We start from the raw sequence: 53,091 nt of genomic DNA on the forward strand, positions 1-53,091 counted from the left end.
CCTTCCAGAGGTTTCGGTGTTCGACGGCGAAGCTCAAGTAACCCTGCGCCAGGTTGCGCAGCCGGTCGGTCGGCGGCCGGTCCTTGGTTTTATCAAGGGTCAGCCTGGCCTCCAACGCCTTCAGCGTCGCCGAGTTGACATGGATGACGAGCTCGGCGAGGTCGGAAAAGACCGTGTAGAGGCCGCCGAGCGCGCAGCCGGCATCCTGGGTGATGTCGCGGGCTCTGAGATTTGCCAGCCCGTCCCTGGCGATCCGCTCGCGCGCCGCCTCGATCAGCCGGGCCTTCAGGTCTTCGCGTTTTTCTTCTCGTCTGCCGGCCATTAACCATTCCACTTCGATTTTTGAACGTCGTTCAAAATTTATCTTGAACGACGTTCATGATTCTGGCATAACACCTCTCGTGAACAACGTTCATAAACCGGAGGAAGGAAATGTTCAAACTGATTTCCATTTTGCTGCGGGGCAGGGCGCATGATGCCGAGCAGGCCTTTGCCGATCATCACGCCGTGCCGCTGCTTTCCCAGCAGATCCGCGATGCCGCCCAGTCGATCCAGTCGGCTCGCCGCAGTGTGGCCGTCGCCATCGCCCAGAACGAGCAGGAGAAGGTTCAGCATGGGGCGATCGTTGCCCGCATCGCCGATCTCGAGACCCGCGCCTCCGCCGCCTTGGCGAAGGGCAATGAGGGCCTGGCCCGCGAGGCGGCCGAGGCGATCGCCTATCTCGAAGCCGAGCGCGATGCATCCGAGAAGGCGCAGAGCCAGTTCACCAGCGCCATCGACAAGCTGAAGGGCATCGTGCGGGCTTCCGAGGCAAGGCTGCAGGAGCTGCAGCGCGGCGAGCGGCTGGCGCGTGCCACGCAGGAGGCGCAGAAGCTCGATGTCGCAGTCGCCGGCCCAGGCCTGGCGACGCTCGACGATGCCGAGGAGACGCTGGCCCGCCTTCGCCTGCGCCAGAGCCAGAATGAGCTGACGGCCGCAGCCCTGAAGGACATGGAAGGCGCTATCCGCCCGGCCGGCATCATCGAAAAGCTTGCTAATGCCGGCTTCGGCGCGCCGCTGCGCACCTCCGCCGATGATGTGCTGGCGCGGCTGAAGAGCCGCATCACGCCTGCCGCTTAAGATTGCATCCACCCAACCATTCATCCATCGAACATCAAGGACCACTGACATGAACGACAGTTTCCAGAAACATTCCGCAAGCTGGGTCAGCTTCTCCTACATCTCCTTCGGCTCGGCCGCCTTCATGCTGGCGCTCGGCCTCTACATGATGCCGCTCGATCTCTGGGGCAAAGGCTATCTCGCCATGGGCATTCTGATGCTGGTGCAGACCACGGTGAATATCACCAAGACGCTGCGCGACAATGCCGAATCCGAGAAGCTGATCCGCAAGGTCGAGGATGCCCGCACCGAGAAACTCCTGGTCAAGTTCAATCGTAACGATGAAGATTGATCTTGGTTAACCACAGCGCAGAGTTGTTACCGCATTCAACTTTTGCGTAACAACTCTGTGGCCTTCTCTGCCAGTCGAAAGAGGGACCCGCCGTGCAACACAATCTGATGACCTCCAGGAAATTCGCGCCGCTGTTCTGGACCCAGTTCCTGACGGCCTTCAACGACAATTTCCTCAAGAACACCCTGGTGTTCCTCATTCTCTTCAAGATGTCGGCCAGTGAAGGTGCGGCCTTGGTGACGCTCGCCGGCGTCATCCTCATCGTGCCCTTCCTGCTGCTCTCCGCACTTGGCGGCGAACTCGCCGACAAGCATGACAAGGCAAAGATCGCCGAACTGTTGAAACGCTGCGAGATCGCGGTCGCCGCTCTTGCGGTGGTCGGTCTGGCGTTTTCTTCCATCTTCGTGCTGATGGCGGCGCTGTTCGGCTTCGGCATCGTCTCGGCCCTGTTCGGGCCGATCAAATACGGCATCCTGCCCGATCATCTCGAGCGCCGCGACCTGCCGAAGGCCAATGCCTGGATCGAGGGCGGCACCTTCATTGCCATCCTCGGCGGCACGATCATCGCCGCACTCGCCTTTTCCAGCGGCGATAATGTGCTGCTCTTCGGCACGATGATGATGGGGCTTTCGCTGCTCTGCTGGCTGGCGAGCCGGATGATCCCGCCCACCGGCTCCAAGGCGCCGGATCTTCAGATCGACCGCAATGTCATCCGCTCCAGCTACACCCTGGTCATGGAAATCCGCCAAGACAAGCGCCTGTGGCGTTCGGCGCTGATGAACTGCTGGTTCTGGCTGGTCGGCGCCTTCGTTCTCTCCATCCTGCCGACCATGGTGACCGAACTGCTCGGCGGCTCCGAGATCGTCGTGCCGGCCTATCTCACCGTCTTTGCCATCGCCGTCGCCGTCGGTTCGGCGATTGCCGCCTGGATGTCGTCGGGCCGCATCGTGCTGCTGCCGGCCCCTGTCGGCACGGCGCTGCTTGGCCTCTTCAGCCTCGATCTCGCCTGGAACCTCTGGGGCCTGGCTTCGGTGAGCCATGCAACGACGATCGCCACCTTCTTTGCCGGTGAGAATACCATCCGCGTCGCCATCGATCTCGCCGGCATGGCGATAGCAGGCGCCTTCATCGCCGTGCCGACCTTCGCCGCCCTGCAGACCTGGGCGCATGAGGACCGCCGCGCCCGCGTCATCGGCGCCGCCAATGTGCTGTCTGCGCTGTTCATCACCGTCGGTCTCGGCCTCGTTGCCGCCGTCCAGGCGATGGGCGCCTCTATCCCGCAGATCCTGATCGGCCTCGGTATCATCAATTTCGCCGTCGCCTGGCTGATGCTGAAGACGCTGCCGACCAATCCCTTCCGCGATTTCATCTCGATCCTGTTCCGCGCCTTCATGCGCCTCGAGGTCGAGGGTCTGGAGAATATCAAGAAGGCCGGCCGCGCGCCGATCATTGCGCTGAACCATGTCAGCCTGCTCGATGGCGCCCTGGCGCTTGCCATCACCGAGGAGGAGCCGACCTTTGCCGTCGATTACAAGATCGCCCAGGCCTGGTGGGTGCGTCCCTTCCTGAAGATGTGCAAATTCCTGCCGCTCGACCCGACAAAGCCGATGGCGACGCGCTCGCTGATCAAGGTGGTGCAGGATGGCAACCCGATCGGCATCTTCCCCGAGGGCCGGCTGACGGTGACCGGTACGCTGATGAAGGTCTATGACGGTGCCGCCATGGTTGCCGACAAGACCGGCTCGATGGTCGTGCCGGTGAAGATCGACGGGCTGGAGAAGAGCTATCTCTCCTATCTCGACAACGGCAAGATCCGCCGCCGGCTGTTCCCCAAGGTCAAGGTCACCATTCTCGATCCGGTGAAGCTCGAAGTGCCCTCAGAGCTGAAAGGCCGCAAGCGCCGCACGGCGGCAGGGGCAGCCCTCTACCAGGTGATGTCGAACCTGCTGTTCCAGACCGCCGATACCTCGTCGACCGTGCTCGACCGCGTCATTCAGGCCGGCCATGAATTCGGCATGAAGAAACTTGCCGTCGAAGATCCGGTCACCGGAAGGCTGACCTATGGCAAGCTGCTCACCGGGGCTGCCGTGCTCGGCGCAAAATTCCGCGCCATGTTCCCGGAGAACAACCTCGGCGTCATGCTGCCGAATGCCAATGGCGCAGCCGCCACCCTTTTGGGCGTGATGACGGCAGGCAAGGTGCCGGCCATGCTGAACTTCACGGCGGGTGCCGCCAATATCCTCTCTGCCTGCAAGGCGGCTGAGGTCAAGCATGTGCTGACCTCGCGCGCCTTCGTCACCCAGGCGAAGCTCGGCCCCGTGATCGCCGAGATGGAAAAGCAGGTGAAGATCGTCTGGCTCGATGATCTCCGGGCCGAAATCTCACTCAAGGACAAGATTTTCGGGTTTCTCAGGAAGGCTCGGCCGCTGGTCAAACGCCGGCCGGATGATCCGGCGGTCATCCTCTTCACCTCGGGCTCCGAGGGCACGCCGAAGGGCGTGGTGCTGACCCACCGCAATATCCTGTCGAACGCCGCCCAGGCGGCTGCCCGCATCGATTTCCACAGCGGCGACAAGGTGTTCAACATCTTACCCGTTTTCCATTCCTTCGGGCTGACGGCCGGCACGGTGCTGCCGCTGATTTCGGGCGTGCCTGTTTATTTCTATCCCTCGCCGCTGCATTACCGCATCGTGCCGGAGCTGATCTATGCCTCCAACGCCACGATCATCTTCGGCACCGATACCTTCCTCAACGGCTATTCGAGGACGGCGCATCCTTACGACTTCCGCTCGATCCGCTATATCTTCTCCGGCGCCGAACCGGTGAAGGCCGCAACCCGCCAGACCTATATGGAAAAGTTCGGCCTGCGCATCCTCGAAGGTTACGGCGTCACCGAGACCGCGCCTGTCATTTCGATCAACACGCCGATGTACAACAAGTCGGGCACGGTCGGCAAAATCCTGCCGGGCATGGAATGGAAGCTCGAACCGGTGCCGGGCATCGATGAGGGCGGAAGGCTGCATGTGCGCGGCGCTAATGTCATGGCCGGCTATCTCCGCGCCGAAAAGCCCGGCGTGCTCGAGCCGCTTGTCGACGGCTGGCACGACACCGGCGACATCGTCACCATCGACGAGGATGGTTTCGTCAAGATCCGCGGCCGCGCCAAACGCTTCGCCAAGATCGGCGGCGAAATGATCTCGCTCGCCGCCGTCGAGACGCTCGCCGCCGAACTCTGGCCGGGCGCTCTGTCGGTCGTCTCCTCGCTGCCTGACGCCAAGAAGGGCGAGCGCCTGGTGCTCCTGACCGACGCCCCCACCGCCACCCGCGCCGAATTCCTCGCCTTCGCCAAATCCAGGGGCGCCATGGACATGATGGTGCCGGCCGAGGTCAATATCGGCAAGGTGCCGGTGCTCGGCTCCGGCAAGGTGGATTTCGTCGCGGCGCGCAAGCTGGCGGAAAGTGCGGCGCTGGCGGGGGAGGCGGCGTAGAGCGTGGCTTGGCAGGCGTCAGGCGCAAACCGGAGAATTGTTGCAGGCGCGTTGCAAGACCCCTCCCCAACCCCTCCCCACAAGGGGGAGGGGCTTAACATGCGGCTCTCGTCGTGCGCCCTATTGAACGTCGACTGTGCGGCTGGTCTATTTGTTTGTGAGGCGGGTGCCACAGCTTAGCCCCTCCCCCTTGTGGGGAGGGGTTGGGGAGGGGTCTTGAGACGGGCGCCGGTGATAGTTCCAAGAGGAAGTCGACATGGCCGAAATCGATGTCTTCGACGGGCACAACGACGCGGAGATCGGCCGTGCTCAGCGGCTCGATACACGCACTGCGCCGGCAGCTCGGAGACTGCGCTGGACGGCGGCGACCTGGCTGGATGCGATATCCACCGAGACCTCGATCTCGCCTTCGAGCGGCGCATCGCGACGGGCGCCATCGTCATGAGAGGCATCCCCACCCGATGGCGCCGAACCCGCACTGTTGCGGTCGCTTGCCGACTGGATAAAGATGTCGGGCCTCGAAACCCGATGCTGCTGAACCAGATGTTCGACCGCGAGATCAGCGGCTTCGCGTGTTTCGAATGTGGCTCGAATGGTGGTCGTGCTGTCGTCCGCCATTGATTGCCTCCTGAATTTGATGTCCACTGGATGAGAACGCCTTGGGCGGCTGGTAGTTCGACGGCAGGTCCAGGCCCCATTGGAATCGTTGATATCGCATTCCAAGCCTGCTATGTTCTGTTTTTGTTTCGGCGCGCAATTTCAGAGGCCGATCCCATCGCGATCGCTGAAACCGCCATGAACGAGACAAGCTCACCCCCCGTCCGGAAAATCGTCCATGTCGACATGGATGCCTTTTATGCGTCGGTAGAGCAGCGCGATAATGCGGACTTGCGCGGCAAACCGATTGCCGTCGGCGGGTCGGCCGCCCGGGGTGTGGTCGCGGCGGCGAGCTATGAGGCCCGTAAATTCGGTATTCACTCGGCAATGCCGTCTGTGACCGCCAAGCGCAAATGTCCTGACCTGATCTTCGTGCCGCCGCGCTTTGCCGTCTACAAGGCGGTGTCGCAGCAGATCCGTGAGATCTTTGCCGAATACACGCCGCTGATCGAGCCGCTGTCGCTCGACGAGGCCTATCTCGATGTGACGCAAAATCTGAAAGGCATGACGGTCGCCACCGAGGTCGCGCTGGAGATCCGCGCCAAGATCAAGCAAGTCACCGGCCTTAACGCGTCGGCCGGGATTTCCTACAACAAGTTCCTTGCCAAGATGGCGAGCGACCTCAACAAGCCGAACGGCCAGGCTGTCATCACGCCGAAGAACGGGCCGGCCTTCGTCGAGCAGCTTCCCGTCCGGAAATTCCATGGCGTCGGACCGGCGACCACCGAGAAGATGCATCAACTCGGGATCGAAACGGGCGCCGATCTCAAGGAGAAGACGCTCGAGTTCCTCGTCGAGCATTTCGGCAAGTCGGGGCCCTATTTTTACGGCATCGCCCGCGGCATCGACGAGCGGCAGGTCAAGCCCGACCGGGTGCGCAAATCCGTCGGCGCCGAAGATACCTTCTCACAGGACCTCCACGCCTTCGAGCCTGCTCGCGAAGGGCTCCAGCCGCTGATCGAAAAGGTGTGGGCTTACTGCGAGGCCAACGGGATCGCCGCCAAGACGGTGACGCTCAAGGTGAAATATGCCGACTTCAGCCAGATCACGCGCAGCAAGACGCTTCCGGCACCCCTGCCGGCAATCGCCGACCTCGAGGATCTGGTCAACCTGCTGCTCGCACCGATCTTTCCGCCGCGAAAGGGCATAAGGCTGCTCGGCGTCACCCTCTCCTCGCTGGAAGAACGAGTACCGGCCGCGGCGCCGCAGCTGCGGCTGGCTTTTTAGAGCGCCGGCATCGGCTGCCACAGGCGACGACCGTCCGTCGCCGCATTGGTTTTCATCCACCCATCCGCGATTTCGAGCTGGGCCGGAACCTCGTCAGATCTCCGAAGTTTGCGGGACGAGGAGAATTCCACATGCATCTGATACAGTTGTTTATTCCGGCAGCGCCGCACGCGGCGATCGACATCGAAGACATTATCGCGATGATTCAGCGCGAGATGACCGAGCGCCATGGCGGGGCGACTTCATACCTCAATTCCCCGGCAAAGGGGTTTTGGTCGACTGGCGAGGGCACTGAAGAAGATACGGTCATCGTCATCGAAGTGATGGTGAACAGTCTCGATCGGGCCTGGTGGCGCCAATACCGGCGCAAACTCGAACAGCTGCTCGGGCAGGAAGAATTGCTTGTGCGGGCACTTCCAGTCGAAACGCTCTGATCGTCTGGAAGCCTCCATGGACACGCAGTTCCGCAATCTCGAAATCTATCGCAGACGCGGCGAGTTCGCGGGCTGGCCGGCAAATTATGGTCTCTGGTCGTGGGGTGACGAAATGCTCGTCGTCTTCGCGCGCGGCAAACTCGGAGCGAAGGGGGAGTTGCACGAATTGGACCGTGGCTACCCCTTCGTACCCTGGCAGGCACGCAGCCTGGACGGCGGACTGACCTGGATGGACGAGCCGTTCTGCGGCCGCGTGCCGGGCGGACTCTCGCTTTCGGCCGACGAGCATTTGAACGCCGACCTCAAGGTCCGTCCCCGTCTGTCGGTCCGTGAAGACCTCTGCTCGATTGACGATCCCATAGACTTTCTGGACGCCGAGACGATCGTCATGTGCGCCAGAACCGATGTGCAGGGCGATGCTGTCAGCTGGTTCTATGTCAGCCGGGATCGGTGCCTGACATGGCAGGGTCCGTTTCGTTTCGCCGGTCTGCATCTTCCGCTCTCGGCGCGCACCGATATCGTGCCTCTCGGCAGGAACGATGCGCTCTTCATGCTCAGCACTTCCAAAGAGGACGGTGCGGAAGGAAGAGTGTTCTGCGCGCGCACCGTGGATGGCGGGCGCAGCTTCGTCCTGCAAGGCTTTGTCGGTCCGGAACCCGAGGGCTATTCGATCATGCCGGCATCGACGGCACTTTCCGGTGGCGCCATCCTGACGCTGACGCGCTGCATAGGCCGAGGCTTTGGCAAGGGTTGGATAGAGGCCTTCACCTCCCATGACCAAGGGAGGACCTGGACGCCGGAAGGCTGCATCGTCGACGACACGGGCCGCAATGGCAACCCGCCGGCGCTGGCGCGGATCGAAGGCATGCTTCTCGTCGTCTACGGCCACCGTGATCCGCCATTCGGTATCAGGATGCGCATGAGTTTCGATGACGGCCGGACATGGGGCGCCGAGAAGATCATCCGCAGCGACGGCGGCACCGCTGATCTCGGCTATCCCAGACTCGTAAAACGCAGCGATGGATCCCTGCTCGCCGTCTATTACTTCAACGATGGCGACCGGGCGGAGCGTTACATAGCGGCGTCGATTGTCACGCCTGCCAAAGATCAGGAACGCGAAGGAGCCTGGGACGGTGCTGCTTCGCGCAGTCGCAGTTCTGAGCCATAGCGAAGGCGAACCTCCCACAGCGCGTCCGGGAACAAAGCGGGCCATCCATGGTTCGGGGCTGCGGCAATTTGCCGGCACGAATTGGGAGGTTCGAAATGCAGAACGATATCACAGATCCGGCGGGGCGGAGCACGTCCGCGCAGACCCCGTCCTCATCCCCAGGTTCCGGCTCCTCGCCGGGAACGCGCACATCCTTTTCCGATCTGGAAGCGAAGGTGAGCGAGGATGTTTCCGCCGTCAAGGAAACGATCAGGGAAGGCGCCGACACCGCAGTCGAGAAAGCCAAGGAAGTCATGTCCGAACGCACCAGCTTCGCCGCTCGCCAGGTCGGTGGCGTTGCAATGGCGCTCGAGAAGGCCGGCGCCGAAATGGAAAGCTCCGGTCAGGCAGAAGTAGGACGATACGCCAGGCAAATCGGGCGGAGCGTGCAGACTGTTGCTCGGCGGATGGAAGGCAAGGACATCGGCGAAATCGCCACCATGACCGAGGATTTCGGGCGCAAACAACCGCTCGCCTTTCTCGGCATCGCCGCACTCGCAGGCCTGGCCGCAAGCCGCTTCCTGACAGCGTCGGCGAAAAGGCGAACAACTGCCGCGTCGCGCGGAGCATCAACCGATCGCTCCGGCCCAGCAACGACTGGAGGCGAGTACAATGGCTAAATCTTCAGAGAACACACCCCTCTCCGAACTCGTCAGTGGCCTCGTTGGTGATGTCACGGGCCTGCTCCGCAAGGAAATCGATCTTGCCAAGACGGAGGCTTCGGAAAAACTTTCGCAGGCGCTGAGTGGCGTAGAGATTCTCCTCTTCGGTCTGGTCCTGGCAATCGGGGCGGTCGGCGTCCTGCTGAGCGCCCTTGTCGGCGGTCTCGCGGCCTTCCTCGTGACACAGGGATTTACCGAAACCACTGCCACTGCGCTCGCCTCGCTGATAGTCGGCATCATCATTGCCGGCATCGCGTGGGCAATGGTCTCCCGGGGCCTCGCCGCGCTTCGCGGTAACAACCTGACACTGGATCGAACTGCGACCTCGCTTCGCCGCGACGTTGATGTTGTGAAGGACAAAATCTGATGGAAAACGCAATCGAGAAAACATCGGCCGAGCTTCAGCGGGAGATCGACCAGGACCGCCGCCGCATCGGAGACCGGATTGACGCTATCCAGGAACGGATGTCGCCAGGCCAGCTGGTCGATGAGGTGATTGCCTACGCCAAGGGAAGCGGCGGCGGAGAATATGTCAGCAATCTTGGCCACGCCCTCAAGGCGAACCCTCTGCCGGTCGCGCTGATGGGCGTGAGCCTGGCCTGGCTCATGGCAAAAGGCAGCCCGTCATCAGGCGACACGGCGACCTGGAGGGAGGATCCTGAATACCCGCTTTATCCGGCGACTGGCCAAGTCCGCAGGATTGGTCCGCCGGCCATGGAAAACGGAGCGCGTTACAGCCATTTTGCCGACGAATCCGGCAGAAGGTTGAAAGCCTTGACCGACGAAACAGGGGGGCGTGCCGGCCATTTTATGGACGAGGCAGGCAAGACCTATCGCGGCTTCGCCGATGCTAGCGGAAAACAGATCAGTCAGATCACCGACGAGACCGGTGCAATGCTCGACGCGGCAACCGGCTGGGCGGCGGAGAAATGGGAGCAGGCGAAAAACGCAGCGAGCGACCTCACCGCCCGTGCGTCCGGCGCGGCAAGCTCGCTTTCGAGCCGATCCTCTTCGGCGGCGACCAGTCTTCAGGAGCAAACGAGCAAGCTCAACGAGGCGATCCTCATCCATTTCCGCGACCAGCCGCTGGTTGGCGGAGCTCTGGCTTTCGCGGTCGGAGCGGCGATCGGCGCGGCGCTGCCGCACACCGACACCGAGGATGAATGGATCGGGGAAGCCGCAGATAGCGCGAAAGACACCCTCAGCGATCAGGCGCAGGACGTCGTCGCGCAGGGTAAAGAGGTAGCGTCGGAGGTCTATCAAAAGGCCGTGGATGCTGCGTCCGATGCGCATGATGCCGTCAAGGAGCGCGTGGTGGATGAAGCCGAAACTTTCATAAACCGCAAGGACAGCTTAGGCGGAACCGATCGAAGGATCTAAAGCGGTCGGTTCCAGGCGCAATAAGATGCGCCTGGCCGTGACCAGCCAAAACAAAAACAGGCGGCACCGGGGCCGCCTGTTCTTCATTACGGACAAGCCGTCCGTTACTTCTGTTCGGGCGCCAGGAACTCTGCGCAATAGGACGGGCCGTTGACGCCGGGGATGTCGGCGACGGTGCGGATGTCGCGGATCGTGTAATCGGAGTTGGTGGTGATTTCGGCCTGGCAGCGCAGATAGGCGGTGCGGGCCGACGCGATCTGCTTGCCGCGCTTGCCGTCGGCGCCTTCGGCATATTTCGCCGGAATGCGCACGGTCTTGTAGCCGCCGCGCCAGGTATAGATGGTGGTCGAGCCTTGCTCGCTGTCGCTGATCGGCGGCCCGTAGGCGGCAAAGAAGACGCCGGCCGATTTGCCCACCCAGCGGGCCTCGATCGGATTGCCGGCGGAAGGTATGGTGGTGCATCCGGCAAGCGCAATGGCAAGCCCGGCCGCGGTCATGATGCGGAAATTCATCGTGTCGTCCCTGATCTCTAGCGCATGGCTGGCAAGCCGCCCTCGTGAGCGGTTTCGCCTGTCCTGTCGTGCCCTTTAGCGCGGAACCCGGCAAAAGAAAATTGCTCCTGAGAGACTTCCGTTCGATTTGCGAGAGGTGTGGCTTTTTGCTGCAGCCGCTCATCTGTAAACCCGTCACAACCCCGTCAAAATTTCCGCCGGCTTTTTGGAATTTGGTGCTTGTGCAACCAGATAGGCTGTTCTATAGAAGCGCCGCTGGTCACGGAGTGTAGCGCAGTCTGGTAGCGCACCACGTTCGGGACGTGGGGGTCGAGTGTTCGAATCACTCCACTCCGACCAGCTAGAACCCTTGCACCATAAGGGTTTTCACTCCCGAGCCGACTTCCCCGCGAAAGCTATTTTCATATCAACGGACCGATTGCGGACCGTTTGAAGCAGCGGACCGATTAAAAAAGCGTTCGCTGCCTGCTGTTGGAAGTCCGGACTCGCATGCGCATACCCGTGACCGATTCCGCATTTGCTTCCGCGGAACTCCATTCGAAAAAAAGCCCCGCCTCTCGGCGGGGCCAGTCTATGGATCGCACAGGAGGAACGCCCGTGCTTTCCTGCCGATATAACAAAAAGCGGACCGGCTAGGTTCCGTCATTCCACGCCGACGATCAAAGAGGAGCCCCGCCGAAACGCAGCAATTGGAAAGGACGGATCGCACAGAAGAAGCTTGGGAAGCGGACGGCCCAGTATGGGGCCACCTCGCAAGGTTTTCTCTAAGACGCTAAGCTGTTATTGTACGAAACCGAACAAAAGCTACAACTCCACGTCACAATTTGTATTAGGCAGTCGGCCGCTCAGCGATCACTTGCTAACCCCAAGCATTATGTCTCCTATGCGTTGGGCGGCCACCTGCATGCTTCCCGGGACTGCCCTTCTACCGCTGGTAATACCAAAAGGACGCCCTGATCGTCCTTTGAGCAATGTGGCAACAGCGCATCGTCACGACTAAGCTGTACGAGTTCGCGTTTTGGAGCAGCGGCATGGAGCTGGTCGAGTACTGCCTGCACAAGCTTGGAGACTTTTTTTACAACACTTACTATTTGAATGGTCGGGCAATGGCGCTCAGTTTCGCCATTTCCATTGGCCTGGTTCTGACGGTTTTCGCGGTGGAACTCACCTATGTGGGGTTCGGCAATTCCGGGTTCCGTCGGGTTTTCTTCGAACGCAGCAAATCCACAATCACCGACATCGTCTATTTCGTCCTTCAGGCGACGGGTATGATTACGCTATTCGCGGCGCTCGCATCATTTGGTCTGTCCTATGCCATCACCAAAGCTGCTCAGAATGCCCCCCACCTGGACCTTGCCGGGAGGCTGCCAGGCTGGGCACATGTTCTCTTGTTCCTAGTGCTGTCAGACTTCTTGAGCTACTGGCAGCATCGGTTGATGCACCGGCTGCCCGTACTATGGCGGCTGCACGAATTTCACCACGCAGCCGAAGAGTTCAACGCGCTGACTTCGTCGCGGGAGCATCCGCTGGAGAAGGCGATAAATATGGCCATCATGGTCGTTCCGGCGCTGCTTGTCGGCCTGCCAACGGCCGAATTCGCCGTCGTGACCATCACCTTTGGCGCTATTGGTCTGGTCAAGCACAGTGCCATTCCCTGGCATGGCTGGTTTGGCAAATACGTGATCCAGTCACCACGCGACCACTTCATCCATCACTCCCGAGTGCGGGAACATCATGACAAGAATTTCGCCAATTATTTCCCGATCTGGGATCATTTGTTCGGCACCTATTACGAAGGCGATGCACACGGTGCAAAGCTCGGTCTGGACCGCGACTACTTCAACCAAACCGATCCGTTCCGCGAAACCATCGCCGCAGAAATCCGTTTCTTCCAGCGCGCGGGGCAAGCTGCCAAGGCCACGTGCGGCATAAGCCCCATAAGCGGAAAACCTGCCTCGCCCCAGGGGCTGTCGGGCCCGGAAGAGCGCCGGTAGCGCAAAGCTCGCATCGCTCTGTTGTGATAAGCGGCTCCATGTGGCGCAGAACGTGCTTGTGAGATCATCGCCAAACCCTGCCGCGTCCCTGATCGTCCTCGCGCGTTTGCCGCTATGGATCAAAAAGAAGCCCCGCCGAAACGGGGCAATTTGGGAACGGACGGATCGCACAGGAAGGAAGGGTTGACGTACAGCCCCGTCACAAGAGGGGCACCTGTGCGATCCTTGTGATCTAACCCATAGATAGTCGGAAAAGTTCCTGTGCGGTTCCGCACCCAGCGCCCCGTGCCTGAAGGATTGATATCGGCACCTTGTTTCATCCGAATAAGAGCACATCTCGATGGAGTAAGCGTCGTCAGGAAAACAAATGGCTTACGAGCCTGATATGGCCATCGTCTTCGATAGCGCGACAAAGGCGGTGATCGTCAGTTTCCGCGGAGTCACGGTCTATCTGCCAGGTCCCTATGCTGACCGAAAGGCGGCCGTCCTGACCGCCGAAGCGCATTGCCGCCGGCTTGGCTGGCGAGATTGATTGCGATTTATGTCAACGATCCACAAAAGGCAGATATTAATATTAGGAATCGCTCGTCCTTTCGCAATGAGCGCGCATGCCGAGGCAAAATGTGCTAAGGTCTTTGCCAGGTATCGAAAGATCGCTACCGATTTCTCGTCGCTGGTTGTCAACAATTTCAGCGGCTTATGTGCGGTTTTGTCATAAACGCACAGTTCCTTGGGACCTATGGTCAAACCAACGGCCGTCCCGTAGTTTTTCACCAACTCACAGGCGTTTGGTTTTGACATCCAAGCTCCCATGCGGAGCCGCTATGACTCACATTGACCAATCGACTGTCGAAAACACCCTGCTGAAAATGTTGAGCGCGGACCGCTTCGCACGCCTCTCGGAAGGGATGGAGCGCGTCGACCTGCCATTACGGCACGTTCTTGTCGGTAGCGACGTGCCGACCACGCATGTCTGCTTCTTGGAAAGAGGTCTGGCATCCATGGTTGTCAGCAGCATAGACGAAGAAGTGGTGGAAATAGGCCATATCGGGCGCGAAGGCGCATCCGGCATGCACGTCGTTCTGGCGGTAGAGACCACCCCCACGCGCACCTTCATGCAAGTCGCAGGGTCGGGAATTATGGTGCCGATGGAGGCGTTTCAGCGCGCGCTCGCCGATGATCCCGAGATGAAGGATTTCTTCCTTCGCTATGTTCACACAACCGTGCTGCAGCTCGCCCATTCGGCGCTCGCGAATGCGCGCTACAATATGCATGAGCGGTTGGCGCGGTGGATCCTGATGTGCCACGACCGCCTTGAAGGCAACAACCTGGCCATTACCCATGAATTTCTGGCATTGATGCTCGGCGTCCGCCGTTCGGGCGTTACCAATGAACTACACGTCCTTGAGGGCGTCCACGCCATCCGATCGACCCGCGGAAACGTGCGAATAATGGACAGGGAAAAACTGATCGAAATTGCCGGTGGCTGCTATGGAGTGCCGGAGCGCGAATACGAAAAGCTGCTGGGTCCGCTCCGCGCCAGATAGATCAGTCCACTCGCTTGACCGCTTCCGAAAAGGGCGACACGAGCAGGATATCGCCTGTTTCGTTTCTGATCTCGACGCTTCTTGACGCAATGTCATATCCGAGAAGCACGGCACTGCTCATCAATGCGCGAGCATCACGCACCGCTTCCATGCGAGCGGCATCCAGATCAGGAAGCTCGGTTCCTTCCCAATCTTCGAGCGATCCGGCTTCCGACAGGATATTGAAGTAGAAGCGTGGCATTCGAAATCCTTCAAAGCCCGGCAGGATAAGTCACTTATTTTGCCGTTCCGCAGCGTTCAGATCAACAGCATTGGGCATGCTTTCGTCATCGGTGCCGATGTCCTTACGGGAACTGTGCGCAACCGCACTGATAGTTGGCGGCGAGGAACCAATGGATTAAGTTTTTAACGCGAGCTTCAACTCAAGACTAATCTGGAGCGGCGACGCGTCGGAGGATGATATGATCGATTTCAATCTCTCGCTCCAGACGAAGGACGTGAACCTGCTGACGGAGGCTGTGCGGACCTGGTACCAGCATAATCACGTCACACCGACGGAAGGAGCAACGCAATTACTCTGTAGCGCGGCTGTCGATCTTTTTAGCCAGGGGCACAGGACGCCGGAGGAACTGGCTACGCTGCTGATCGCCAGGTTTGACAGCCCTCATTCGCTGAAGATCAACGCGACGACGTCCGCTGCTCATCACTAGCGATATCGGTCCCATCCCTTGGCATGACCGTAGGCGCTCCTATCGGATTTTGGAGGCATCGAAATGCTTCAGTCCCTCATTACATTGTCCGATCAAGACATCGAAGTCGTCATCACTGCGGTTCGGCAGTGGTGTACAAGGAACCACTGTGAGATCGATAGCAACGAAGGCCGCCGCGCGCTGACCCTTGCCATCGATCTCGTTCAGAACTCCGCCCGGGACAGACTCCTCCAGAACTTGACGGAGCGCCTTGGCCCCCGGTCGGGTCAGATGGACGCGGAGACCTCCGGCCTAGCTAACCTGTAATGAGTGCCTCCATCCAGATGAATATCGGAGCGGGACATCATTGAGCCAATGTGTTGCAATCGTCGCGCGGCCGGCGAAGCATCCTGCTCGCGAGATATCTGCGATTCGCTCGGCGGCGTCTTGGCAGCGCCGGTAACGATCATTCCGACCGGAACGCGGCGGGAAGATCAACAGCGACATCAAGCGGCTGGAAATGCCGCAAGTTTTCCGTAATGACAGTGAGGTCATAGGCGCGTGCGGTCGCCGCGATGATGAGATCGCCAAGCCCGGGATGACGGCCCTGGCTTTCGGCTTCATCTTCCAGGGCGCCGACGATGCGCGCGACAACGGTATCCATCGGCAATATCCGATCGCCGAAACTGTCGGTGATGACGTGCAGCCATGCCGAAAGGCGCTTTGCCCTCTCGATCCCGCCGCGACGGTGAAGGCTCCGCATTCCCTTCTCGATCTCCGCGACCGACAAAGCCGACAGAAACAGGCTGTCGGCTTCGCCATGCTCATAAAACCATGCTCGCATTGGATCGGACGGCGGCACCTTGCCCGGTGCGAGCTTCGAGATGATATTCGTGTCGAGAAGATAGGCGGTCACAGATCGATATCGCGCATTTTTGAGGGGTTCCGCTCCAGCTCGACCCCACCGGGAAACGTCAACAGGAAATCCCCGAAATTCGGCCGTGGCTTCTTCAAAGCCCTTTTCGCGGCCTCGGCCGCTTCGACGGACACAAGCACGGCAGCGGGCTTTCCGTGCCGGGTGATCGTCACGAATTCCCCGTTTGCCGCTTCATCCACCAGACCGGCGAAACCGGCCTTTGCCTCTGCGACGCTGATTGTCGACATTGTGGCCTCACGTCTTAAATGACCATATATGGTCAAAATAGACAGTGACGCTGACGGAATCAAGAGGGGGAATTTTTCAAGGGAATTCTCATCGAGACAATTTTCTAGACTATTTCGGTTCCGAAGGTTGCTCTTGCTGTTCCTTGTCTCGCAACGAGGCCACCCGGTACATGGCAAGTGCAGCAGATATCGTGAGTGCTAGAGAGTAAACGAGTAGTAGATGACCAATAAATGATCCCGAGGCCATCGCGATGAAGAAATATCGGTAAGCGCCAGGGAACCACGATTGATCCAGAGAATAGAAAAGGTCAACGGCCCAAGAACCTTGATAAAGGAAGCTCCACAGAAGGGCGATGATCTGGACAAAAATGAAATGAAAAAAAGTAGCATTCATCATTGAGAGATAGGAGGCTTTTGGTCCGTTCCCTACTGTCGCCAATGCTACGCGCAGCTTCTCACTTAACAGACTCAACAGGACCGAATAAGTGCCGAGGCTGAAGCCCAGCATGTTGGGGAGGATCGATTGAGCCTGCGCTACCCACTGAGCTTTTTGCCAATTTTCATAGGAAAGTAGCGTAATAGCTAGAGAAAGCCCAAATATCGGGGAAGTTATCACGGACGTGACGCCACCATAGGCCACATAGTAGCCCTTCAGAGCCTTCCCAAAGGCAACGTATTGCGTCCATATTTTCAATTGCCATCACCGCTAATAACATGCTGGAAAGCGGACCATTCACCTGTAATGTCCGGATCGTAACTATCCTGAAGAACCTTCGGGTGATCTTCAGATGATCGCCGCACTTTTCCGGTCTCATCGCGCCCGCTTACGTCTACGCGACCGTTAGACATCCCGGCTTTCGACACCTTTTCGATATCGTCATCAATCACGATGGATTTGCCGGTCTCAGCCACATAACGGAATTCAAGGCGTTTCGTATTCGTGGCAACCATATGATTCTGGACTTTCTCTTCAAAATCGTCCGGCCAAACATCCATATTGGGCGGCATCAAGGTAATTTTGATTTCGTCGATCCGCTCTAAATTGAAAATCTCTCTAAGCGCTTCCTGGCTTTGCTCAACCGTGACAGACACGGTGCCGTATTTTTCGGTTATCTTATCTTCCGCCATACTGGCGTTCACAAACGCTTCTGCTTGCTTAGCGCTTATCCATCTCCCTTCATAATAATTTTGGAGGTAAAGCCGATGTCCTCGTAGAAAGAAAAAGTATTGTTTGCGGTTAGGATGTATGTGCGGCGGTATCTTAATTTCCGCAACGTCATCCTCTGAAGCGTCAGAAAGATTAATCTCATTAAACCAAGTGCCATCCATCTCAACTTGAAGGAACGTGGTTAGCACTCCGGCGACTGTCCCTTTCTCCTCATCGATTTCCCTCAAGCTTGAAATCAAACCGTACCGATCACCCGAGAGTTTCTGCGGTCGCTTTAACCTGAAAATATCGCGTATCAATTCGAGGTATATCCCCTCCGGATGCGGATGAACCCGGATGTTTATTACGAGAGAAGACATTTTAATTTTTCGTGCCATTGCAAAATCCGTAGCCCCGACAAAAATCTCAGAATATTATTCATCGAATATATCTGTGATTGCAGTCAATTCAGGCTTTCTCGTCGTGCACAGGCATCTATCCTTTTCCACCATTTTTCTTTGGATGGGCGTTCGGCACTTTTGATTTCTGCGAATACGTCAACGACGAGCGTACCGGCAATTTTCTATTCTCTGATCAACAATAACACGCACGCTAGCCTCCTCAACCGGAACGAGTCCCGAAGTGATTCGTTGAGTCGCGTGTCCAGCGTGAGGGGGCTGCATCATGAGCAGGCGACGAAGCTTCAAACCGGTGAAGATCACCATCAATGGCAAGGTGAGGACGGTCTATAATGTCGTCCAGGCCGGCAACACTTTGCTGAATGATTGGCCCGAGCAGACGCCGGCGGCCAAGGTGGCCGAGCGGCTTGTGCTTGATGTGTTCAACGATGCCGCCGAGCCGGAGCAGGTGCGGCGGGCATTCATTACCGCGGCGAAGGCGAGCGACATCAAGTTCAGTTCCTGATCCGTGGCATCTGGCAAGGCCCTGGCTCACTTCCATGACACATGCTCCTGGTTTCGCAGATCCCAGGTTTTGAACTGCGTCTCCATCCAGGCGGCCGAGACGATGGCCGCGAGGAAGCCGAAGGTGAGGCAGGCGATGGCCTGGACCCGCCACGAGACGAAGGTGACCGGCGCCGGGGTGGTAGGCTTTTCAGCGCATTCGCCGGGCGGGCAGGCGCAGCCGGAAAAGGCCTTGATCAGGCAATCGCTCATGCTGCACCGCCTTTCACCGTGTCGATGGCGGCGAGGATCTTCCGGTGAAGCGGGCAGCCATGATCTTTGCTGCCATCGAAGAAACGTTCAGCCTCGACCAGCGCCTTCAGGAGATCGGGTGCCCCGGCGGTGACGCGGGCCTTGGCGCGGGTCTTTTTGCTTGATCCGGCCAGTGGGGTGGCAGGAAGGGAAGAGCTCTCGGTTGAACCAGCTGTAAGGTTGGCGGCAGGCATCTCCGTTCCCCTCAGGCGTAGAATTGATCGTTGTTGGCGATGCCCATGATCTCGCGGGCATAGCGGTAATGCTCCTCGACGGAGGCTGCCGCCCCGCGCAGCCAGGATGGGCCGCGGATTAAATGTTCGGGACGGCGGAGGAACGCAAAGCCGAGCGCGCCCATGCGCTGGGCCTCGATCGCCATATAGGCGCGGCAGTCGCCGATCGTCTGCGCGCCATTCCAGCGGGAATCCCGCCTGCTTTCCTCGGTCTCGATCCTGCGAATGTGCTGCATCGCCCTGTCCTCTCGCCCGTTTGATCGGCTTGAGAGGAAAGGTATATATAATACCCTATCACGTCAATGATGAGAGGTATAAAAAATACCTCAGTGATTGACGAGGTACGAATCGTAGGTTTATGTCTGGGGCCAGTGATTGGGCGACCGGGTGCAACTCCCGAGCTGACGAAGCCCAGCGGCGCGGGAAGCGAAAGTCCTTAAGTGCGCTGTCAGAAAATCAGGACGAGGGCGAAGCGAATGGCCCCTCTGGCACGTGTCCCATCCCGGCTCCGGCCTTCAGGACTCGGCCAATGCTCTCCCGGCTTCATGGGCTTTGCTCATGGGGTAGGGGGAAGCTTTGGCCGGAACCCTCCCTCACCAGCCTTCAGGAACCTTCTCTCCTAAGCTGAAGAGAGAGGATAGAGAACTAAGTTGGAGTATGAAGCTACGAGAAAAAAGAGGCGGTCGCACAAAATCGAAATCCCCGACGAGGTGATCGAGGCGGGTCTGGATGCCATCCGGCAAGATTCAGAGCGAAATCCTAGAGACCATAGATCTCCCGCCCGGCGCTGAACGCCAGGAGAAACACCGCGAAAGTCACGATATAGAACCAGATTCTGCCTGCGCGCGATGTCGATCTTTTACCCTTTGTAAGGCGTTTGAATCATTGAGATATTCTTTAACGGATGACCTGACGTCGCGACGTTATTGGCAATCGCTTGCCCTCAGATCGAAACTCGACTGCCCATCCTTGAAGGCGTAGTTGTAGACGGCGAGTTCGGCCTCGCCCGATTCAAGCTTCGGCTTCCAGAAAGAGCATACGGACGGGGCAATGCCTGATTTCATAACGGCCCCATCCGTTAAAGGGAGGGAATCGCTCAGACGGTAAAAATATCGGACCGTCTTCCCCTCGACAGAGATGCGCTCAAGAGTGGTAATGGCGTCTATCTTCTGCGGCAGGTTAGCGTTCGCCTCGTCATTCTGAATTCTGGGAATGACGATCAGTTGGTGACTTGGCTTGAACTGGCAAGAAACAGAACAACAATGATCGTTCTCGCGTTCGGAAATCGCTTGGCCGCCAGATGGCCGACAGCCGCGCCGATCGCCCCGAATATCCCCCCAACCAGGCCGTAAACAACCGGCGCCGGCCATGTTCCCATAAAAGCAAGCATTTCCCCTCCAATGTTATCTTCTGCTGATCTGCCCGGCAGGTTGGTGATGTGCTCGCACGGGTGCCGGTAGTACACCCAAAAACAGTGAGATCATCGAGCGCGCCCGGCATGGAACCTCACATCTCGATGATCGACCGGCGGACGCGGCCGACGATGGTGACGGCGCCCTGGAATTCCGGTGGCGGCACGTCTTCGTAGGAAGCCGGCTGGAAGGGCGGGTCGTCGTTCGGGCGATAGCGCTTGTAGGTTGCGGCCCCCGTCTCGTCGGCGACGACATAAAGCGCGTTCGGCGCCAGGCGCTTGTCGCGCAGATTGACGAAAATGATCGAGCCCGGCGGCGAGATCTTGTTCATCGAATTGCCCTCGACCTCGAGCGCGATCCATTCGCCATCGGGCAGATCGAGGGCGGCGACCGTCGGGAATTCCGAAAAATCGGTGATCGGCGCCTGCTCGCTCAGCTGGCCGGCGCTGACCCAGGAGATTTTCGGGACATCGGCGACGGAGGCGGGCAGCTCATCCGGATCGAGCGCGTTGCCGGCGCCGAACTGCAGCCAGTTGAGATTGACCTTGAAAGCGCGGGCATATTTCTTCGCATCGGCAATGCCGAAGCCGTTGCGGCCGGATTCATGCGCCTTGTAGACATTGGCATTCCAGCCGAACCGATCGACGATCGCCTTCGGCCCGGCAAAGCCGGCATTCTTCCTGGCCATGACCAGCCGCTTTGCGCGTTCTTCGCGCTCAAATTGTTCCTGATCTTTCAACATGATATAAAAAATACCCCAAATTAAGGTACATGTCATGCCCTAATGTGCTTGACATCTAAGGTATTAATTGTACCCTAATCGCCATGACAAACACCGACATCATCAGCGACCACATAGCTTTTCTGGCTTTACCGGCCTGCGCGCCGCGTCCCGCGGCTGGGGAGACGGCGCCATGAGGTTCACCATTTCCTCGGAAGAGCGGCTCGCCATGGACGTCATCGCAACCGGCGTCGTCATTCACCGGCCGCACGGTCCAAGAGGAGGGCGCATGTCGGTGATCCCCGTTCGCAACGAGGACATCCCCTTCCTCGCCAAGGCCCTGCAGCAGGTGCTGAACGCCAACCGGGAGGTGGAGTCGATATGACCATCACCCTGACCGCGGCGCAGATCCAGCCACCGAACGGCCGCTACACCGGCTGCCCGATCTGCGCAAAGGCGCTGTCGATCGCCGAGGTGATCGAGCGCCACTGCGAGAATTGCGATCGGCCGACGCGGCCGGAAGAGATGCGGGAAACGATGATCCCGCCCGGCGCGCTGCCGATCCCCAACCCCGATAGCCCAGCCCCTCCCTGAGGCTATCGGCCGCTGGCGTCGTTGCCCTCCCTCGGCGACGCCAGCATCCTCGGGCGCGACGATGTCGTGTCCGACCCAGGCGGCGGCCTGGCAGACGACCGGAGCCTTTGCTCGCGCAAGAGCCGGCTCCGGTCGTCATCGATGAATTTGAATCAAGCACGGGACGAGCCACCCGCTCCGGCGGGAACGGCGGACCGCGTTCGAAATCGGAAAGAAGGATCAAGCGATGAGCATCCAGGCCGAGGCCGCGCCAGCGCAGCAGAGCACACACATGAACGCGCTCGAACTCTTCCGCACCGGCCGGGACTACATCGAAATATCAGCCATCCTCGGCACGTCGGTGCCCTCGGTGGAAAGCGAGATCCACCGGCTACGAAACGCGGAAAAGGGCGACACCGCCCAGCAGGACCATGCCGGCGAAATCCGTCACTTTGCCCGCCGCCCCGCGAGCCCCGGCGCCCCGGTCAATATTGCCCGGCGGGCGACGGAGGCTGCGGCTTTGAGGCCAACCATTCATGGGGTCGGGACTGGATCGAGCGGGAAAGGCACATCGCATGGCTAAGGACACGGTGAGTGAGGAGATCATGGAGATCCTCCGCCCGGTGCTGGGGGAGGAATTGGCGGCAGCGATCGTCGAGCATCGCAAGCGCACGCTGAAGAAGCCGCTGACGGCTTATGCCGCGCGGATGCAGGCGAGGGAATATCTCATGACCGGGGATCCGGTCGGCGCCGCCGAGATGCAGATCTTCCGCGGCTGGCAGGCGATCAAATGCGACTGGTACCTCAAGGAGAAGGCGAGGGAGGCCGGGTCGATCAACAGCAGCACGAGAAGGACAGCAGTGGATGCCGCACGAGATTTCCCCCCTGGTGAAGATCATTTCGGGGATGCTTTCTGGCTTCCCGGCATCCGCAGGCACTGATCCCGACATGCAGATCCGCGCCTATCTCGTCGCCGTCGAGGGCCTTCCGGCAGAGGCGGTCTGGCGGGCCGCCAAACGCTTCATCTCCGGCCAGGTGAGGGATCATAACCGCGCCTTTGCCCCGAGCAGTGCCAGCTTTGCCGAAGAGTGCCGCCAGCAGCAGGCGGCGATCGAGGCCGAACGCCGGCCGCGGCTGGAAGCCGTGCCCGAGGTGCCGCGGCCGAAAGTGCCGGCCTACAAGATGCAACTGCTGCGCGATGCAGCCAATGGCAGCCGCAGCGCCAAGCGGGAGCTCGCCCGAATGTTTCCCGACAACCCGATCATCGCCCGCGCCGCGCGCGATGCACAGGAGGCAGCCAAGTGACCATCACCTTTTGGACGGAAGACAAGATCGTCAAGGCGGAAAAGCTCTGGAAGGAAGGGCTGTCGGCGAGAGAAATCGCCACCCTGTTCGGCTCGAAGAAGAACACCGTCATCAACATGGCGCACCGCAACCGCGACAGGTTCCCCTCCAGGCAGGACACCTGGCATCCGCATCCGAAGGCAGGCCCGCCCGTCCAGCCGATCCGCCACCCCGACCGCGTGACACGGGTGACCCTGTCGGGCGCGCATGTGACGATGCCGCGCGTGCCCAGCATCGACGGGCCCGCTGAGCCATGAGCGCCGTCACCCCACGCGAAACCGAAGTGATCCGCTGGATGGCGGCGGGCAAGACGGCCGCCGAGATCGGCACCATTCTCGGCATCTCGCCGATCACCGTGAACACGCACATCGCCAACGCCAAGATGAAGCTCGGCGTCTTCAAGGAAACGGCGCTGGTCGCCGCGGCACTCAGAAACGGCATCATTCGATAGAAGGACCATCAGCATGGGCGGCAAAGCCACCAAGGTGAAGACAGGACGGGCAAACAAGGGCGCCGGCCGGCCGCGCAAGGAAAATGTCGAGCGTTTTCCCTGCGGCAAGATCAAGCCCTTCGAAACCGAAAAGGACAATATCAGCGTCGCGATATCAGCCCGCCGGCGCATCCACGGCTTCGGCCGGACGGTTGATGACGAGACGGTCAGGAGCCCCTTTGCCGGCTACACCCTCGGCCGCATGTTCCTCGACGGCCTGGTCACCGCCGAACAGCGCCAGGCCGGCGACGACTATGCCGAGACGATCGCCCGCTACCACAAGACCACAGGCATCCCGGCCCCGAGCCCCAGAGCGCAATCGCTGTTCTCCGTCAAAGGCCATGAGGGCGAGCCGACCGAAACCTTCGCCGACCGCGCCCGCAAAGCCAGCAACCGCATGATGGCGCTGCAGGGCATCCTGCTGCGCTGCCCCGACGGGCCGCAGGTGCGCAGCATGGTCTATAACGTCACGGTGATGGACTACGACCACCTGCGCCAGATGCCGCCGCAGCAGTTGCTGTGGCTGCGGCGGGGGTTGACGGCGTTGCGAGGGGCGAGGGGTGGGTGATGCGGTGAATGGTGTGAATGCCTACTCACCGCTCGCTGGTTCCGCTGATCCAGATAGTCGGCGCGGAAGGGATACTGTAGCGCTTCGCATAATACGGAGTCCGCCGAGAGCGTCCCGGCGGACAGGCACCACTATAGACGGCTACACCGTCGAGCAGACGCAAGAGCTGTCAGCGGTCTTAACCGCAGCAGCGCCAGTAGCCGCAGACGTATTCCGTATGTCCGAAGCGGACACGGGTATACGGCCCGACCCAATGGCAAGCACGTGAAGACATCGGTTTTTAAACCTGTGTTCAAGGCGTGCCGGTTGCGCTCTCCGACGAATAACGATATATGCGTAATGCATATTCATATAGCGAAATTGTCTTCGCTCTCGGTTTGGCACTCACGAGCACCGAGAGTCGCTGGCAATACCCGAGGCCCAGTGTTTGCACCACTGGGCCTTTTCCTTTGCCAGGAAACACATAAATCATATACACTGGGGCCAATCACTGTGCAACACGGATTCGTTTTCGCAGGGGAAAACAGTGTTCATGTTATGTTCTCATGTATCCCTTGAATGGGTATTTAAGGTGGCGAGCTAATGGCAATGGACGATGCAATTCGTAAAGCGCTGAAAAAAAAGAGGGAATTAGAAATTGAGCTTGAAAGATTGAACGAGTTTATCCGTTTCTATGAGGAGTTAACCGGAACAAAAGTAGTTCAAGATGAGATGGTGTCACCGGGCGAAGTTTTGGAGGAGACGCCCTCTCGACCTAAAATTCGAGTGCGTTTTCCCCGAGGGCCAGCGACGCCGAAGAGAATCGCTCAGGTTGCGGCGGAGGTGATTCGCGAATTGGGTACGCCAATCCGACGTGGAAGATTGGTCAAACTCATCGAGGAAAAAGGACTTATAATAAACAGCGAGGACAAAGCCCGCTATTTGGGTACCATCCTCTGGCGTCATAAGGATCAATTCACGAATATCGAAGGCCGAGGTTATTGGCTGGATGAATTGGGTGACCCGCCGGATGATGACTGACCGGCACTGCTATCTCGGACCAATTTCCAGTCGCATCAACAGCTCATCATAATATTTGTCGCCGACCTTCAACGCATCGATCTCGACAGCCCACGCCTCGAAGCCCATCGATTTATAGAGCCGGATAACCGTCTGGTTGGAGGAACGATGCAACGGTGAAGGGAATGGAGCGTCGAGCCGATGTCATCGATGATCGCAGCAGGTAATAGGCGCGAAAGCCCGGACTCCCGCGCTATCCGGTTCAAGCCGAGGGCTGCCCCTCACCCTAACCCTCTCCCCGTAAACGGGGCGAGGGGACGTGCCATGCATAGGCCGGGTGGGGAACGGAGAGGTCGCGGCATGTCCCTTCGCCCCGCAAGCGGGGAGAAGGTGGCGGCAGCCGGATGAGGGGCAGGCGGGGAACTCTGGGCAGGGTTGTCGCATGACATGAAGCCCTTGCTCGTGTCCAAAACGCCGCGAAACGTCTGCAACCGAGTAGAGCCAACGGCACTTAGTCCAAACATTTTACCAGGACAGCGTGGGCTTGACCCGAGGATCCACGCCTGCCTCGATCAGCCACGGCCATGGATCCCAGGCTCAAGGCCTGGGATGACGGAGGTTGGGGCGTGTGTTTTCGCCAGACTCCCAGCGGATCGATCCGAAACCCGCCGTGGAGCAATAGCGGACTCTGGCCGACGTCTGATGAACCCTTTTCGTTGCCGCTCCATCGGAGTATTTTGCTCCCAAACTGTCTCAACTTGGCGCTGGAGAGTGCAGTGTTTGTGGACGGCAGTCGCAGGTTTCTGCTCTTTTTGGCCGTCGCAGCGTGTCAGCTGACAGTCGCGCCACAATTGGGTGCGGCAGACGACACCGTTACCATCGACAGCGGCATGCTGAAAGGTGAGAGATCCGGCACGGTCGTCAGCTTCAAAGGCATACCCTATGCGGCACCGCCGGTGGGTGATCTCAGATGGGGCAATCCGAGACCAATGGAGACATGGAGCGGTATCAAGGATGCCCGCAATTTCGGTCCGTCCTGCATGCAGACCGATGACCTGCCGAAGTCAGAAGATTGTTTGACCCTCAATGTCTGGACACCCGCCAAGCGTTCCCGGACCCCGCTGCCGGTGATGGTTTGGATTTATGGCGGCGCTCTTGCCGAGGGAAACACCCTTCAATATCCAGGCGACCAGCTGGCCGCCCGGAGAGTTGTGTTCGTCAGCATGAACTACCGTGTAGGCCGATTGGGGTACTTTGCCCATCCGGCGCTCATGAAGGAATCCCCTGACGAGCCCGTTGGCAATTATGGTTACATGGACCAGCTTGCAGCCCTGAAATGGGTCCAGAAAAATATCGAAGCCTTCGGCGGCGATCCGAAGAAAGTGACCATATTCGGAGAGTCGGCCGGTGGCGGCTCGGTGATGGCGCACATGATATCGCCATTGTCACGGGGGCTTTTCCGCGGCGCCATTCTACAGTCGCCTGGCCTGCCTACCGCGCGTGCTGAGAGCACGCCTTTATCACCTTTGAAAGAGGCGGAGAAAACCGCGTTGGACTATGCGGCTTCTCTGGGTATCAATGGAAGCGATGCCGACGCTCTCACCGCCCTTCGGGCGCTGCCTGCCGAAAAGCTGACCGAAGGTGCATCGGCACACGACGTGCTGGAGGGAATGTCGACCGACAAGCCCGTCATCGGCGTCTCAGGCCCGATCATTGACGGACGGTTTTTGCTCGAAACGCCTGAAGCGGCCTTTGCGGCCGGCCGCCAGGCGCCGGTTCCCGTCATCGTCGGGGCAAATAATCGAGATCTCGGTCTCGGTGAGGCCGCGACGAAAGACGATCTCTTCGCGCTGTTCGGGAAGCATGCAGCCGAAGCCCGCACCCTCTACGATCCGACCGGCCAACAGACGCTCGATGAGCTGAAGCAGCAGGTTCTGGCCGACAAAACGCTTGTCGAACCGTCGCGCCACCTCGCTGACGAGATGATCCGCGCTGGTCAGCCGACGTGGTGGTATCGTTTCTCCTATGTCGCCGAGGCCCTCCGTACCGATCCGGCATGGAAAGGCACTCTGCACGGCTTCGAAATTCCGTTTACGCTCAACATTCCGGACGCACTGGTGAAAGACAAGGTTACGCCTGCCGACTGGGCCATGGCCACATTGGCGAGTGCCTACTGGGTCCAATTTGCAACGAGCGGTGATCCCAATGGCGGCTCACGGCCAAAATGGCCCCACCACGACCCCTTCGTCCACAGGGTCATCGACTTCACCAATCACGGCGTGACGTTCGGAGCAGATCCGCTGAAGCCAAGGCTCGACCTCTGGCAAAGGTATTGGGAGGAAAAGAGGTGACGGGTCGGTGCCGCCCGAATTCTGGGCACCGTTGTCGCGCCATTCAGTGGGGTAGCGAAGCCGTCTGGAAGGCTTCACGAGTCTGAGAATTTCACCAGGACACCGCGCTGGCGAAAGTAGGCCTGCATTCGCTTCCTGCCGGAACGGTTATTCTGCACGAGCCTGGCCGGGTCGAATACGGCCTCTTTTAAACCCGCCCGCGTCAACGCTGCCTTCAGGGCCGCGATATGCACGTCGATGTCGGCATTGTCCGCCTGGAGCGACTCATAAATGCGGTTTGTTGCATCTGCTACGGTCGGTTCGCTCACGATTACACTCCTGTTGTCGTTTGGCTGGCCTGACCGTATTGGGGTGAAACTTGTTCACGTCAATGGGTGACAATGGATTGGAACATTTCGTCCACTTTCGAAGATGAACCACTCAACGGCGGGAACAGCTCCGCCACCGTCCCGTGCTCCGGCCCCCGGGTAAGAAGGCGAGGTGTCCTCACCAGCGAGCTGGCCCGGACCCGCCTGCTACGCAGACTGAGAATACCCTGGCGCTGTGGCGCTTCATTCAAGGGCGGTGATGGCTGGATGGGTTTGCCGATCGTAAAGCGCCAACTCCTCGGCGGTTGGCGGCTCGAACAGCTTTGACCACCTAAGCAGGTCCGCCCGCGAGATGTCGAACGTGCCGGCAGGAAGCGCGGCGTTTCGCCGGGAGACCCGGTCCCAAAGCGCATCAAAGGGAACGTCGAGGAAGCAGAGGACGACGCGGGCACCGGCTGCGCGCGCTTCCTCGCGGCAGGTGTCGCGTTCTGCCCGTGACCACACACCCCAATCCACGACAACGTTACACTGAAGCCTGATGGCACGCAGAGCGATCTGCCATTGCAGGCCCTCGACTCTGCCTTGGCAGGGACCAGTTTCGGCTTCCGGCGTAGAGATGCCGGGGTAAAGCCTGTGCATCCAGTCGTCGCCGGTCAGACGGAGGGCAGATGTTTCATGTTCGATGATCTTGGCGAGCGACGTCTTCCCCGAACCGGGAAGACCGCAAGTGAGGTAGAGCGTGGGCATTGGAAAATCTCTGATTTGGATTGGCAAGTGGAAGCCGCCCCGCGGTGTCGTGCAGGAGTGCGCTTCGCTCAAGGCCGCAAGGCGCGGTCAATCAGAGGTGTGTTGCCATGGTCTGTCTTGTAGGACCGCTCTGCTCGGGGGTCAAGACGGAGCGCATGGGTGAGCGCACCGGTGAGGTCGTCCAACCCACTGGCTGCTTTGTGGTGCCTCCGACAATAAGCTGACTGTCAGCATCCCACCCGCAGGCGGCGCCTCCGATGCCTCGCAAATCAAAATCCGTAAGGAGGGGCAAAGAAGCAGTTCGCTTGGTCTTCGGTTGGGTGCAAGCAAATGTGAAAATGACTGTCTCCGGACGGAATGGTGGCACCATACGGAATTCGGAAGAAGTGTTGCTTTGTGACGAGGTGATGGTCGCCCGGATTGAGCAGCACTCTGAAACCGTCAGGACCGGTGCTCACGCTGGTACTCGGAATTTCGTGGCAATCGCCTCGTTCTTTGTCTCCTCGGCAGCATGCGGGTGGATAGATCCATCCCGACTCGGTGTCGTGGGCGGTAGCGCCATTCCAGTAAGACAGCGTCGATAGTATAGCTGAGAAATACAAAGCGCGATTCATCTTTAGTGTTCCGGGGGCGGCAGGTCGCAAATCTGCCGGCAATTGTGAGCGAGGTCCTGCCGCATGTAACGAACGGACTCCGATCAAATGACGATATTTCCCCGATCGGCATCGTTGGCCGAGCATGTTTCGAATTAGAAAAGCATTTGCTGATATGGTCGCCTGCGAATTCCTCGACGCCGACCATGGCAGGAGATGCGTCATGGACGTTTCATGACGCAGATGTTGTTCGCATCGCGGCTCGACTGGTCTATCCGCCCAACGGATATGATCTGGGGACCGGCGGCTTGTGACAGCGCCGCATCTGACGCGCGGTTTGGTCGCCGCTGGCCGGCCTCATTCGGGAAGCCCTGCCGTTCGCAAGGCCGCTGCCAGCGCGTCCATCAAGTACGGCTGAAACAGGTTCGTTCGCACGTAGCCGCCGACCGAGAAATTCGGCGCCACCTCCATCAGTCGTCGTGCCGCAGAGTGCGCGGCTTCGACATTGCCAAGGCCGACGTGGCTGGCCGCCAGATAGGCGTACGGGATGCTGAAGCCGGGATTTGCCCGGACCGCCAGAGCGGAGTATCTGGCTGCGTCGGCGAAGGCGCCGGCAAAGAGGTGGGTCAGGGCGAGTGCGCAGTAGGGATGGTAGCTCAGCGGATCGTCGAGCGGGCTCAGCCGCAGCGCCTTGTGCGCATGTTCCACCGCCCGCTGGTGTCGCTCGCTGTGGGCACTGACCAAAGCGCTGAAGCCAAAGGCCAGGGCCGAATTGTTGTTCAATGCGAGAGCCCGGTCGAGCACCTCGACGGCGGCGTCGTAGTCCCGGGTGAGGTTGGCGCGGACGAACGCGCCGATGCTCATCGCCTGCGGGTCGTCGCTGTTGATGCCTAACGCAATGTCGGCGTGGCTGAGTGCGGTCGCCTTGTCTGCGGGATCCAACCCGTTGCGCAGGTAGCGCTGCTCGTAACACCATGCGGCATAGCCATGCGCAGCGACATAGTCGGGCTGAAGCTCGATCGAGCGCGCCAGCAATTGCAGGGCCTTGTCCGTCTCGACGGGCGTGTTCGCGTGGGCGTGTGGCAGCGCCCGAAGGTAGAGATCGTAGGCGTCCAGACTTTCGGGCCGCTTGCGGTGCGCACGCTCGATCTCCGCACGGCGGACACTCGGTTCGATCGAGCCCACGATCTGCTCAGTCAACTGATCCTGGAGATTGAACACGTCCGTTGCCGCGCCCTCGAACCTGTCGGCCCAGACATTAGTGGCCGATGCGCCGTCGACAAGCTGGGCATTGATCCTCAGCCTCCCTCCGGACTGCCGCAAGCTGCCCTGCAGCAGGTAGCGAACGTGTAGTTCGGCGGCAATTGTGCGCAGATCGGCTTTCTCGCCCCTGAAGCCGAAGGAGGAATTGCGTGCGATGACGAACAGACCCGGGATCTTCGAGAGGTTGGTGATGATGTCCTCGACCAGGCCATCGGCGAAGTAGTCATTGGGCTCGTCGCGCATGGTGGCGAACGGCAGCACGGCGATCGAAGGGCCGCCGAGCGCACTCTCGTCGGCACGCTCCAGCGACAGGCGGTAGCCCCGCCGCGAGACGGTGGCCAAGACCGCATACCGCTCGTCGCCGAGCGCTCGCCGGATCTCGTGGATGCATTGAACGAGACTGTCGTCGGTAACGGCGGCGCCTCCCCAGACGGCTTCAAGCAGCTCGGCCTTGCTGACCAGCCTGTTCGCGTTCTGGACGAGGTGGCGAAGGACCGCAAAGGCCTGCGGCCTGAGGGCGATTGCATCGCCGTTCTCAAGACGGAGCGTCTCGTCTTCCAGGTCGACGACAACCTTGTCGTTGAGGATAAAGGTGGCAGTTGCTGGCGAACGGACCATGACGATCCTCACGTGTGACGGATCCCGTCGCCTAGCATACACCAGGTCTTCGCCGACGGCTCTTCATCCTTTCAGGGGTCCGGCCGGCGCAATTTCGGCAAACGACCGGAACTCGCTCGTTACTCGGACGCGGCGTGGTGTGTGGTCGCAATGAAGCACGACCGCGCAGGAGGCGAAAAACGATGTCTACCCGTCGTCATGCTTTCACCACTGAAAAGAACAGGAATCGCGGCTTGGTCGTCAGGCTCTGATAGGCCTGCGGAAAAAGCGTCCGGGCGCGAGGATCGGGCTGGGGCTCGCTGACGATGTCGATCTGAAATCCGGCCGATTTCAGCGCGTCGAACATGGCATGCAGCGGCCGGTGCCAGAAGCGCATGGCGATATCCTTGCCGCCGCACTGCCAGGTCTCATCGAAGCTGTAGGTCTCGAAATAATCGTCGCGGCCGGTCGAGGCGTGATCCATGAAGGGATGGTGGGTGGAAAAGACCAGGCGTCCGCCTTCGGGCAGCAGCCGGTTGAATTCCGAAAGGGGCCTCGACCAGTCGGGCAGATAATGCATGACGAGCGAGGCAAGGATCAGATCGAAAGCTTTGTCCGCAAAGGGCAATGCTTCGTTGAGATCCGCCGTTAGCAGGCGCGCGCGCCCTTCCAGGCGACGATGCGCGATTTCAAGCATGCCGGCACTGGCGTCGATCCCGGTCACAACAGCCCCGCGCTCGAGCAGCGCTGCCGCATGCGCCCCGCCTCCGCATCCCGCATCGAGCACGGAAAGCCCCGCGACATCGCCAACCAGGGCAAGAATGGCCGGCCGCTCGTAATAGGCATTCCAGGCATTGACCTCGTTATCGGCGTCATAAGCCACCGCGAACGCATCATAATCATTCTCGGCCAAGATTTTCCCATTCCGAAGACTGTTCGAGGATGTGTGTCGGCTTCTGATGCGACCGACTGTGCCTACCTCTGATCAATTTTCAACCGCATTAACAGCTCAACATGGTAAGCGTCGCCGACCTTCAACGCATCGACCTCGATGATCGCCGCAAGCAATAGCGGCGAAAGCCCGAACTCCCGCGCTATACGGTTCACGGCGAGGACTGCCCCTCACCCTAACCTTGCCGGGGTCGAGCCACTCGTCTCGACCCGTCCTGCGGACCCCCGTAAAGACGGGAGAGGGGACGTGCCACGCAAGAGCGAGGTGGGAACGGAGACGTTGCGGAATGTGCCTTCGCCCCGCCTGCGGGGAGAAGGTGGCGGCAGCCGGTTGAGGGGCAGGTGGCGATCTCTGAACGGGGGCACTGAAAAGGTTGCTCAAGCCAAGGCCCCCTCCAGCGCGGCACGCAGTGGTCGCTGTCGTCATCGAAGGCGCGGGATTGTCGTTTCGATCGCGGGAAGGGAGGCGTCCACTGCATGCCGCACGACGCTGGTAGCGCGAAATTGTTACGCGCACTTTGCCGGGAACATACCAATCCGTAAGATTGCCGCGCTGGCCGTTCGACCGCTGCACTTTACCAAAATGTATAGTTCGGGCGAGGTCCCCGTGAGGTTTGGAGCGCAGGCTTGGCGCCATCATTGCCAAGTCGAAGGTCAGCTCTTTCATGAACATGCGCGCCGCACCTGCCGCCCTTATGCCGGCCCTTCATCCGGTCAGCCTGCGGGTGAACACCTACCTGATCAATCTCGACCGTGCGCCATTGCGCAGGTTTCGAATGGAGCGCCTGCTGGCAAGCTTCGGCCTTGCCTTCGAGCGGGTGGCGGCGGTCGATGGGGCGGGGCTGAGCCTGCCGCATCCGGGCTTTGACGAAGCTGCCTATCTCAGCCGCCACGGCCGGCGGCCGAACCCTTTCGAGATCGGCTGTTATCTAAGCCACGTCGAATGCGCCAAGCGGTTCCTCGCCAGCCATGCCGAGTTCGCGCTCATTCTGGAAGACGATCTCGATTTCGATGACGATCTGGCCGAGCTGCTCGATGCCGCCCTCGATCACGGTGCGCGCTGGGACATCCTGCGCCTGTCGACCGTCAATTCCGGGCGAAAGCACAAGGTGGAGCCGCTGACCACATCGCGCTCGCTCGCCATCGCGCTGACCCGCGAGAAGGGGTCCGGCGCCTATCTGATCAATCGCAAGGCGGCGGGCTGGATTGCCGGCGTGCTTGTCCCCATGCGCCTGCCTTATGATCTCGCCTTCGATCTGGAGTTCGATGATGGGCTGAGCGCCTGCTTCGTCGATCCGCTGCCGGTCAGCCAAAGGGTCGATCCCTGCTCGCAGATTCAGGCAGCGCTTTCGACCTACCGGCTGGGCCGCCGCCGGCCGTGGAGCGTGCTGCCATATCGCACTGCCGCCGAGCTGCGCCGCTTTGCCGCCCGCTTCAGCCGGCTCGCGGCATGGCGGATGGGAGGTTGGGACCAACTGCCGAAGTGAGAGGGAAGGCGATCGAAACGATGAGGCCGGGATGATTGTCGGCCATGGTGATCTCAGCCGAATGCAGGTCGGCGATCGCCTTGACGAGGCTGAGCCCGAGGCCGCTTCCGGGCGTCGCGCGGCTCTTGTCGAGCCGGTAGAGACGCCGGAAGACCTTGTCCCTTTCATCGGCGGGAATGCCGGGGCCGCTATCGGCGACCGCAATGATGGCGCGGCCGCCCTGGCAGCGCAGCGAAATGGTGATGCCGGTTCCGGCCGGGCAGTGGTTGATCGCGTTTTCCACCAGGTTGGCGATCATCTGCGTCAGCAGATCACGGTCGCCCCGGATGAGCGCGGGACAGCGCTCCGCGATATCAAGCGCCATCAGCGCGTCTTCGGCGACATCGCCATAGACCTCGGAAATCACCGCAAGCACGGCGTCGATATCGATGGCCTGAAAACGCTCCTTGCGCGCGCCGGCCTCGATCTGGGAAATGCGCAGCAGCGCCTCGAACGTGGCGTTGATCCGGTCGCTCTCGTGTCTTGCTTCGTCAAGCAGCGCCGAAACATCCGCCTGCTGGTCGTTTCCGGCTACCGCTGCATCCAGCGTCAGGCGCAGCCTGTTCAGAGGCGTCTTCAGATCGTGGGCGATATCGGCGCTCACCTGCCGCATGCTCTCGACCAATCTCTGCAGCCGCTCCAGCGCCGCGTTGATCTGGATCGCCACCGTATCGAGATCGTCGCCGTTGCCGGTGATGGCAATGCGGGCGTCGAGCGCGCCGTGGGAGACGTCGTTCATGGTGAGGGCGACCCTGTCCAGCCGCGCCTGGGCGCGAACGGCGAGAAAGACGCCGCCGCCGATCGCGGTCGCGACGACGATCGCGGCGGCCCATTCGAAGCTGACCAGCACGATCCGCAGCATCTCGTCGACATCGTTGAAGTTTTCCGCCACCACCAGGCTGTAGGGACCGATGGTCGAGACCTGCATCCGGTAGCGTTCATGCCCCTTCAGCCCGACATCCCTGGAGGTGACGGTATAGATGCCGTTCGGGATGCGGGGTGCGGCGAAATTGCCGGCGAGTTTGCGCCCGCCTGCATCCGTCAGCGAATAGAGCCCATCGGAGGTCGACTGGAAGCTCGCATAATTGTTCAGTGTGTTGATCAGATCCTCGGTGTCACCGGGATTGTAGGTCGAGACGATGAGCGAATTCATCTCGTGGAGCGACTGTTCGAGATCACGCTCAAGGCCGAGGCGCAGCATGTGGTAAATGATCGCGCCGCTTAGGATGAAGGCGACGACGAAGAGCACGCCGAAAGTCACGGCAAGCCGGAAAGGCGTGCTCCTGCGCAGGCTGGAGCATGATGCCGAAAAATGTGCGCGGTTTTCGGACGACATCATGCTCTTACTCTTAAATTGCGAACAGGATTTGAGATTTTCCTGTTCTAGCGAGGCGCATGCAGGCTGTATCCGGTGTTGCGGACCGTATGCAGAAGCTGGACCTGGAACGGCTTGTCGACCTTGGCTCTCAGCCGGCTGATATGGGTCTCGACGACGCTGGTCTTCGGATCGAAGTGGAAATCCCAGACCCGCTCCAGCAGCATCGTCTTGGTGATGACCCGGCCTTCGCCGCGCATCAGCACCTCGAGCAGGGTGAATTCGCGCGGCTGCAGCTCGATCACCTGGCCGGCGCGGCGGGCCTCCCGCCGGATCAGATCGAGCTCGAGATCGGCAACCTTCAGCACCGTCCGCTGCTCCTGCACCGGCGGGCGCCGGCCAAGCGCATTGACGCGGGCCATGAGTTCGGAAAAGGCAAAGGGCTTGACGAGATAGTCGTCGCCGCCAGCCTCCAGCCCCTCGACCCGATCGTCGACGCCGCCGATCGAGGTCAGGAACAGCGCCGATGTGCCGATCTTGGCAGCCCGAAGTGAACGTACGATCGCCAGGCCATCGAGACCCGGCAGCATGCGATCGACGACGATGACGTCATAGGCCTCGCGCTGCGCCTGAAACAGCCCATCGCGGCCATCTCCGACCACGTCGCAGACATGCCCGGCCTCGGAAAAGCCCTTGGCAATATAATCGGACGTCTTGGTATCGTCCTCGATAAGCAGGATTCGCATCAGCCCGATCATTCCCGCCATGCCTGGGGCGAGATCTAGCCGAGAGGAAGGCTTGGCGACAACTTACGGATTGGTAAGGTGACGGGTGGGGAGCGGCAATCTGGCTTTCCAAACCATCTACGCCCGATCGATTCGAAGAAGCTATTCACCGGGCAGTCCGTCACCCGCTCCGGATGATCACGCACGAGGACATGCATCCTGGCGTCAAGCCATCCCGGCGATGATTTCAGCCAATCCGCGATCTTGAAGAGCAGAATTCCGTTGCCTAAATCAGCGGCACTCACGCCATGGAAGGAGGTAAACGATGGCACTCGATACTTTTGAACACCCGATTTACGCGCAACGGAAGTACTTCGTGCAGGAGATCACCGGGCTTGACGATGTCTTTGATTTTCTCGACGAATGGCCACAGGAGAAACGCGATGTCACCTATGAGGTGATGTTGGACGCCTGCCGGAAAGCAGCCAATCGGCAACTACCCGCGTCGGTCGTCGCAGCGAATTTCAGTCGCTTTCTCAAAAAGCATGGCAAGCTCGCCGACATAGAAGACGTGCCCCTGCACCTGCGGCGGGTCAGCGATCGAAATGTCTCAGGTATCTAGTACCGAAGGTGATCGCCGCAGCCGGAACCAAAACACGCTCGCTGAGTTCGGCAAAGTTCAATCTTGATTGGACGAGGAAGTCTTACTGGAAAGGAGCACGCAGGAAACAGCAGCCGTTGCAAAAGCTAGGATTCAACTGCCGCATGCCTTGAAGTATGCGGCTCCGATTTTTGCGGTCGACTCTCTGCTCACCTGAGGAGATTTTGCCGATGAAGATCGCTCAGATTGCCCCGCTTGCAGAAAGTGTTCCGCCGAAATTATACGGGGGAACCGAGCGGATTGTTTCGTACCTTACCGAAGAACTGGTGGCCCAAGGCCACGATGTGACGCTGTTTGCCAGCGGCGATTCCGTTACAGATGCCCGCCTCGTGCCGTGCTCGAACACTGCCCTGAGACTAAATCCCGCCATCAAGGACCACCTGCCGCATCAGATCCTGATGCTTGAGGAAATCCGCAGGCGCGCGCACGAATTCGATGTCCTGCATTTCCACGTCGATCTGCTGCATTTCCCGCTGACCCGATATTTTGCCGACCGCACCGTCACGACGCTGCATGGGCGGCTGGACCTGCCTGATCTCTGGCCTTTCTACAAGGCGTTTCCAGATATTCCCCTGGTGTCGATCTCCAATGACCAGCGCCACCCGATGCCGCCCGTCAACTGGTTGGGGACAGTCTATCACGGCCTTCCCGCTAGCCTTCTACCTTTCACGGAAAAGCCGGCGGGCGGTTACCTCGCGTTCCTCGGACGGATCGCTCCGGAGAAGCGGCCTGACCGGGCGATTGAAATCGCGGCCAAGGTCGGCATGCCGCTGAGGATCGCAGCCAAGATCGACAATGTCGACAAACATTATTGGGAAACGGTAATTCGGCCGATGGTGATGAGCCATCCGAATGTTGAGTACATCGGCGAGATCAACGATCGCCAGAAGGCGGGCTTCCTGGGCAATGCCGGCGCGTTGCTTTTCCCGATCGACTGGCCTGAGCCCTTCGGGCTTGTGATGATCGAGGCGATGGCCTGCGGCACACCGGTTCTTGCCTTCCGCAGCGGCTCGGTCCCGGAGGTGATCGACGACGGCATCTCGGGAATTTTGGTCGATACCGTTGCCGAAGCTGTCGAGAACATCGAATGGGCACTGCAGCTTGATCGGCGCAAGGTGCGGGCGAACTTCGAGAGACGCTTTACTGCGGGACGCATGGCAAGAGACTATCTTGCGGTCTACGGCCAGCTGCATGGATTGCGCGCAAAAGCCCCGCAGCGCCGGCGCGCGAACCGCCCGATATCCATTGACCAGGTTGTGGCGTAAAAATACGGAGGCGACATGTGACGACATCTGCAGGCGGCAACTCAAATCCCGCAGCAACGAAGCAAGTGACGCCGATTGCGCAATTCTTCATTCCCGCTGCCGCGTCGCTGCAGGAGCGGCAATCACGTACATTAAAGCACGGCGATACATTCGCGGTCTTCGATCACAATGGCGATGCTCTTTCCGGACCAGGAAGTCCCGACGGGCTTTTTCACCGCGACACGCGATATCTTTCGCATCTCTACCTGACGCTCGAGGATCGGCGTCCGATGCTCCTGTCGTCGACAATGCGCGACGACAACGCCACGCTCACCTGCGATCTGACGAACCCGGACTTCCTTGGCAAAGATGGAAAGCTGCGCCTCGAGCATGATCTCATCCATATTCGACGGACACGCTTTCTATGGGCGGGGCGTTGTTATGAGCGCCTGGCAGTGAAGAACTATGACGACAGCGATCATCACCTGCGGATGAAGCTCCAATTCTTTACGGACTTTGCTGACCTCTTCGAAGTGCGAGGCACCGTGCGGGCAAAACGAGGCCGTAGCCTGCCGGCCGTCATCGAAGATGGAAGCGTCCTTCTTTCCTATATCGGCCTCGATGAAAAAACACGGACAACCCGGGTCTCGTTCGATCCGGCTCCCGATGAACTCGCGCCGAATCTGGCGGTTTACGACCTCCACTTGAGCGCGCGCGGCAGCCGCTCGATCTTCATCGAGATCGACTGCGACCGTTTGGACAAGGATCGCCGCGTCAACGGCTTTTTCCTGGCCATGCGCGATGCTCGACGGGCATTGCGATCGTCGATGGCAAGGGCGGCTTCGGTTTCAAGTTCCAATCAGATCTTCAACCAGCTTGCGCGGCGAAGCGTGTCCGACCTTTACATGTTGATAACAGACACGCCTGAAGGGCCGTACCCCTATGCCGGGACGCCGTGGTTCAGCACGGTGTTCGGCCGCGATGCGATCATCACCGCGCTGCAGACGCTGTGGCTGGATCCCGCCATCGCAAAGGGGGTGCTTCGCCATCTCGCCGCCAACCAGGCGACCGATATCAATCCCGCATCGGATGCCGAACCCGGCAAGATCCTCCATGAGGTTCGCTTCGGTGAAATGGCCGAACTGGGGGAAGTTCCGTTCCGGCGTTACTACGGCAGCGTCGATTCGACCCCGCTGTTTCTCATGCTCGCGGGGAGCTACCTGGACCGCACCGGCGACACGGCAACTCTTCAGCAGCTTCTGCCGCATATCGAGGCGGCGCTGACCTGGATCGACGAATATGGCGACCGCGACGGTGACGGCTTCGTCGAATACGGGCGCCAGACCGTGGAGGGCCTGATCAACCAGGCCTGGAAGGACAGCCACGATTCGGTCTTTCATGCGGACGGGACACTCGCCAGGGGGCCGATCGCGATTGCCGAGGTACAGGCCTATGTCTACGGCGCGTGGCAAGCGAGCGCGGAGATATTCCGCCGGCTCGACCAGCCCGAGCGCGCGGCGAAATTGCTGGCGAAGGCAGAAGGGCTGCGGCGTGCTTTCGACGTCCGTTTCTTCGACGAGGAACTCGGTACGTTCGTGCTGGCGCTGGACGGAGACAAGCGAGCCTGTCGGGTTCGCTCTTCGAATGCCGGCCACGCTCTCATGACCGGCATTGCCTACCCCGCAAGAGCTGAACAGGTGGCGCACACCTTGATGAACGCCTCGTCCTTCTGCGGCTGGGGCATTCGCACCATTCCCGCCACCGAGGCGCGCTACAACCCGATGAGCTACCACAACGGCTCGATCTGGCCGCACGACAACAGTCTGATCGCCATGGGGCTTGCGCGCTACGGCTTCAAGGCAGCGGCAGCGCAAATCTTTGAAGGTCTGTTCGCAGCCTCGACCTATATCGAATTACGCGGACTTCCCGAGCTGTTCTGCGGTTTTTCCCAACGGCGGTCGCATGGACCGACCTTCTATCCCGTGGCGTGCTCTCCGCAGGCCTGGGCCGCGTCAGCGCCTTTGTCGTTACTGCAATCGTGCCTCGGTCTGGATTTCGACCCGAACGCCTCGCAGATCAGCTTTAACCAGCCGCGCCTGCCGGCATTCCTGGATGAGATCACTTTGCGGCATCTTATGGTGGGCTCCGGTTCGGCTGACGTCACCATTCGCCGGTCCGGCCGACAGGTCGTCGTAGACGTCGTGGGCCGCAAGGGAGATGTACGTGTCCTCACGACTGCTTAGAGGCGTTGCACGGGCATGGAGTCCGAAGCAGCGGAATGATTGGTGTGACTGATCGCATTAATGGCAATCGTCAGGGGCCGCCCAAAGTACAGGAGACGCAATGCTTGGGGCAAGCAATGATCGCTGAACGGTCCAACAGCATGATACGGAATATCACTCGAAATCAGAGTCAATTTATGTTTGGGAGCAAAATGAAAGAAGAAAATTTGTAGTTGAATAAACGCCTTGGCAACACCGCACCGCGTGATCACGATCTCGGTCCAGCCGTGATCTCAAAGTCGTTGCCATGAGCGATAAGCCCTCGAAAACCTGAAGCCTTCTCAAACCCGCTTCCAACAGCGAAATTGCCTTCATCCCCGACGCGCGGGAACCGAACATGCCGCCGCTTGTTTTCACAGCACATAAGCCGAGCACGTCGGAGCGAGCACATGAACCCGAAAAGCACGTTGAACATTGCCGGCCATCCGATCCATCCGATGTTGATCCCGTTCCCGGTCGCTTTCTTTGTCGGAACGCTCGTCACCGATATCCTCCACAGCCAATCCGACGACCCGTTCTGGCCGGCGGCGTCGAACTGGATGCTGACGGCCGGCCTCGTCATGGCAGCCCTGGCAGCACTCGCCGGATTGACCGATTTCTTCGGCGATAGCCGCATCCGCAGCTTGCGGGCTGCGTGGTTCCACATGATCGGCAACATCATCCTCGTTCTGATCGAGGCCGTCAGCCTTTGGCGGCGGGTCGTATAGGGCCCCGATTTCATCGTGCCGACCGGGCTGGCGCTGTCTTTGATCGCCGTTGCGCTGCTGTTGTTCAACGGCTGGAAAGGCTGGGAAATGGTGTATCGCCACCGGGTCGGCGTCAGCGAAGAAACGAGCACGACGCGGTGAGGAGGGCGGCAAACTTCCGCAAACTCCGTCGACCGAAGGATCCATGCTGGCCTCCATCGGCGGCGCATGAATCCCAGGCTCGAGGCCTGGGAAGCGGACCTTTTTGGTTATCGAAAGGATAAGGCTGCTGTGCGCTCCCATGTCGGCCGTAGAGATTATCTTTGCCGCTTCCTGAAAGCATGCATCGCCGGCGACCACGCTGGAAGTTTCAGTTGCGCCAAAACCGGAACATAGAACCGCTCCGCAACAAGTCCGATTTACTTGGTCAGCAGACCTCTGGTCCGGTAGAGTCTCGAGTCTCCACCTGGCCGCGGACCGAAAAGCCGGAAAACGCTTATCTCATAGTAAGCTGATGCATCTGGAGCGCCTATGATGAAGCCGAGCGGATCCACCGAGGCGGTGAGGATCGAGGACCTTGACGACGCGGGGCTGGTTGAACACGCGCGACAGCTTGACCCCGCCGCATTCTGGCTAATCATCAAGCGTCACAATCTGCGGCTTCACAGGGTCGCCCGCGCCGTCCTGAATGACGACATCGAGGCGGAGGACGTACTTCAGGAGACCTATATCCACGCCTTCACCCATCTGGCCGAATTCCGCGCGGAGGCGCGGCTGTCGACCTGGCTCACCCGGATCGCGCTGAACGAGGCGCTGGGACGCCGCCGGAAAAGGCGACCCACCGTAGACGCGAAAGCCATCGAAGGCATGGTCGCTCCATTCAGCGCGCACAAGCCTGATCCCGAAGAGGCGGCCGCTCTCGCTGAAATCCGCGGCCTGCTGGAGCGAGCCGTCGGTGACTTGCCGGAGCCCTTTCGCATCGTCTTTGTCATGCGGGACGTCGAGGAAATGAGCATTGAGGAAACGGCTTTTCTTTTGGCATTGCGACCTCAGACAGTGAGCACCCGTCTTTATCGTGCACGCCGGCTGCTCCGCGAGGCGCTGCGGGACCAGCTCGCCACCGTGTTCACGGATACGTTTCTCTTCGCTGGCGCTCGTTGTGACCGCCTCGCGCAATCAGTCCTCGATCGGCTCGCAATTCGCTTGGTTCGAGAGGATACGCATCTGTTGAACGCGGCGACTGAGCTCTAGACGCCGTCCACGCCGAGATTACGGCAGCTCCTTTCGCAGGACCTTTGTAGTGGGACACGGGAATATTTTGGCGGCCCGGATCATCTAATCGTCAGGCAAACGCATTCGGTGCCGCGGTGCTGACAGCGGTGCTGAATCAACAAACATAGGAGACCGCCATGCAGGCCCCACTTGACCTATCCCGGCGTCAGTCGCTTCAGGGACTTATCGTACTCGGTGCCGGAGCGGCACTCAGCGGAATTGCGCGGCCTTCGCCGGTATTGGCACAGGACATAACGGACGAGGACATTTTCCGCTTTGCGCTCAACCTCGAATATATGGAGGCTGAATACTACCTCCGCGGCACCACCGGAATGGGCATCGACGCAGCCGATGCCGGTTCGAAATCCGGCGACGTCGTTGGTGGAAAGCAAGTCTCGTTCGAGACGCCCGCCATCGGCAAATTCATGCAGGAAGTCGCGGAAAACGAACTCGCGCACGTCCGCTTCTACCGCAAGACGCTTGGAACCAACGCGGTTGACAGGCCGGCCATCGATTTCGGTGCGGGCTTCAAAGCCGTCGCGGAAGCGGCGGGCCTCGGGCCGGACTTCGACCCTTTCGGCAACGAGACGAACTTCGTTCTCGGCGGGATGGTGTTCGAGGATGTCGGCGTCACCGCCTATGCCGGTGCGGCGACAATTCTGAAAAACAAGGACTTCCTCGCCGCTGCCGCAGGCATCCTGGCGGTCGAGGCCTATCACATGGGAATGGCGCGATCGACGCTATACCGAAAGGGAGAGGAAGCCTGGAAGGCCGCCAACGCGGTCTCCGATGCCCGAGACAAAATCGACGGATCAGACGATAAGGACCAGGGGATCCAGGGGGACGGAAAAGCCAACATCGTTCCCTCGACGCCCGATGCGATCGCGTTCACCAGAACACCGCAGGAGGTGCTCCGGATCGTCTACCTCACCGACAAGGACGGAGTGAGCAAGGGCGGCTTTTATCCGGAAGGGATGAACGGCACGCTCAAGACCACCTGAGCCAGTTGCGACGAGTGACGATTGGCCAGCGGAAACTGAGCGGATTGGTATCCGCCGCTCTGCGTGAGATCAACGCTTCAACCCTCCTTGCGACGTGCAAGGACGGTTGAACTCGATTAAATGCCTGTCCGCGGATACCGGTCGCGCTCCTGTGCGATCTGCTCGGGGGCGTATGGATCGAGCGTGTCGTCGAAGTGGGTCCAGCCCTGCTCCTTATAGGCACGCCGACGTTCGACCGGATCGACGCAGTTTGACCCCTGGAGAATAGCCTGCGCCTCGGAGGCGCGGGCGTCGTCGACCTTGGCCGTGACCAGGCTGCCGCCGCGGCGGACACCTTCGGCATAGAGGTGGGCATCGTCTTCCGAAACGCCGGAGTCGGTGAGGGCGCCGATCAGGCCACCAACCGCACCGCCGGTGACGGCGCCGGCGACAGCCCCGGCCGCAGTCACGGCCAGCCAGCCTTCGGCAACCACCGGCCCGACACCGGGAATGGCCATCAGGCCCAGTCCGGTGAGCAGGCCGCCGGCGCCACCGACGGCAGCGCCGATGACGGCGCCGGTCGCGGCATCCTTGCCAACGTCAGAGTCGCGATGGACGCGGCCAGCCTTGTTGGAGACGATACTGATGTCGTTTGAGGCAATGCCTGCCGCTTCCAATTTGGTGACGGCGGAGCGAGCGTCCGAGTGGTCGTCGAAAAGTCCGGTTACAGTTCTCATCATGCTTCTCCTTGGGTTACTTGGCGACGATGTTGCCCTGATAATCGAGAGCAACGGAGACGGCTTTCCCGTCCTTCATGCCGAGGCCATCCAGATCCCCTTGTCGTCGAGCTTGAGATCCTTGACGTCGGTGTAACCCGCTTCCGCAATGCGATCCTTAGCCTGAGTTTCGGTAAAGCTGTTGGCGCCCTCAACGGGCGCGGTCGGATTTTTGGTGTCCGGGGTTGCAACCGCAGGTGTATTTCCATCCTTGGATGGAGCCGGTGTGGTTTGGGCAAAGGCTGCAATGGCAGACGCGCCCAGAATTGCCGCCGCGAAGACGATCTTCTTCATATGCGTTTCTTCCATTTCCGGATCAGATGAGATCCATGCGGTCAGAACACGCAGGAGAGATCTTTGTTCCGCGAGATTATGTAGTTGATTTTTCTAAATATATGGGAAAGTGGCGCGCTGCGGGTTATTCTCTGCGGCGCCGGGGCAATGTAAGCAGAAAGTAACGGTGTGGGGTAACCGACGATCCCACGGGCGCCTTGAGGAAGGGCCTCGGTGTAGGCCCATCCTATAACTCCTAGAGTTGTGTTTTTGTCATATCCAAGAGGGGGAGCGCGGGGCCGCTCTCCTGCCGGCAGGTCGTGCGGTGACGGATGCGGCCCCGGCAATGTCAGTGACTTCACGGAATACGGGCGATGACCTTGATCTCGAAGTCGAAGCCGGCCAGCCAGTTGACGCCGATGGCGGTCCAGTTGGGGTAGGGCGGCTTGCTGAACATCTCCTGCTTGACCGCCATGATCGTGCCGAACTGGTTTTCGGGGTCGGTGTGGAAGCTGGTGACGTCAACGATGTCATCCAGCGTTGCGCCGGCGGCGCTCAGCGTCGCCTTCAGGTTTTCAAAGGCGAGCCGCACCTGGCTTTCGAAGTCGGGTTCCGGCGTTCCGTCCGAACGGCTGCCGACCTGTCCGGATACAAACAGCAGATCACCGGATCGGATCGCGGCGGAATAGCCGTGCTTCTCGTAAAGAGCGTGCCTGTCGGCCGGAAAGATTGCTTCGCGTTTTGTCATTCTGATCTCTCTTCATTGTTGACAACGACCGTTGAGCGCGACGTATCGCTTCACATCTCGCGCCATTTGATATACGGTTCGTATGTGGAATGTATGAGATACGCATCGTATGTCAAGTCCATATACGCTTTGTATATGAAATTGAGGAATCGGATGGCAAGGAAACGCAGCGAAACGATGCAGGAAAACCGCGCCAAGCTGATCGCAGCGGCGCGCAGGACCTTTGCGGAAAAGGGGTACTCCGCAGCATCGATGGACGAATTGACCGCCGACGCCGGTCTGACGAGGGGCGCGCTCTACCACAATTTCGGCGACAAGCGCGGGCTGCTGGCGGCGGTCGTCGATCAGATCGACACGGAGATGGCGGTGCGCGCTCAGGAGATCGGGGCGCGCGCAGGGGACGATTGGCAGGGCCTGCTCGCCGAAGGTGCGGCCTATATCGAGATGGCGTTCAATCCGGAAGTCCAGCGTATCGTCCTGCTCGACGGACCTGCTGTGCTGGGCGATCCCTCGCAGTGGCCGAGCCAGAACAATTGCCTGCAGGTGACCAGGAGCACGGTTGAGCGCCTGATCTCCCAAGGCATCCTCAAGCCGCTCGACCCAGAGGCGGCGGCCCGGTTGCTGAGCGGCGCAGCTCTCAATGCCGCTCTCTGGATCGCCGCGAGCGACGATCCGCAGAGCGTGATGCCAAAGGCGGTCGAGGCTTTTCAGGCCTTGGCGGCCGGTCTGCTGGCGGAGCGTTTGTGATCTGGGAGCTGGTTGCCAAGCTTACGGGCCCGAGGCCCCTGGGATGACAGAAGAATTCGTTCTGACGCTGACATAAATGGGTGCGAGTGACACGCCCAAATCGCCATCAGCGAAATTTGGCTCAGCCCGTCGAAACGACACCCAAGCTGAGGACCCACATTTCGCGATAGCAGAAGCCGGGATCGGAAATCAGACGCTCCGGCTCTTCGCCGATCGCCTTCCATTGGTGATGGTCCGCTTCCGTTAAATCGCACGTTTGGGCAAGTCCAGACAAGAATTCCAGATTGTTTCGGATGTATTCGCGTTCCACCGGCCTGAGTGGCTGACGGCGCTCTGCCAGCGTTGTAATGGCAGAGACGTTCTTTAGGCCCGCCGCGCGAAACCAGGCTGACACGCGAGTTCCTCTCATGGCGCCGGACATCTGCACGTCATCGGACAGCGCATCGAGCAGACGCCACATCAGTTTGGGATCCTGCGGCTGATACTGCCAAACCGAGATGTCAACCTCCTTCACGGCAATAAGTCCGCCTGGTTTTACGACGCGGCAGAACTCCCCGATCGCTTGGGTGAGCTCCTCATCGCTCAGGTACTGGATGACGTTCGCGCTCCAAACCGCATCGAAGGCGCCCGCTTCATACGGCAGCGCGAGGATGTCACCGGTTCGCACGCCAATCGGACAGGCAGGCTGCTGGCTTGCAATCAAGCGTTCGATTGCCTCAACATTTTCCTGTGCCAGATCTAGAGCATAGATATGCCCCTCGACCCCCAACAGTTCCGCCATCAATGGGAGGAAGACCCCATTGCCTGCACCCGCATCAAGCACTGACCAGCCAGGTCGGATGCCGGCGGCACGGAGAGTGGCATCATACTCGTCCTTCAGTGCCTGGTAGTGAACGTCGAGGTGCCCTCCGGCGCTGAGCTTATGGCCAACCGATGTGACCTGTTGTAAATTTGAAATATTGCTCATCTGCCTGGCCGGTCCGAGTTCGCAACAATAAATTTAAAGAAACGTGGCTTTGTGGCGCAGGTCAGTCTGCCTTGCGCGTCAGTCGAATTAGAAGCATGTTCGCGCTGCTACGCTAGCCTATTGCTAGAAATACCGATTAGCCGGGACTGTCAACTGTCGCTCGGACCCATTATCAAAGAGTTCATCGCATGCGCCCCATATGCGCACTCCAAAGGAGTAGTGTGACACTTGCTCCATGATGCCGCTTTATTCGCGCTCAACTATCGACGGCGCGAAAATCAGTCGCATTGTGATGCCACTTCACGCCTCCAAGTCACCACAGCGAACATCAAAGCATTCTGTTGAGGCATATTCAGAGGTGCACTTGTGAGCGTCAGGCTGTCGCCAGATAAGTTGCAGTATCTGACTTGCTCGCTTCCGACCCAAGGCTCAAACCAAGCGATATCGACGGTTGTAACGAGGCGGTTGGGCGGCTCCACCCTATATTGGCCTGAGTAGGCGAGCATCGAACGGAAAGCCACGGCCTCATCGGCTTCCGTCTTTGGGTCTGACCGACCATCCGGCGTGATCAGGGCGAACATGCGGCCTTCGGGATTAAACGTTACCGCTCCAGACGGGCGCTCGCCCCAAGGCTGCGTTCGCTTGCCCGTTGCGCAGTCCTCCATGTGAAAGGACTCGATGATCCAGATACCAACCAAATCTTTAGCGTGCATCGGGTACCTCCAGTTCACCGTCGTTTGCCGTAGTTCGGACCGAACGGCATTGTTTTTCTCGCTGAGCATAGCTGGGAAAGACCGCTGCCGGATTGCGAAATCTTCAATAAGGGCTTTCGTAGCAAAACCGCCAGCGCGGAACTATTCCGAAAACACCAAAGCCATCGCGAAACAGACTTGCGAATCGCATAAGTGTGTGCTTATGTGTTGGCATGATCGAGAATGACATTTTCCGCGCCTTGGCTGACCCAACCCGCCGGGCGATCTTCGAGAAGCTGGCGGCGGGCGGCATGAACGCCAGTGCCCTGCGCGAGGGCATGGAGATCAGCCAGCCGGCAATGTCGCAACACCTCTCGGTTTTGCGGAGCGCAGGGCTCGTGAGGGAAGAACGGCAGGGGCGGTTCGTCAATTACGAAGTCGATCCGGAGGGGCTGGCTCTCATCGCACAATGGTTGGCGAAATATCGCGCCTACTGGCCTGCCCGCATCGAAGCTCTCAAGGTCTTGCTGAAGGATATGGATCAATGAACGATGGAAAGGCCAAGGAGCAGAAAGGCGGCATCGAACTGGAATTCGATCTGGATGAACCGCCGCAAAAGGTCTGGCGGGCAATCAGCATCCGGGAATTTCGGGAAAACTGGTTGCCGAAAGACGCTCTGGCCGATCCCGAACCGGCCACGATCACACCTGGCGAGGAAGTCCGTTATAGCCTGCGCGACGACGCTCCACCTTTCCTTGAAAGCACGGTGACGTTCACGATCGTCCCGAACGCGACCGGCGGCACCCGCCTGCGCATTATCCACGAGCTCACCGACGCGAGGCTTGACCGGACGGCGGAAACGGCCGCGAACAGCAACAGTCCGCCCCTCATGCTCGCCGCCTGACGCGGCAGGCTCTCCCCTTTAAATTCTGGAAGATTGGAGTTCGCCGATGCGCGAAGCGATGCAACTCGTCCCTATGGTCATAGAACAATCCAGCCGAGGGGAGCGGTCTTTTGACATTTACTCCCGCCTTTTGCGCGAACGCATCATCTTCCTCAACGGCGAGGTCAACGATACCGTTTCCGCTCTGGTCTGCGCGCAGTTACTGTTCCTCGAGGCCGAGAATCCAAACAAGCCGATCAATCTCTACATCAATTCTCCGGGCGGCGTCGTGACAAGCGGCTTCGCCATGTACGACACCATGCGCTTTATCCGCGCGCCGGTTCATACGCTTTGCATGGGCACAGCCCGTTCCATGGGATCGTTCCTGCTGATGGCAGGCGAGGCCGGCGGAAGAGCGGCTTTGCCCAATGCCAGTATCCTCATTCACCAGCCATCCGGTGGCTTCCAAGGCCAGGCTTCCGACATGCTGATTCATGCCGAAGAAATTCTGAAGACCAAGCAGCGCATGACGCGGCTCTACGCGGAGCATTGCGGACGCCCCTATGAAGACTTTGAGCGCGGGATGGATCGCGACCGCTTCATGACGGCGGAAGAAGCATTGGAATGGGGCCTTATCGACCGTATTCTAAAGGTTCGGGAAGACACGGACAGCCTATAGCTTGTCCTGAAATTCCAACTTTTGCGACAGAGTTTTGCGGCGAAACTCCTCGAACGCTTCAGGAAAGACCTATAAACGCTCACCCTGTTTGGCGGCTTACTGATCACGCTATCTGGCGCATAAGGAAGGGCTGAAATGGGGTGGCAACCAGACGGTCGGCTTTCGCGCACTAAGTCGTTAAAGCCGAGTGGAAGGGCAACGCCGGCCTACAGTGGCTTTCGGAAGAACACGACGCGCTGTGTCTCCTCAAATCCTAAATCGGTATGGAGCGCATGGCTGCCTGAATTCTCAAGCAGCACGTCAGAGCCAAACTCAACACACCAAAGTTAGCGAATGTTGTCGCTTTGATCATCGGTCCGTTGAGTCCGTCTTATGTTCAGCCGCAACCTTTTGATACGTCTTTGTGTTTCTGTCTGGGTATTCGTAAGTCCACTTCAAACCCCATCTGCATTCGTCCGTCTCACACTTGCTATTCTTCGGCTCTATCAGATTGACTTGAAATGCCTCGCCGTTGACCTCACCGATGAACGAACCCGTCCTTCCCTTATCCGCCGATATGAGGTCAAACTCTCCTGCTCGACCGTCCAGGCAGTAGATCTGGCCTCGATAAGTTCGCTCGGTCTCTAGCTTCCATCGATTTGTTTTCAACTGCGATAGGCTGTACCAACCTTTGCATTGTTGCTTCTCGGCCGAGCCGATTTCAAGCGTGCCCCCTGCCTGTTCGTCATTTGAAGAAACCATCCCGAGAAGCGGAGTACCCGTGGCGGTGTAGCTTCCCTCAACGCCGCTCATAAAATGATATGAGCATCCTGCGAGCGGGAAGCACAATACCATCCCTAAACCGGTGACCGTGAAACCGCGAAGCGCCCGCAAGCACCTTAAGATAGGCAGCAAGTTCATCTCTCAATGTTCATCTTGACGTTCGCGGATGCCGAAAAAGACGAGGTGGAGCGAAGGTCAAACAATAGTTGCGAAAAGATCATAAGGGCGAGCGGATAGCTGCTTGTGTCGCTAATACTCGAATCACAGTATCTGCTCACACTTGCGTATCTCGCCTCCTGGCGAGGTGAATAAATGCCACAACTAATCGGCAAATAGAATGCCCCATCGCCCTGTCAGGGAAGATGAACATGAAGACCGGTAATGGCGCAAATCCGCCGCGCGCACAGCGGGAAATATGCCCAGCTGGACCGGGAAGCCGCGGTGTTTAGCCAATTGCCTTGGCATAGTCTCGGGCTCGAAATAAATGCCGGCCTTGCATATCGGGGTCTTGGCCTTGCGAAAGGCTGCGAGCACATTTGCCATCGATGCATCTCCCCCAGCTGGGGTGTTGGACCTACTCGAAGTCCTTTGCCCGATCCTTCCAATATTCGCTGATGAATTCACGTGAGGGCGGTGAATCCTCGTCTTCACCGAATTCCAGGCCACCCTGGGCACGCGCCTCCAGAGTGCGCCGCACTTCGGTGCGCAGGAACTCGCCAAAGCTGTCCGCAAGCTTGTCCTTACCGTTTGTGTATCCGCCGGTGGACACCTCGTAGACAGGCGCTTCGCCGTCCGTATTCATCTCGGCGCAATCCATCACATAGAAGGGACCATAACCCGCCGCCAGAAACGGGATCATCGTCTCGCTGATCCGACCATCGGCGCGCTCTCGTTCCGTGGCATACACAACATTAGTGATGAATTTCGCGTCGATGCCCTGGGAGAGCCAACCGTAAATCTCGATCGTGTCGAATTCGAGCGCGCCATGTTCGGACAGCATCTTCTTATACGAGACCGGCAGCGTCACGCCGAGCCGGGTCTCGATCTGATTCAAGTCGTCTTCAGTCGCGCTCTTGGTCCCAAGAACCGCGATCCCGTTGTCTCGAAGGCTGCGGATTGCGTCATCATACATCGCTATGCTCATTGTCTACTCCTTGTCCACTGCCTACCCAAGAAGCCTGACGCTGCCTCTATGGCGGCGGTCCGTTGCTGAAATCCTTAGCCCTGCCGCGCCAGGATCTCGACTGATATGGGCAACACGTCGAGCACGATCCAGGCCCCCTTGCGGTTGCTCATCTGGCCTTCAGGTGCGCCAGCACTACGCCGATCCCAGAAAGTTCAACGGCTACGCCTGACGCGCCGAAGCCCCTAGCCTCCAACGATTTCGCTGATCTGCACGATTGGCGAGATGTCCGTATAATTGGCGACGTCTGCGACGATCTCCGCGCGGTGGGGACCGAACGCCTCCTGGAATGTCTCCAGGGTCGGCGAGTAGACGTGGCACGCCGCGACGAACTTCGGCGCGCTTCCAGGTTCGCGACCCGCAAGGCCCTTTTCGATCTCGTAGCGCAGGCAGGCATCACCGAGCCGTTCCTGGATCAGTGGCATGTGGCGGGTGCGGTAATAGTCGTGATCGAACTTCGAGCCGCCATCGGCCGGATAATAGACGCTCATCTTGATCATGGTCGGCCTCCTGCCTGAACGCCTCTCCGAGCGTCCGAAGGGCTTTCTAGAGCGGTTCAGCTATTAACGGAAGCGCAGGACCGCTCTAGACTTTTGTTTTTACGCAATTCCGGACGGAAAACCGCTTCGCACTTTTCCTGGAATTGCTCTAGCGCACCGACTCGTCAAGCCGCAACCGGATTTCTGGCCGAAGCGAGTTTGACGAGAGCAAGGTAGTTTTCGCTGTGCTTTTCGAAGCGGTGGTGATCACGGACGCAAAGAGTCCAGGCCGGGCGGAACCGTTGCCGCGGCTATCGGTTAATCCGCCGAGGTCGCGACGTGCCAATCGGACGTGACGGAGATGGTGAACGCACCGGTTTTTCCGATTTCTCGGTGCGGGCAACGAAATGCCAGGCGAGCACCTTACCCGTTCGCCGCGATCTCATCCCGGACAACAGGATTGGCGAGGATCAAACCGTCAACCAGGGCCACACATCGATCACTGTCTCCTGAGCGCGGAAACCGCCGCCCGCCCATAAAAGGCGGTGGAACAGGCGAGCGACCATGCACCGTGTGGATCGATCAGAGGAGGAGGAGGTCATGAGCAAGAATAATTGGCAGGCCGGGCTTCGCGCTAAGCTGGAGCAGCTCGTCGACGACTGCGTTGTGGCCGGGGCCAGGCAGCAGGACGTCTTCGATACGATCATCAAGGAGATCGTCAATCTGCGCGCAGCCCTCGAGCGCGATCCCGATCCTGCGGAGGACGACGCTGCCGTGATAGAGGAGCCTGCGAACGATTGGCCGGCGGCCGACAAGTGAGCTGAAGCCGATCGGGGAGGGGCACGCGAGCGCTTTGGGGCGGGGGCTTATGGAACCAACTGGCGCGGCGAAGATTTACAGTCTTGTCGCCTGGCAATCGGTTTAGCCGCATCTGCGGGACGTGATTGCCCGCGCCGCCCACTCATCATTCACAAGGGGGAATTGTTATGGAAAGTGCAGGTATCGGCTGGATTGCCGCCATCATCATCGGCGGCATTGCCGGCTGGCTCGCCGAATTGCTGATGAAGAGCAACATGGGCGTGCTGATGAACATCGTTCTCGGTATTGTCGGCGCCATCGTCGCCAACTTTATCCTGTCGCTCTTCGGCGTCGTCCTTGGCGGATGGCTGGGTTATCTAATCGCGGGCTTCATCGGAGCCTGCATCCTCATCGCTGTTGCGAGAATGGTCAGGCGCACGGCCTGACCAAACAGAAGGCGGCTTCGCAAACCGGCCGCCTTCGGCATCCCGATAACGGCGTTTTCAACTCGGCATGACGCGGTCGCGGCGACATCTGGATATTGCGATCGAGATAGCGGATAAACGGGCGGCTATTCGCAACACACCGGATAGAAATTCCGCGATAGGATGTTCATTGGACAAGCTCGGCACGCTCGGCATCTTCATTCAGGTGCATCGATTCTCCAGCGCGACAGCACATTCATCATGTTCCGCCAAAGATACGTGTTCGCGAATATACTCGTCAGTAACCGCCCGGCAAAATCACGGATCAATTCTGTAAGGCGATTCTCAATGTCCAATGAGCCTTAACACTGTGGGCAGCCTGTGATGATGCCCTCACGACCTTTTTCGGAAGGTGGATGCAATCGCTTGGCATAAGTTTTCGCGTTGCCATCAGAACAAGCCGGTGGCAGCTTCCAGCATACACCGTGCCTACAACAGGACAGCCCATTTGACCGATGAAAAGCTGCGATCAGCGGATCCGGAACTGGAACACCAGAGCCGGCGAGGACTGCCCTCGCTCGTTCTCGCTACCCTGGGCGTCGTCTATGGCGACATCGGAACTAGCCCGCTTTATGCATTCAGAGAGGCTCTCCACGCCACCGGCGGATCCGGAGCTCATCGTGCGGACATCCTTGGAATCCTGTCACTGATCGTCTGGGCGCTCACGATCGTAGTCACCTTGAAGTACGTAACGTTCGTTTTGAAGGCAGACAACCGGGGCGAAGGCGGCACGCTGTCTCTCATGACGCTCGCCCGCGAAGGTCTGGCCGGACGCCCCAAATGGGTGCTTGTCCTGGGCGTGATCGGCGCCTCGCTGTTCATCGGTGATGCGATCATCACGCCTGCGATCTCAGTCCTGTCTGCGGTCGAGGGCATCGAGGTGGTCGCACCGGCGTTGTCCAACTGGGTCGTGCCGATCACTCTCACGATCATCGCCATGCTGTTTTTCGTCCAACGGTTCGGGACGAGCGGCGTGGCGTCGGTGTTCGGTCCCGTAACGGCTCTG

At 59.5% G+C, this 53,091-nt stretch carries 66 protein-coding genes, 1 tRNA gene and 4 pseudogenes (2 of these 71 cut by a window edge); 41 read left to right on the top strand and 30 right to left on the bottom strand.

The genetic code is table 11. The features are described from left to right. Positions 1–322, bottom strand: partial view of a TetR/AcrR family transcriptional regulator gene (locus RWJ89_RS23805; RefSeq protein WP_316031536.1) — the 5' portion only. 287 nt of this gene lie to the left of the window's left edge; 322 of the gene's 609 nt are visible here — the first part of the coding sequence; the start codon lies at positions 320–322; its stop codon lies off the left edge, out of view. 110 nt (positions 323–432) lie between these two features. Here RWJ89_RS23805 and RWJ89_RS23810 point away from each other — a divergent pair, with 110 nt between their 5' ends. The 3 genes from RWJ89_RS23810 to RWJ89_RS23820 all read left to right on the top strand — a co-directional run bounded on the left by RWJ89_RS23810 (position 433) and on the right by RWJ89_RS23820 (position 4,938). Beyond that, complete coding sequence (locus tag RWJ89_RS23810) at positions 433–1,119, top strand: PspA/IM30 family protein (protein WP_131666983.1); 687 nt, start codon at positions 433–435, stop codon at positions 1,117–1,119. A 49-nt stretch (positions 1,120–1,168) separates the two neighbouring features. After that, positions 1,169–1,450, top strand: coding sequence for a YiaA/YiaB family inner membrane protein (locus tag RWJ89_RS23815; protein WP_003546080.1), 282 nt, complete (start codon positions 1,169–1,171; stop codon positions 1,448–1,450). A 92-nt stretch (positions 1,451–1,542) separates the two neighbouring features. Then, the gene (locus tag RWJ89_RS23820) at positions 1,543–4,938 is read left to right on the top strand and encodes an acyl-[ACP]--phospholipid O-acyltransferase (protein ID WP_316031537.1); all 3,396 of its coding nucleotides are present in this window, start codon (positions 1,543–1,545) and stop codon (positions 4,936–4,938) included. Positions 4,939–5,247: 309 nt separating this feature from the next. Here RWJ89_RS23820 and RWJ89_RS23825 read toward each other — a convergent pair whose 3' ends face one another. Continuing rightward, entirely contained in the window at positions 5,248–5,556 is a 309-nt protein-coding gene (locus tag RWJ89_RS23825) for a hypothetical protein (protein ID WP_168258000.1), read from the bottom strand. 177 nt (positions 5,557–5,733) lie between these two features. Between RWJ89_RS23825 and dinB the strand changes: the two genes are divergently transcribed. The 6 genes from dinB (at position 5,734) to RWJ89_RS23855 (ending at position 10,505) form a co-directional block, all read left to right on the top strand. Next, positions 5,734–6,822, top strand: a complete 1,089-nt coding sequence (dinB, locus tag RWJ89_RS23830) for a DNA polymerase IV (RefSeq protein ID WP_316031538.1) — start codon at positions 5,734–5,736, stop codon at positions 6,820–6,822. Positions 6,823–6,953: 131 nt separating this feature from the next. After that, positions 6,954–7,256: a hypothetical protein gene (locus RWJ89_RS23835; protein ID WP_222011985.1), complete on the top strand. Its 303-nt coding sequence runs from the start codon at positions 6,954–6,956 to the stop codon at positions 7,254–7,256. Between the two features lie 16 nt (positions 7,257–7,272). Beyond that, on the top strand, positions 7,273–8,424 hold the full coding sequence (locus tag RWJ89_RS23840) for a sialidase family protein (RefSeq protein ID WP_316031539.1): 1,152 nt from the start codon (positions 7,273–7,275) through the stop codon (positions 8,422–8,424). Positions 8,425–8,519: 95 nt separating this feature from the next. Beyond that, on the top strand, positions 8,520–9,083 hold the full coding sequence (locus tag RWJ89_RS23845; protein ID WP_316031540.1) for a nutrient deprivation-induced protein: 564 nt from the start codon (positions 8,520–8,522) through the stop codon (positions 9,081–9,083). Beyond that, complete coding sequence (locus tag RWJ89_RS23850) at positions 9,076–9,492, top strand: phage holin family protein (protein ID WP_221941904.1); 417 nt, start codon at positions 9,076–9,078, stop codon at positions 9,490–9,492. The genes RWJ89_RS23845 and RWJ89_RS23850 overlap by 8 nt, the downstream gene beginning before the upstream one ends. Beyond that, a complete protein-coding gene (locus RWJ89_RS23855) occupies positions 9,492–10,505 on the top strand; it encodes a DUF3618 domain-containing protein (protein ID WP_221964423.1) in 1,014 nt (337 codons plus the stop codon). The genes RWJ89_RS23850 and RWJ89_RS23855 overlap by 1 nt, the downstream gene beginning before the upstream one ends. A 104-nt stretch (positions 10,506–10,609) precedes the next feature. On the opposite strand, the gene RWJ89_RS23860 is transcribed toward RWJ89_RS23855, so the two are convergent. Beyond that, on the bottom strand, positions 10,610–11,017 hold the full coding sequence (locus tag RWJ89_RS23860; protein WP_025393552.1) for a hypothetical protein: 408 nt from the start codon (positions 11,015–11,017) through the stop codon (positions 10,610–10,612). Positions 11,018–11,279: 262 nt separating this feature from the next. On the opposite strand from RWJ89_RS23860, the gene RWJ89_RS23865 reads away from it, so the two are divergent. From RWJ89_RS23865 to RWJ89_RS23880, 4 genes are all read left to right on the top strand, one after another. Further along, positions 11,280–11,356: transfer RNA gene (locus RWJ89_RS23865), tRNA-Pro, on the top strand. 692 nt (positions 11,357–12,048) lie between these two features. Continuing rightward, entirely contained in the window at positions 12,049–13,011 is a 963-nt protein-coding gene (locus tag RWJ89_RS23870) for a sterol desaturase family protein (protein WP_206990289.1), read from the top strand. Between the two features lie 367 nt (positions 13,012–13,378). Continuing rightward, positions 13,379–13,543, top strand: coding sequence for a hypothetical protein (locus RWJ89_RS23875; protein WP_017959352.1), 165 nt, complete (start codon positions 13,379–13,381; stop codon positions 13,541–13,543). 292 nt (positions 13,544–13,835) lie between these two features. Then, positions 13,836–14,558, top strand: coding sequence for a Crp/Fnr family transcriptional regulator (locus tag RWJ89_RS23880; RefSeq protein WP_077975706.1), 723 nt, complete (start codon positions 13,836–13,838; stop codon positions 14,556–14,558). 1 nt (position 14,559) lies between these two features. Here RWJ89_RS23880 and RWJ89_RS23885 read toward each other — a convergent pair whose 3' ends face one another. Then, positions 14,560–14,799, bottom strand: a complete 240-nt coding sequence (locus RWJ89_RS23885) for a DUF6894 family protein (protein WP_316031541.1) — start codon at positions 14,797–14,799, stop codon at positions 14,560–14,562. A gap of 220 nt (positions 14,800–15,019) precedes the next feature. On the opposite strand from RWJ89_RS23885, the gene RWJ89_RS23890 reads away from it, so the two are divergent. After that, a complete protein-coding gene (locus RWJ89_RS23890) occupies positions 15,020–15,268 on the top strand; it encodes a hypothetical protein (protein WP_131666972.1) in 249 nt (82 codons plus the stop codon). Positions 15,269–15,331: 63 nt separating this feature from the next. Further along, complete coding sequence (locus tag RWJ89_RS23895) at positions 15,332–15,574, top strand: hypothetical protein (RefSeq protein ID WP_131666971.1); 243 nt, start codon at positions 15,332–15,334, stop codon at positions 15,572–15,574. A gap of 139 nt (positions 15,575–15,713) precedes the next feature. Here RWJ89_RS23895 and RWJ89_RS23900 read toward each other — a convergent pair whose 3' ends face one another. The 4 genes from RWJ89_RS23900 to RWJ89_RS23915 all read right to left on the bottom strand — a co-directional run bounded on the left by RWJ89_RS23900 (position 15,714) and on the right by RWJ89_RS23915 (position 17,956). After that, positions 15,714–16,163 carry a type II toxin-antitoxin system VapC family toxin gene (locus RWJ89_RS23900; protein ID WP_316031542.1) on the bottom strand — a complete coding sequence of 150 codons (450 nt, stop codon included), beginning with the start codon at positions 16,161–16,163 and terminating at the stop codon, positions 15,714–15,716. After that, positions 16,160–16,411, bottom strand: coding sequence for a type II toxin-antitoxin system Phd/YefM family antitoxin (locus RWJ89_RS23905; RefSeq protein WP_003546085.1), 252 nt, complete (start codon positions 16,409–16,411; stop codon positions 16,160–16,162). Before RWJ89_RS23905 ends, RWJ89_RS23900 begins: the two co-directional genes overlap by 4 nt. Before the next feature lie 109 nt (positions 16,412–16,520). Beyond that, positions 16,521–17,105 carry a hypothetical protein gene (locus tag RWJ89_RS23910; RefSeq protein ID WP_316031543.1) on the bottom strand — a complete coding sequence of 195 codons (585 nt, stop codon included), beginning with the start codon at positions 17,103–17,105 and terminating at the stop codon, positions 16,521–16,523. Next, positions 17,102–17,956: a DUF4747 family protein gene (locus RWJ89_RS23915; RefSeq protein ID WP_316031544.1), complete on the bottom strand. Its 855-nt coding sequence runs from the start codon at positions 17,954–17,956 to the stop codon at positions 17,102–17,104. The genes RWJ89_RS23910 and RWJ89_RS23915 overlap by 4 nt, the downstream gene beginning before the upstream one ends. A gap of 286 nt (positions 17,957–18,242) precedes the next feature. On the opposite strand from RWJ89_RS23915, the gene RWJ89_RS23920 reads away from it, so the two are divergent. Beyond that, on the top strand, positions 18,243–18,482 hold the full coding sequence (locus tag RWJ89_RS23920) for a DUF982 domain-containing protein (RefSeq protein WP_077975709.1): 240 nt from the start codon (positions 18,243–18,245) through the stop codon (positions 18,480–18,482). Positions 18,483–18,508: 26 nt separating this feature from the next. On the opposite strand, the gene RWJ89_RS23925 is transcribed toward RWJ89_RS23920, so the two are convergent. The 6 genes from RWJ89_RS23925 to RWJ89_RS23950 all read right to left on the bottom strand — a co-directional run bounded on the left by RWJ89_RS23925 (position 18,509) and on the right by RWJ89_RS23950 (position 21,159). Beyond that, positions 18,509–18,733: a hypothetical protein gene (locus tag RWJ89_RS23925; protein WP_025393563.1), complete on the bottom strand. Its 225-nt coding sequence runs from the start codon at positions 18,731–18,733 to the stop codon at positions 18,509–18,511. Next, positions 18,730–18,966: a hypothetical protein gene (locus RWJ89_RS23930; protein WP_221994183.1), complete on the bottom strand. Its 237-nt coding sequence runs from the start codon at positions 18,964–18,966 to the stop codon at positions 18,730–18,732. The genes RWJ89_RS23925 and RWJ89_RS23930 overlap by 4 nt, the downstream gene beginning before the upstream one ends. Positions 18,967–18,977: 11 nt before the next feature. Continuing rightward, a complete protein-coding gene (locus RWJ89_RS23935) occupies positions 18,978–19,241 on the bottom strand; it encodes a hypothetical protein (RefSeq protein WP_132614472.1) in 264 nt (87 codons plus the stop codon). Positions 19,242–19,928: 687 nt separating this feature from the next. Next, positions 19,929–20,069 carry a hypothetical protein gene (locus RWJ89_RS23940; RefSeq protein ID WP_316031545.1) on the bottom strand — a complete coding sequence of 47 codons (141 nt, stop codon included), beginning with the start codon at positions 20,067–20,069 and terminating at the stop codon, positions 19,929–19,931. 155 nt (positions 20,070–20,224) lie between these two features. After that, positions 20,225–20,395, bottom strand: a complete 171-nt coding sequence (locus tag RWJ89_RS23945; protein ID WP_316031546.1) for a hypothetical protein — start codon at positions 20,393–20,395, stop codon at positions 20,225–20,227. A 116-nt stretch (positions 20,396–20,511) separates the two neighbouring features. Beyond that, positions 20,512–21,159: a S24 family peptidase gene (locus RWJ89_RS23950; protein WP_003546093.1), complete on the bottom strand. Its 648-nt coding sequence runs from the start codon at positions 21,157–21,159 to the stop codon at positions 20,512–20,514. A 172-nt stretch (positions 21,160–21,331) separates the two neighbouring features. On the opposite strand from RWJ89_RS23950, the gene RWJ89_RS23955 reads away from it, so the two are divergent. The 10 genes and pseudogenes from RWJ89_RS23955 to RWJ89_RS24000 all read left to right on the top strand — a co-directional run bounded on the left by RWJ89_RS23955 (position 21,332) and on the right by RWJ89_RS24000 (position 27,463). Continuing rightward, positions 21,332–21,523: a hypothetical protein gene (locus tag RWJ89_RS23955; protein WP_131666961.1), complete on the top strand. Its 192-nt coding sequence runs from the start codon at positions 21,332–21,334 to the stop codon at positions 21,521–21,523. Beyond that, entirely contained in the window at positions 21,520–21,732 is a 213-nt protein-coding gene (locus RWJ89_RS23960) for a hypothetical protein (protein ID WP_168287972.1), read from the top strand. Before RWJ89_RS23955 ends, RWJ89_RS23960 begins: the two co-directional genes overlap by 4 nt. A 226-nt stretch (positions 21,733–21,958) precedes the next feature. After that, positions 21,959–22,235 (top strand): annotated as a pseudogene (locus RWJ89_RS23965) (sigma-70 family RNA polymerase sigma factor). A gap of 51 nt (positions 22,236–22,286) precedes the next feature. Further along, positions 22,287–22,652, top strand: a complete 366-nt coding sequence (locus tag RWJ89_RS23970) for a hypothetical protein (RefSeq protein WP_316031547.1) — start codon at positions 22,287–22,289, stop codon at positions 22,650–22,652. Continuing rightward, positions 22,618–23,016, top strand: coding sequence for a hypothetical protein (locus tag RWJ89_RS23975; protein WP_222023345.1), 399 nt, complete (start codon positions 22,618–22,620; stop codon positions 23,014–23,016). Before RWJ89_RS23970 ends, RWJ89_RS23975 begins: the two co-directional genes overlap by 35 nt. Further along, the gene (locus RWJ89_RS23980; protein ID WP_025393570.1) at positions 23,013–23,312 is read left to right on the top strand and encodes a GcrA family cell cycle regulator; all 300 of its coding nucleotides are present in this window, start codon (positions 23,013–23,015) and stop codon (positions 23,310–23,312) included. The genes RWJ89_RS23975 and RWJ89_RS23980 overlap by 4 nt, the downstream gene beginning before the upstream one ends. Next, positions 23,309–23,506, top strand: coding sequence for a response regulator transcription factor (locus tag RWJ89_RS23985; RefSeq protein WP_025393571.1), 198 nt, complete (start codon positions 23,309–23,311; stop codon positions 23,504–23,506). Before RWJ89_RS23980 ends, RWJ89_RS23985 begins: the two co-directional genes overlap by 4 nt. Positions 23,507–23,519: 13 nt before the next feature. After that, on the top strand, positions 23,520–24,113 hold the full coding sequence (locus RWJ89_RS23990) for a hypothetical protein (protein WP_316031548.1): 594 nt from the start codon (positions 23,520–23,522) through the stop codon (positions 24,111–24,113). 582 nt (positions 24,114–24,695) lie between these two features. Further along, positions 24,696–25,133, top strand: coding sequence for a hypothetical protein (locus RWJ89_RS23995; RefSeq protein WP_316031549.1), 438 nt, complete (start codon positions 24,696–24,698; stop codon positions 25,131–25,133). 755 nt (positions 25,134–25,888) lie between these two features. Further along, positions 25,889–27,463 carry a carboxylesterase/lipase family protein gene (locus RWJ89_RS24000; RefSeq protein WP_316031629.1) on the top strand — a complete coding sequence of 525 codons (1,575 nt, stop codon included), beginning with the start codon at positions 25,889–25,891 and terminating at the stop codon, positions 27,461–27,463. Positions 27,464–27,537: 74 nt separating this feature from the next. On the opposite strand, the gene RWJ89_RS24005 is transcribed toward RWJ89_RS24000, so the two are convergent. The 4 genes from RWJ89_RS24005 to RWJ89_RS24025 form a co-directional block, all read right to left on the bottom strand. Further along, positions 27,538–27,774, bottom strand: a complete 237-nt coding sequence (locus tag RWJ89_RS24005) for a hypothetical protein (protein ID WP_316031630.1) — start codon at positions 27,772–27,774, stop codon at positions 27,538–27,540. A 240-nt stretch (positions 27,775–28,014) separates the two neighbouring features. Beyond that, positions 28,015–28,518 (bottom strand): AAA family ATPase, encoded by a 504-nt coding sequence (locus tag RWJ89_RS24010; RefSeq protein WP_316031550.1) that lies wholly within the window; start codon positions 28,516–28,518, stop codon positions 28,015–28,017. 950 nt (positions 28,519–29,468) lie between these two features. After that, positions 29,469–30,992 (bottom strand): winged helix-turn-helix domain-containing protein, encoded by a 1,524-nt coding sequence (locus tag RWJ89_RS24020; protein ID WP_316031551.1) that lies wholly within the window; start codon positions 30,990–30,992, stop codon positions 29,469–29,471. A gap of 196 nt (positions 30,993–31,188) precedes the next feature. Next, positions 31,189–31,884, bottom strand: a complete 696-nt coding sequence (locus RWJ89_RS24025; RefSeq protein ID WP_077975729.1) for a class I SAM-dependent methyltransferase — start codon at positions 31,882–31,884, stop codon at positions 31,189–31,191. Positions 31,885–32,587: 703 nt separating this feature from the next. On the opposite strand from RWJ89_RS24025, the gene RWJ89_RS24030 reads away from it, so the two are divergent. Next, positions 32,588–33,409, top strand: a complete 822-nt coding sequence (locus RWJ89_RS24030) for a glycosyltransferase family 25 protein (protein WP_316031631.1) — start codon at positions 32,588–32,590, stop codon at positions 33,407–33,409. Here the strand turns inward: RWJ89_RS24030 and RWJ89_RS24035 are convergent. Next, complete coding sequence (locus RWJ89_RS24035) at positions 33,357–34,787, bottom strand: HAMP domain-containing sensor histidine kinase (RefSeq protein ID WP_316031552.1); 1,431 nt, start codon at positions 34,785–34,787, stop codon at positions 33,357–33,359. The genes RWJ89_RS24030 and RWJ89_RS24035 overlap by 53 nt on opposite strands. 44 nt (positions 34,788–34,831) lie before the next feature. After that, a complete protein-coding gene (locus tag RWJ89_RS24040) occupies positions 34,832–35,509 on the bottom strand; it encodes a winged helix-turn-helix domain-containing protein (protein WP_077976261.1) in 678 nt (225 codons plus the stop codon). 304 nt (positions 35,510–35,813) lie between these two features. Here RWJ89_RS24040 and RWJ89_RS24045 point away from each other — a divergent pair, with 304 nt between their 5' ends. The 6 genes and pseudogenes from RWJ89_RS24045 (at position 35,814) to RWJ89_RS24070 (ending at position 42,634) form a co-directional block, all read left to right on the top strand. Continuing rightward, positions 35,814–36,110, top strand: a complete 297-nt coding sequence (locus tag RWJ89_RS24045; RefSeq protein WP_077975731.1) for a DUF982 domain-containing protein — start codon at positions 35,814–35,816, stop codon at positions 36,108–36,110. 209 nt (positions 36,111–36,319) lie between these two features. Next, entirely contained in the window at positions 36,320–37,414 is a 1,095-nt protein-coding gene (locus RWJ89_RS24050) for a glycosyltransferase family 4 protein (protein WP_131641590.1), read from the top strand. 17 nt (positions 37,415–37,431) lie between these two features. Further along, on the top strand, positions 37,432–39,636 hold the full coding sequence (locus tag RWJ89_RS24055; RefSeq protein ID WP_316031553.1) for an amylo-alpha-1,6-glucosidase: 2,205 nt from the start codon (positions 37,432–37,434) through the stop codon (positions 39,634–39,636). 428 nt (positions 39,637–40,064) lie between these two features. Then, a pseudogene (locus RWJ89_RS24060) lies at positions 40,065–40,523 on the top strand (DUF2231 domain-containing protein). Positions 40,524–40,892: 369 nt separating this feature from the next. Next, positions 40,893–41,612, top strand: a complete 720-nt coding sequence (locus RWJ89_RS24065; RefSeq protein ID WP_221947743.1) for an RNA polymerase sigma factor — start codon at positions 40,893–40,895, stop codon at positions 41,610–41,612. Between the two features lie 158 nt (positions 41,613–41,770). Next, a complete protein-coding gene (locus RWJ89_RS24070; protein ID WP_316031554.1) occupies positions 41,771–42,634 on the top strand; it encodes a ferritin-like domain-containing protein in 864 nt (287 codons plus the stop codon). A gap of 116 nt (positions 42,635–42,750) precedes the next feature. Here the strand turns inward: RWJ89_RS24070 and RWJ89_RS24075 are convergent, their stop codons facing one another. The 3 genes and pseudogenes from RWJ89_RS24075 to RWJ89_RS24085 form a co-directional block, all read right to left on the bottom strand. Continuing rightward, positions 42,751–43,350: a hypothetical protein gene (locus RWJ89_RS24075; RefSeq protein ID WP_131666457.1), complete on the bottom strand. Its 600-nt coding sequence runs from the start codon at positions 43,348–43,350 to the stop codon at positions 42,751–42,753. 16 nt (positions 43,351–43,366) lie between these two features. After that, positions 43,367–43,683: pseudogene (locus RWJ89_RS24080) on the bottom strand (PepSY domain-containing protein). Positions 43,684–44,020: 337 nt separating this feature from the next. Beyond that, a complete protein-coding gene (locus RWJ89_RS24085; protein ID WP_168260168.1) occupies positions 44,021–44,410 on the bottom strand; it encodes a RidA family protein in 390 nt (129 codons plus the stop codon). A 135-nt stretch (positions 44,411–44,545) separates the two neighbouring features. On the opposite strand from RWJ89_RS24085, the gene RWJ89_RS24090 reads away from it, so the two are divergent. Further along, positions 44,546–45,157, top strand: a complete 612-nt coding sequence (locus RWJ89_RS24090) for a TetR/AcrR family transcriptional regulator (protein ID WP_206105942.1) — start codon at positions 44,546–44,548, stop codon at positions 45,155–45,157. Between the two features lie 121 nt (positions 45,158–45,278). On the opposite strand, the gene RWJ89_RS24095 is transcribed toward RWJ89_RS24090, so the two are convergent. Both RWJ89_RS24095 and RWJ89_RS24100 read right to left on the bottom strand, forming a co-directional pair. Next, a complete protein-coding gene (locus tag RWJ89_RS24095; protein WP_221947746.1) occupies positions 45,279–46,124 on the bottom strand; it encodes a class I SAM-dependent methyltransferase in 846 nt (281 codons plus the stop codon). Positions 46,125–46,402: 278 nt separating this feature from the next. After that, positions 46,403–46,837, bottom strand: coding sequence for a lipocalin-like domain-containing protein (locus RWJ89_RS24100; RefSeq protein ID WP_168283659.1), 435 nt, complete (start codon positions 46,835–46,837; stop codon positions 46,403–46,405). Positions 46,838–47,049: 212 nt separating this feature from the next. Between RWJ89_RS24100 and RWJ89_RS24105 the strand changes: the two genes are divergently transcribed. The 3 genes from RWJ89_RS24105 to RWJ89_RS24115 are packed head-to-tail and all read left to right on the top strand — an operon-like array spanning position 47,050 to position 48,378. Next, positions 47,050–47,364, top strand: coding sequence for an ArsR/SmtB family transcription factor (locus tag RWJ89_RS24105; RefSeq protein WP_131666454.1), 315 nt, complete (start codon positions 47,050–47,052; stop codon positions 47,362–47,364). Further along, entirely contained in the window at positions 47,361–47,720 is a 360-nt protein-coding gene (locus RWJ89_RS24110) for an SRPBCC family protein (RefSeq protein WP_316031555.1), read from the top strand. The genes RWJ89_RS24105 and RWJ89_RS24110 overlap by 4 nt, the downstream gene beginning before the upstream one ends. A gap of 46 nt (positions 47,721–47,766) precedes the next feature. Then, the gene (locus tag RWJ89_RS24115; RefSeq protein WP_222060224.1) at positions 47,767–48,378 is read left to right on the top strand and encodes an ATP-dependent Clp protease proteolytic subunit; all 612 of its coding nucleotides are present in this window, start codon (positions 47,767–47,769) and stop codon (positions 48,376–48,378) included. A gap of 206 nt (positions 48,379–48,584) precedes the next feature. Here the strand turns inward: RWJ89_RS24115 and RWJ89_RS24120 are convergent. From RWJ89_RS24120 to RWJ89_RS24140, 5 genes and pseudogenes are all read right to left on the bottom strand, one after another. Beyond that, a pseudogene (locus RWJ89_RS24120) lies at positions 48,585–48,698 on the bottom strand (N-acetyltransferase); the annotation flags it as partial. Positions 48,699–48,726: 28 nt separating this feature from the next. Further along, entirely contained in the window at positions 48,727–49,170 is a 444-nt protein-coding gene (locus tag RWJ89_RS24125) for a hypothetical protein (RefSeq protein WP_312889043.1), read from the bottom strand. A 291-nt stretch (positions 49,171–49,461) separates the two neighbouring features. Next, the gene (locus tag RWJ89_RS24130) at positions 49,462–49,683 is read right to left on the bottom strand and encodes a hypothetical protein (protein WP_316031556.1); all 222 of its coding nucleotides are present in this window, start codon (positions 49,681–49,683) and stop codon (positions 49,462–49,464) included. Between the two features lie 31 nt (positions 49,684–49,714). Then, complete coding sequence (locus RWJ89_RS24135; RefSeq protein WP_316031557.1) at positions 49,715–50,284, bottom strand: SMI1/KNR4 family protein; 570 nt, start codon at positions 50,282–50,284, stop codon at positions 49,715–49,717. A 224-nt stretch (positions 50,285–50,508) separates the two neighbouring features. Beyond that, positions 50,509–50,823 (bottom strand): EthD family reductase, encoded by a 315-nt coding sequence (locus tag RWJ89_RS24140; protein WP_168283662.1) that lies wholly within the window; start codon positions 50,821–50,823, stop codon positions 50,509–50,511. Between the two features lie 318 nt (positions 50,824–51,141). Between RWJ89_RS24140 and RWJ89_RS24145 the strand changes: the two genes are divergently transcribed. The 4 genes from RWJ89_RS24145 to RWJ89_RS24160 form a co-directional block, all read left to right on the top strand. Next, positions 51,142–51,315, top strand: coding sequence for a hypothetical protein (locus RWJ89_RS24145; protein WP_316031558.1), 174 nt, complete (start codon positions 51,142–51,144; stop codon positions 51,313–51,315). Between the two features lie 87 nt (positions 51,316–51,402). Continuing rightward, positions 51,403–51,621, top strand: a complete 219-nt coding sequence (locus tag RWJ89_RS24150; RefSeq protein WP_077975744.1) for a hypothetical protein — start codon at positions 51,403–51,405, stop codon at positions 51,619–51,621. A 167-nt stretch (positions 51,622–51,788) separates the two neighbouring features. After that, on the top strand, positions 51,789–52,046 hold the full coding sequence (locus RWJ89_RS24155) for a GlsB/YeaQ/YmgE family stress response membrane protein (RefSeq protein WP_168326826.1): 258 nt from the start codon (positions 51,789–51,791) through the stop codon (positions 52,044–52,046). A 487-nt stretch (positions 52,047–52,533) separates the two neighbouring features. Beyond that, positions 52,534–53,091, top strand: partial view of a potassium transporter Kup gene (locus RWJ89_RS24160; RefSeq protein WP_168255336.1) — the beginning only. 1,344 nt of this gene lie beyond the right edge of the window; only the first 558 of its 1,902 coding nucleotides appear in the window; the start codon lies at positions 52,534–52,536; its stop codon lies off the right edge, out of view.

It is taken from the genome of Rhizobium sp. 10PS4, assembly GCF_032464805.1.
Classification (GTDB): domain Bacteria; phylum Pseudomonadota; class Alphaproteobacteria; order Rhizobiales; family Rhizobiaceae; genus Rhizobium; species Rhizobium laguerreae.

Bases quoted from the DNA above. Each gene is read 5' to 3' on its own strand.
- RWJ89_RS23810 (WP_131666983.1), top strand. From the start codon at position 433: ATGTTCAAACTGATTTCCATTTTGCTGCGGGGCAGGGCGCATGATGCC.
- RWJ89_RS23815 (WP_003546080.1), top strand. From the start codon at position 1,169: ATGAACGACAGTTTCCAGAAACATTCCGCAAGCTGGGTCAGCTTCTCC.
- RWJ89_RS23825 (WP_168258000.1), bottom strand. From the start codon at position 5,556: ATGGCGGACGACAGCACGACCACCATTCGAGCCACATTCGAAACACGC.
- dinB (WP_316031538.1), top strand. From the start codon at position 5,734: ATGAACGAGACAAGCTCACCCCCCGTCCGGAAAATCGTCCATGTCGAC.
- RWJ89_RS23835 (WP_222011985.1), top strand. From the start codon at position 6,954: ATGCATCTGATACAGTTGTTTATTCCGGCAGCGCCGCACGCGGCGATC.
- RWJ89_RS23840 (WP_316031539.1), top strand. From the start codon at position 7,273: ATGGACACGCAGTTCCGCAATCTCGAAATCTATCGCAGACGCGGCGAG.
- RWJ89_RS23845 (WP_316031540.1), top strand. From the start codon at position 8,520: ATGCAGAACGATATCACAGATCCGGCGGGGCGGAGCACGTCCGCGCAG.
- RWJ89_RS23850 (WP_221941904.1), top strand. From the start codon at position 9,076: ATGGCTAAATCTTCAGAGAACACACCCCTCTCCGAACTCGTCAGTGGC.
- RWJ89_RS23855 (WP_221964423.1), top strand. From the start codon at position 9,492: ATGGAAAACGCAATCGAGAAAACATCGGCCGAGCTTCAGCGGGAGATC.
- RWJ89_RS23860 (WP_025393552.1), bottom strand. From the start codon at position 11,017: ATGAATTTCCGCATCATGACCGCGGCCGGGCTTGCCATTGCGCTTGCC.
- RWJ89_RS23870 (WP_206990289.1), top strand. From the start codon at position 12,049: ATGGAGCTGGTCGAGTACTGCCTGCACAAGCTTGGAGACTTTTTTTAC.
- RWJ89_RS23875 (WP_017959352.1), top strand. From the start codon at position 13,379: ATGGCTTACGAGCCTGATATGGCCATCGTCTTCGATAGCGCGACAAAG.
- RWJ89_RS23880 (WP_077975706.1), top strand. From the start codon at position 13,836: ATGACTCACATTGACCAATCGACTGTCGAAAACACCCTGCTGAAAATG.
- RWJ89_RS23885 (WP_316031541.1), bottom strand. From the start codon at position 14,799: ATGCCACGCTTCTACTTCAATATCCTGTCGGAAGCCGGATCGCTCGAA.
- RWJ89_RS23890 (WP_131666972.1), top strand. From the start codon at position 15,020: ATGATCGATTTCAATCTCTCGCTCCAGACGAAGGACGTGAACCTGCTG.
- RWJ89_RS23895 (WP_131666971.1), top strand. From the start codon at position 15,332: ATGCTTCAGTCCCTCATTACATTGTCCGATCAAGACATCGAAGTCGTC.
- RWJ89_RS23905 (WP_003546085.1), bottom strand. From the start codon at position 16,411: ATGTCGACAATCAGCGTCGCAGAGGCAAAGGCCGGTTTCGCCGGTCTG.
- RWJ89_RS23915 (WP_316031544.1), bottom strand. From the start codon at position 17,956: ATGGCACGAAAAATTAAAATGTCTTCTCTCGTAATAAACATCCGGGTT.
- RWJ89_RS23920 (WP_077975709.1), top strand. From the start codon at position 18,243: ATGAGCAGGCGACGAAGCTTCAAACCGGTGAAGATCACCATCAATGGC.
- RWJ89_RS23925 (WP_025393563.1), bottom strand. From the start codon at position 18,733: ATGAGCGATTGCCTGATCAAGGCCTTTTCCGGCTGCGCCTGCCCGCCC.
- RWJ89_RS23930 (WP_221994183.1), bottom strand. From the start codon at position 18,966: ATGCCTGCCGCCAACCTTACAGCTGGTTCAACCGAGAGCTCTTCCCTT.
- RWJ89_RS23935 (WP_132614472.1), bottom strand. From the start codon at position 19,241: ATGCAGCACATTCGCAGGATCGAGACCGAGGAAAGCAGGCGGGATTCC.
- RWJ89_RS23940 (WP_316031545.1), bottom strand. From the start codon at position 20,069: ATGAAATCAGGCATTGCCCCGTCCGTATGCTCTTTCTGGAAGCCGAAG.
- RWJ89_RS23945 (WP_316031546.1), bottom strand. From the start codon at position 20,395: ATGCTTGCTTTTATGGGAACATGGCCGGCGCCGGTTGTTTACGGCCTG.
- RWJ89_RS23950 (WP_003546093.1), bottom strand. From the start codon at position 21,159: ATGTTGAAAGATCAGGAACAATTTGAGCGCGAAGAACGCGCAAAGCGG.
- RWJ89_RS23955 (WP_131666961.1), top strand. From the start codon at position 21,332: ATGAGGTTCACCATTTCCTCGGAAGAGCGGCTCGCCATGGACGTCATC.
- RWJ89_RS23960 (WP_168287972.1), top strand. From the start codon at position 21,520: ATGACCATCACCCTGACCGCGGCGCAGATCCAGCCACCGAACGGCCGC.
- RWJ89_RS23970 (WP_316031547.1), top strand. From the start codon at position 22,287: ATGGCTAAGGACACGGTGAGTGAGGAGATCATGGAGATCCTCCGCCCG.
- RWJ89_RS23975 (WP_222023345.1), top strand. From the start codon at position 22,618: ATGCTTTCTGGCTTCCCGGCATCCGCAGGCACTGATCCCGACATGCAG.
- RWJ89_RS23985 (WP_025393571.1), top strand. From the start codon at position 23,309: ATGAGCGCCGTCACCCCACGCGAAACCGAAGTGATCCGCTGGATGGCG.
- RWJ89_RS23990 (WP_316031548.1), top strand. From the start codon at position 23,520: ATGGGCGGCAAAGCCACCAAGGTGAAGACAGGACGGGCAAACAAGGGC.
- RWJ89_RS23995 (WP_316031549.1), top strand. From the start codon at position 24,696: ATGGCAATGGACGATGCAATTCGTAAAGCGCTGAAAAAAAAGAGGGAA.
- RWJ89_RS24010 (WP_316031550.1), bottom strand. From the start codon at position 28,518: ATGCCCACGCTCTACCTCACTTGCGGTCTTCCCGGTTCGGGGAAGACG.
- RWJ89_RS24020 (WP_316031551.1), bottom strand. From the start codon at position 30,992: ATGGTCCGTTCGCCAGCAACTGCCACCTTTATCCTCAACGACAAGGTT.
- RWJ89_RS24030 (WP_316031631.1), top strand. From the start codon at position 32,588: ATGAACATGCGCGCCGCACCTGCCGCCCTTATGCCGGCCCTTCATCCG.
- RWJ89_RS24035 (WP_316031552.1), bottom strand. From the start codon at position 34,787: ATGATGTCGTCCGAAAACCGCGCACATTTTTCGGCATCATGCTCCAGC.
- RWJ89_RS24040 (WP_077976261.1), bottom strand. From the start codon at position 35,509: ATGCGAATCCTGCTTATCGAGGACGATACCAAGACGTCCGATTATATT.
- RWJ89_RS24045 (WP_077975731.1), top strand. From the start codon at position 35,814: ATGGCACTCGATACTTTTGAACACCCGATTTACGCGCAACGGAAGTAC.
- RWJ89_RS24050 (WP_131641590.1), top strand. From the start codon at position 36,320: ATGAAGATCGCTCAGATTGCCCCGCTTGCAGAAAGTGTTCCGCCGAAA.
- RWJ89_RS24065 (WP_221947743.1), top strand. From the start codon at position 40,893: ATGATGAAGCCGAGCGGATCCACCGAGGCGGTGAGGATCGAGGACCTT.
- RWJ89_RS24070 (WP_316031554.1), top strand. From the start codon at position 41,771: ATGCAGGCCCCACTTGACCTATCCCGGCGTCAGTCGCTTCAGGGACTT.
- RWJ89_RS24075 (WP_131666457.1), bottom strand. From the start codon at position 43,350: ATGAGAACTGTAACCGGACTTTTCGACGACCACTCGGACGCTCGCTCC.
- RWJ89_RS24085 (WP_168260168.1), bottom strand. From the start codon at position 44,410: ATGACAAAACGCGAAGCAATCTTTCCGGCCGACAGGCACGCTCTTTAC.
- RWJ89_RS24090 (WP_206105942.1), top strand. From the start codon at position 44,546: ATGAAATTGAGGAATCGGATGGCAAGGAAACGCAGCGAAACGATGCAG.
- RWJ89_RS24095 (WP_221947746.1), bottom strand. From the start codon at position 46,124: ATGAGCAATATTTCAAATTTACAACAGGTCACATCGGTTGGCCATAAG.
- RWJ89_RS24100 (WP_168283659.1), bottom strand. From the start codon at position 46,837: ATGCACGCTAAAGATTTGGTTGGTATCTGGATCATCGAGTCCTTTCAC.
- RWJ89_RS24105 (WP_131666454.1), top strand. From the start codon at position 47,050: ATGATCGAGAATGACATTTTCCGCGCCTTGGCTGACCCAACCCGCCGG.
- RWJ89_RS24110 (WP_316031555.1), top strand. From the start codon at position 47,361: ATGAACGATGGAAAGGCCAAGGAGCAGAAAGGCGGCATCGAACTGGAA.
- RWJ89_RS24115 (WP_222060224.1), top strand. From the start codon at position 47,767: ATGCGCGAAGCGATGCAACTCGTCCCTATGGTCATAGAACAATCCAGC.
- RWJ89_RS24125 (WP_312889043.1), bottom strand. From the start codon at position 49,170: ATGAGCGGCGTTGAGGGAAGCTACACCGCCACGGGTACTCCGCTTCTC.
- RWJ89_RS24130 (WP_316031556.1), bottom strand. From the start codon at position 49,683: ATGGCAAATGTGCTCGCAGCCTTTCGCAAGGCCAAGACCCCGATATGC.
- RWJ89_RS24135 (WP_316031557.1), bottom strand. From the start codon at position 50,284: ATGAGCATAGCGATGTATGATGACGCAATCCGCAGCCTTCGAGACAAC.
- RWJ89_RS24140 (WP_168283662.1), bottom strand. From the start codon at position 50,823: ATGATCAAGATGAGCGTCTATTATCCGGCCGATGGCGGCTCGAAGTTC.
- RWJ89_RS24150 (WP_077975744.1), top strand. From the start codon at position 51,403: ATGAGCAAGAATAATTGGCAGGCCGGGCTTCGCGCTAAGCTGGAGCAG.
- RWJ89_RS24155 (WP_168326826.1), top strand. From the start codon at position 51,789: ATGGAAAGTGCAGGTATCGGCTGGATTGCCGCCATCATCATCGGCGGC.